The sequence below is a fragment of the Parvularcula mediterranea genome (genome assembly GCF_013085255.1).
GTDB classification, from domain to species: Bacteria; Pseudomonadota; Alphaproteobacteria; order Caulobacterales; family Parvularculaceae; genus Parvularcula; species Parvularcula mediterranea.
In genome coordinates this window covers 227,369-282,595 of the sequence record NZ_JABFCX010000003.1, presented here as the reverse complement: position 1 = coordinate 282,595, position 55,227 = coordinate 227,369, and the positions used below count along the sequence as shown (strand labels likewise).

Annotated in this window: 56 protein-coding genes and 1 tRNA gene (1 of these 57 running past the window's edge); 34 read left to right on the top strand and 23 right to left on the bottom strand. The window is 63.0% G+C overall.

All coding sequences use genetic code 11. The features are described from left to right. Window positions 1-552, bottom strand: the 5' portion of a protein-coding gene (locus HK107_RS10240; protein ID WP_173199412.1) for a LytTR family DNA-binding domain-containing protein. Its footprint begins 249 nt before the window's first position; 552 of the gene's 801 nt are visible here — the first part of the coding sequence; its start codon is at window positions 550-552; its stop codon lies beyond the left edge, outside the window. Window positions 553-660: 108 nt separating this feature from the next. Here HK107_RS10240 and HK107_RS10235 point away from each other — a divergent pair, with 108 nt between their 5' ends. From HK107_RS10235 to lpxB, 14 genes are all read left to right on the top strand, one after another. Beyond that, window positions 661-1,320, top strand: coding sequence for a DUF2306 domain-containing protein (locus HK107_RS10235; protein ID WP_173199410.1), 660 nt, complete (start codon window positions 661-663; stop codon window positions 1,318-1,320). A gap of 55 nt (window positions 1,321-1,375) precedes the next feature. After that, window positions 1,376-2,083 carry a CRISPR-associated protein Cas4 gene (locus HK107_RS10230; protein ID WP_173199408.1) on the top strand — a complete coding sequence of 236 codons (708 nt, stop codon included), beginning with the start codon at window positions 1,376-1,378 and terminating at the stop codon, window positions 2,081-2,083. 64 nt (window positions 2,084-2,147) lie between these two features. Next, the gene (gene frr, locus HK107_RS10225; RefSeq protein ID WP_173199406.1) at window positions 2,148-2,699 is read left to right on the top strand and encodes a ribosome recycling factor; all 552 of its coding nucleotides are present in this window, start codon (window positions 2,148-2,150) and stop codon (window positions 2,697-2,699) included. 45 nt (window positions 2,700-2,744) lie between these two features. Beyond that, the gene (locus HK107_RS10220; protein ID WP_173199404.1) at window positions 2,745-3,521 is read left to right on the top strand and encodes an isoprenyl transferase; all 777 of its coding nucleotides are present in this window, start codon (window positions 2,745-2,747) and stop codon (window positions 3,519-3,521) included. Then, window positions 3,518-4,336: a phosphatidate cytidylyltransferase gene (locus HK107_RS10215; protein WP_173199402.1), complete on the top strand. Its 819-nt coding sequence runs from the start codon at window positions 3,518-3,520 to the stop codon at window positions 4,334-4,336. Before HK107_RS10220 ends, HK107_RS10215 begins: the two co-directional genes overlap by 4 nt. 33 nt (window positions 4,337-4,369) lie before the next feature. Then, window positions 4,370-5,554: a 1-deoxy-D-xylulose-5-phosphate reductoisomerase gene (dxr, locus tag HK107_RS10210; RefSeq protein WP_173199400.1), complete on the top strand. Its 1,185-nt coding sequence runs from the start codon at window positions 4,370-4,372 to the stop codon at window positions 5,552-5,554. Window positions 5,555-5,565: 11 nt separating this feature from the next. Further along, window positions 5,566-6,795 (top strand): M50 family metallopeptidase, encoded by a 1,230-nt coding sequence (locus HK107_RS10205; RefSeq protein WP_173199398.1) that lies wholly within the window; start codon window positions 5,566-5,568, stop codon window positions 6,793-6,795. A gap of 23 nt (window positions 6,796-6,818) precedes the next feature. Next, on the top strand, window positions 6,819-9,590 hold the full coding sequence (bamA, locus tag HK107_RS10200; RefSeq protein ID WP_233061463.1) for an outer membrane protein assembly factor BamA: 2,772 nt from the start codon (window positions 6,819-6,821) through the stop codon (window positions 9,588-9,590). 94 nt (window positions 9,591-9,684) lie between these two features. Continuing rightward, complete coding sequence (locus tag HK107_RS10195; protein ID WP_173199396.1) at window positions 9,685-10,314, top strand: OmpH family outer membrane protein; 630 nt, start codon at window positions 9,685-9,687, stop codon at window positions 10,312-10,314. Window positions 10,315-10,385: 71 nt separating this feature from the next. Beyond that, on the top strand, window positions 10,386-11,378 hold the full coding sequence (gene lpxD / locus HK107_RS10190; RefSeq protein ID WP_173199394.1) for a UDP-3-O-(3-hydroxymyristoyl)glucosamine N-acyltransferase: 993 nt from the start codon (window positions 10,386-10,388) through the stop codon (window positions 11,376-11,378). After that, complete coding sequence (fabZ, locus tag HK107_RS10185; RefSeq protein WP_173199392.1) at window positions 11,375-11,839, top strand: 3-hydroxyacyl-ACP dehydratase FabZ; 465 nt, start codon at window positions 11,375-11,377, stop codon at window positions 11,837-11,839. The genes lpxD and fabZ overlap by 4 nt, the downstream gene beginning before the upstream one ends. Beyond that, window positions 11,836-12,624, top strand: a complete 789-nt coding sequence (gene lpxA / locus HK107_RS10180; protein WP_173199389.1) for an acyl-ACP--UDP-N-acetylglucosamine O-acyltransferase — start codon at window positions 11,836-11,838, stop codon at window positions 12,622-12,624. Before fabZ ends, lpxA begins: the two co-directional genes overlap by 4 nt. Then, window positions 12,606-13,484 carry an LpxI family protein gene (locus HK107_RS10175; protein WP_198912388.1) on the top strand — a complete coding sequence of 293 codons (879 nt, stop codon included), beginning with the start codon at window positions 12,606-12,608 and terminating at the stop codon, window positions 13,482-13,484. The genes lpxA and HK107_RS10175 overlap by 19 nt, the downstream gene beginning before the upstream one ends. Further along, window positions 13,481-14,659 carry a lipid-A-disaccharide synthase gene (gene lpxB, locus HK107_RS10170; protein WP_173199387.1) on the top strand — a complete coding sequence of 393 codons (1,179 nt, stop codon included), beginning with the start codon at window positions 13,481-13,483 and terminating at the stop codon, window positions 14,657-14,659. Before HK107_RS10175 ends, lpxB begins: the two co-directional genes overlap by 4 nt. Here lpxB and HK107_RS10165 read toward each other — a convergent pair. Continuing rightward, a complete protein-coding gene (locus tag HK107_RS10165; RefSeq protein WP_173199385.1) occupies window positions 14,609-15,070 on the bottom strand; it encodes a RidA family protein in 462 nt (153 codons plus the stop codon). The two genes, lpxB and HK107_RS10165, sit on opposite strands and share 51 nt — an antisense overlap. Next, window positions 15,067-16,380, bottom strand: coding sequence for a DNA polymerase IV (locus HK107_RS10160; protein WP_269815629.1), 1,314 nt, complete (start codon window positions 16,378-16,380; stop codon window positions 15,067-15,069). Before HK107_RS10160 ends, HK107_RS10165 begins: the two co-directional genes overlap by 4 nt. A gap of 80 nt (window positions 16,381-16,460) precedes the next feature. Between HK107_RS10160 and HK107_RS10155 the strand changes: the two genes are divergently transcribed. Continuing rightward, window positions 16,461-16,835 (top strand): response regulator, encoded by a 375-nt coding sequence (locus HK107_RS10155; RefSeq protein ID WP_173199381.1) that lies wholly within the window; start codon window positions 16,461-16,463, stop codon window positions 16,833-16,835. A gap of 35 nt (window positions 16,836-16,870) precedes the next feature. Continuing rightward, entirely contained in the window at window positions 16,871-18,241 is a 1,371-nt protein-coding gene (locus HK107_RS10150) for a PleD family two-component system response regulator (protein WP_173199379.1), read from the top strand. A gap of 84 nt (window positions 18,242-18,325) precedes the next feature. Here the strand turns inward: HK107_RS10150 and glnA are convergent, their stop codons facing one another. The 4 genes from glnA to ruvX form a co-directional block, all read right to left on the bottom strand. Further along, complete coding sequence (gene glnA, locus HK107_RS10145; protein WP_173199377.1) at window positions 18,326-19,729, bottom strand: type I glutamate--ammonia ligase; 1,404 nt, start codon at window positions 19,727-19,729, stop codon at window positions 18,326-18,328. A 111-nt stretch (window positions 19,730-19,840) separates the two neighbouring features. Further along, window positions 19,841-20,428, bottom strand: a complete 588-nt coding sequence (gene plsY / locus HK107_RS10140; RefSeq protein WP_173199375.1) for a glycerol-3-phosphate 1-O-acyltransferase PlsY — start codon at window positions 20,426-20,428, stop codon at window positions 19,841-19,843. Beyond that, complete coding sequence (locus tag HK107_RS10135) at window positions 20,425-21,363, bottom strand: aspartate carbamoyltransferase catalytic subunit (protein WP_173199373.1); 939 nt, start codon at window positions 21,361-21,363, stop codon at window positions 20,425-20,427. The genes plsY and HK107_RS10135 overlap by 4 nt, the downstream gene beginning before the upstream one ends. Further along, on the bottom strand, window positions 21,360-21,827 hold the full coding sequence (gene ruvX / locus HK107_RS10130) for a Holliday junction resolvase RuvX (RefSeq protein ID WP_173199371.1): 468 nt from the start codon (window positions 21,825-21,827) through the stop codon (window positions 21,360-21,362). Before ruvX ends, HK107_RS10135 begins: the two co-directional genes overlap by 4 nt. On the opposite strand from ruvX, the gene HK107_RS10125 reads away from it, so the two are divergent. From HK107_RS10125 to HK107_RS10105, 5 genes are all read left to right on the top strand, one after another. Next, window positions 21,826-22,557: a hypothetical protein gene (locus HK107_RS10125; RefSeq protein ID WP_173199370.1), complete on the top strand. Its 732-nt coding sequence runs from the start codon at window positions 21,826-21,828 to the stop codon at window positions 22,555-22,557. The two genes, ruvX and HK107_RS10125, sit on opposite strands and share 2 nt — an antisense overlap. A gap of 193 nt (window positions 22,558-22,750) precedes the next feature. Further along, complete coding sequence (gatC, locus tag HK107_RS10120; RefSeq protein ID WP_173199368.1) at window positions 22,751-23,050, top strand: Asp-tRNA(Asn)/Glu-tRNA(Gln) amidotransferase subunit GatC; 300 nt, start codon at window positions 22,751-22,753, stop codon at window positions 23,048-23,050. Then, window positions 23,050-24,525, top strand: a complete 1,476-nt coding sequence (gene gatA, locus HK107_RS10115; RefSeq protein WP_173199366.1) for an Asp-tRNA(Asn)/Glu-tRNA(Gln) amidotransferase subunit GatA — start codon at window positions 23,050-23,052, stop codon at window positions 24,523-24,525. Before gatC ends, gatA begins: the two co-directional genes overlap by 1 nt. Before the next feature lies 1 nt (window position 24,526). Next, window positions 24,527-26,029: an Asp-tRNA(Asn)/Glu-tRNA(Gln) amidotransferase subunit GatB gene (gatB, locus tag HK107_RS10110; protein WP_173199364.1), complete on the top strand. Its 1,503-nt coding sequence runs from the start codon at window positions 24,527-24,529 to the stop codon at window positions 26,027-26,029. A gap of 4 nt (window positions 26,030-26,033) precedes the next feature. After that, on the top strand, window positions 26,034-26,336 hold the full coding sequence (locus HK107_RS10105; RefSeq protein WP_173199362.1) for a hypothetical protein: 303 nt from the start codon (window positions 26,034-26,036) through the stop codon (window positions 26,334-26,336). Here HK107_RS10105 and HK107_RS10100 read toward each other — a convergent pair whose 3' ends face one another. The 5 genes from HK107_RS10100 to HK107_RS10080 all read right to left on the bottom strand — a co-directional run bounded on the left by HK107_RS10100 (window position 26,337) and on the right by HK107_RS10080 (window position 31,126). After that, window positions 26,337-26,879, bottom strand: coding sequence for a hypothetical protein (locus tag HK107_RS10100; RefSeq protein WP_173199360.1), 543 nt, complete (start codon window positions 26,877-26,879; stop codon window positions 26,337-26,339). Window positions 26,880-26,915: 36 nt separating this feature from the next. Then, complete coding sequence (rsmA, locus tag HK107_RS10095; RefSeq protein ID WP_173199358.1) at window positions 26,916-27,734, bottom strand: 16S rRNA (adenine(1518)-N(6)/adenine(1519)-N(6))-dimethyltransferase RsmA; 819 nt, start codon at window positions 27,732-27,734, stop codon at window positions 26,916-26,918. Beyond that, entirely contained in the window at window positions 27,724-28,788 is a 1,065-nt protein-coding gene (gene pdxA / locus HK107_RS10090; RefSeq protein ID WP_173199356.1) for a 4-hydroxythreonine-4-phosphate dehydrogenase PdxA, read from the bottom strand. Before pdxA ends, rsmA begins: the two co-directional genes overlap by 11 nt. Further along, a complete protein-coding gene (locus tag HK107_RS10085) occupies window positions 28,788-30,062 on the bottom strand; it encodes a peptidylprolyl isomerase (protein ID WP_269815628.1) in 1,275 nt (424 codons plus the stop codon). The genes pdxA and HK107_RS10085 overlap by 1 nt, the downstream gene beginning before the upstream one ends. A 101-nt stretch (window positions 30,063-30,163) precedes the next feature. Further along, entirely contained in the window at window positions 30,164-31,126 is a 963-nt protein-coding gene (locus HK107_RS10080; protein WP_173199352.1) for an NAD(P)H-quinone oxidoreductase, read from the bottom strand. Between the two features lie 176 nt (window positions 31,127-31,302). Between HK107_RS10080 and HK107_RS10075 the strand changes: the two genes are divergently transcribed. The 4 genes from HK107_RS10075 to HK107_RS10060 all read left to right on the top strand — a co-directional run bounded on the left by HK107_RS10075 (window position 31,303) and on the right by HK107_RS10060 (window position 35,972). After that, on the top strand, window positions 31,303-33,093 hold the full coding sequence (locus HK107_RS10075; RefSeq protein ID WP_173199350.1) for an ATP-binding protein: 1,791 nt from the start codon (window positions 31,303-31,305) through the stop codon (window positions 33,091-33,093). Further along, window positions 33,090-34,076, top strand: a complete 987-nt coding sequence (locus HK107_RS10070) for a substrate-binding domain-containing protein (RefSeq protein ID WP_173199348.1) — start codon at window positions 33,090-33,092, stop codon at window positions 34,074-34,076. The genes HK107_RS10075 and HK107_RS10070 overlap by 4 nt, the downstream gene beginning before the upstream one ends. Before the next feature lie 110 nt (window positions 34,077-34,186). Then, the gene (locus HK107_RS10065; protein WP_198912387.1) at window positions 34,187-34,705 is read left to right on the top strand and encodes a DUF1465 family protein; all 519 of its coding nucleotides are present in this window, start codon (window positions 34,187-34,189) and stop codon (window positions 34,703-34,705) included. Between the two features lie 82 nt (window positions 34,706-34,787). Beyond that, window positions 34,788-35,972: an acyl-CoA dehydrogenase family protein gene (locus tag HK107_RS10060; RefSeq protein WP_173199346.1), complete on the top strand. Its 1,185-nt coding sequence runs from the start codon at window positions 34,788-34,790 to the stop codon at window positions 35,970-35,972. Window positions 35,973-35,978: 6 nt separating this feature from the next. Here HK107_RS10060 and HK107_RS10055 read toward each other — a convergent pair whose 3' ends face one another. Then, window positions 35,979-37,151: a TIGR03862 family flavoprotein gene (locus HK107_RS10055; protein WP_173199344.1), complete on the bottom strand. Its 1,173-nt coding sequence runs from the start codon at window positions 37,149-37,151 to the stop codon at window positions 35,979-35,981. Further along, complete coding sequence (locus HK107_RS10050) at window positions 37,148-37,513, bottom strand: GIY-YIG nuclease family protein (RefSeq protein WP_173199341.1); 366 nt, start codon at window positions 37,511-37,513, stop codon at window positions 37,148-37,150. Before HK107_RS10050 ends, HK107_RS10055 begins: the two co-directional genes overlap by 4 nt. 106 nt (window positions 37,514-37,619) lie before the next feature. Here HK107_RS10050 and HK107_RS10045 point away from each other — a divergent pair, with 106 nt between their 5' ends. Both HK107_RS10045 and HK107_RS10040 read left to right on the top strand, forming a co-directional pair. After that, window positions 37,620-38,753, top strand: a complete 1,134-nt coding sequence (locus HK107_RS10045) for an acyl-CoA dehydrogenase family protein (protein ID WP_173199339.1) — start codon at window positions 37,620-37,622, stop codon at window positions 38,751-38,753. A 77-nt stretch (window positions 38,754-38,830) separates the two neighbouring features. Continuing rightward, on the top strand, window positions 38,831-39,211 hold the full coding sequence (locus HK107_RS10040; protein ID WP_173199337.1) for a hypothetical protein: 381 nt from the start codon (window positions 38,831-38,833) through the stop codon (window positions 39,209-39,211). A 6-nt stretch (window positions 39,212-39,217) separates the two neighbouring features. On the opposite strand, the gene HK107_RS10035 is transcribed toward HK107_RS10040, so the two are convergent. Both HK107_RS10035 and HK107_RS10030 read right to left on the bottom strand, forming a co-directional pair. Beyond that, the gene (locus HK107_RS10035) at window positions 39,218-39,913 is read right to left on the bottom strand and encodes a DKNYY domain-containing protein (protein ID WP_173199335.1); all 696 of its coding nucleotides are present in this window, start codon (window positions 39,911-39,913) and stop codon (window positions 39,218-39,220) included. A gap of 153 nt (window positions 39,914-40,066) precedes the next feature. Next, window positions 40,067-40,534: a M23 family metallopeptidase gene (locus tag HK107_RS10030; protein ID WP_173199332.1), complete on the bottom strand. Its 468-nt coding sequence runs from the start codon at window positions 40,532-40,534 to the stop codon at window positions 40,067-40,069. A gap of 164 nt (window positions 40,535-40,698) precedes the next feature. Here HK107_RS10030 and HK107_RS10025 point away from each other — a divergent pair, with 164 nt between their 5' ends. Beyond that, window positions 40,699-41,568 carry an ROK family protein gene (locus tag HK107_RS10025; RefSeq protein ID WP_173199330.1) on the top strand — a complete coding sequence of 290 codons (870 nt, stop codon included), beginning with the start codon at window positions 40,699-40,701 and terminating at the stop codon, window positions 41,566-41,568. 111 nt (window positions 41,569-41,679) lie between these two features. Next, entirely contained in the window at window positions 41,680-42,879 is a 1,200-nt protein-coding gene (locus tag HK107_RS10020) for an acetyl-CoA C-acyltransferase (protein WP_173199328.1), read from the top strand. 35 nt (window positions 42,880-42,914) lie between these two features. On the opposite strand, the gene HK107_RS10015 is transcribed toward HK107_RS10020, so the two are convergent. Both HK107_RS10015 and HK107_RS10010 read right to left on the bottom strand, forming a co-directional pair. Beyond that, window positions 42,915-43,865, bottom strand: a complete 951-nt coding sequence (locus HK107_RS10015) for an efflux RND transporter periplasmic adaptor subunit (protein WP_173199326.1) — start codon at window positions 43,863-43,865, stop codon at window positions 42,915-42,917. Between the two features lie 15 nt (window positions 43,866-43,880). Next, window positions 43,881-44,360 carry a DUF2147 domain-containing protein gene (locus HK107_RS10010; protein ID WP_173199324.1) on the bottom strand — a complete coding sequence of 160 codons (480 nt, stop codon included), beginning with the start codon at window positions 44,358-44,360 and terminating at the stop codon, window positions 43,881-43,883. A gap of 179 nt (window positions 44,361-44,539) precedes the next feature. Between HK107_RS10010 and hisG the strand changes: the two genes are divergently transcribed. Beyond that, a complete protein-coding gene (gene hisG, locus HK107_RS10005) occupies window positions 44,540-45,448 on the top strand; it encodes an ATP phosphoribosyltransferase (RefSeq protein WP_173199322.1) in 909 nt (302 codons plus the stop codon). 4 nt (window positions 45,449-45,452) lie between these two features. Here hisG and HK107_RS10000 read toward each other — a convergent pair whose 3' ends face one another. Genes HK107_RS10000 through HK107_RS09980 form a run of 5 tightly spaced genes read right to left on the bottom strand, consistent with a single transcriptional unit; the run spans window position 45,453 to window position 50,868 of the window. Then, window positions 45,453-46,442, bottom strand: a complete 990-nt coding sequence (locus HK107_RS10000; RefSeq protein ID WP_173199320.1) for a DUF481 domain-containing protein — start codon at window positions 46,440-46,442, stop codon at window positions 45,453-45,455. A 50-nt stretch (window positions 46,443-46,492) separates the two neighbouring features. After that, on the bottom strand, window positions 46,493-46,888 hold the full coding sequence (locus HK107_RS09995; RefSeq protein WP_173199318.1) for a hypothetical protein: 396 nt from the start codon (window positions 46,886-46,888) through the stop codon (window positions 46,493-46,495). Then, on the bottom strand, window positions 46,885-48,228 hold the full coding sequence (locus tag HK107_RS09990) for a cytochrome P450 (RefSeq protein ID WP_173199316.1): 1,344 nt from the start codon (window positions 48,226-48,228) through the stop codon (window positions 46,885-46,887). Before HK107_RS09990 ends, HK107_RS09995 begins: the two co-directional genes overlap by 4 nt. Window positions 48,229-48,280: 52 nt before the next feature. Next, entirely contained in the window at window positions 48,281-49,681 is a 1,401-nt protein-coding gene (locus HK107_RS09985; RefSeq protein ID WP_173199314.1) for a cytochrome P450, read from the bottom strand. Beyond that, on the bottom strand, window positions 49,678-50,868 hold the full coding sequence (locus HK107_RS09980; protein WP_173199312.1) for a hypothetical protein: 1,191 nt from the start codon (window positions 50,866-50,868) through the stop codon (window positions 49,678-49,680). The genes HK107_RS09985 and HK107_RS09980 overlap by 4 nt, the downstream gene beginning before the upstream one ends. Window positions 50,869-51,025: 157 nt before the next feature. Here HK107_RS09980 and HK107_RS09975 point away from each other — a divergent pair. The 4 genes from HK107_RS09975 (at window position 51,026) to HK107_RS09960 (ending at window position 54,979) form a co-directional block, all read left to right on the top strand. Then, window positions 51,026-51,100, top strand: a tRNA-Thr gene (locus HK107_RS09975). Window positions 51,101-51,399: 299 nt separating this feature from the next. Further along, complete coding sequence (locus tag HK107_RS09970; protein ID WP_173199310.1) at window positions 51,400-52,860, top strand: carotenoid oxygenase family protein; 1,461 nt, start codon at window positions 51,400-51,402, stop codon at window positions 52,858-52,860. A gap of 8 nt (window positions 52,861-52,868) precedes the next feature. Continuing rightward, on the top strand, window positions 52,869-54,104 hold the full coding sequence (locus tag HK107_RS09965) for an acetyl-CoA acetyltransferase (protein WP_173199308.1): 1,236 nt from the start codon (window positions 52,869-52,871) through the stop codon (window positions 54,102-54,104). Further along, window positions 54,101-54,979 (top strand): DUF1295 domain-containing protein, encoded by an 879-nt coding sequence (locus HK107_RS09960; protein ID WP_173199306.1) that lies wholly within the window; start codon window positions 54,101-54,103, stop codon window positions 54,977-54,979. The genes HK107_RS09965 and HK107_RS09960 overlap by 4 nt, the downstream gene beginning before the upstream one ends. Window positions 54,980-55,227: the final 248 nt, after the last annotated feature.

The window sequence follows — 55,227 nt, the reverse complement described above, 5'->3', positions numbered from 1 at the left end:
GACGCGAAGATAATGGTCTTCCGCCTTGAGCGCGATCAGCTGCGCTTGCCGCAGCTCCGGCGGCAGTTTGTGGAGGAGGAAGCTCGCCACCTGATGGCCGCCTTCCTCCCGCAAGCCCTTCGCGAGGGCCGAACCAATCGCGAGCAATGGCAGCATCACGCCATAGGCGAAGCCGACCCACAGCAGCACATTCTTGGGCCAGCTCTCCGGAAACTCCGACAGCGGGGCTCCTAAAGCGATCAAGGTCGCTCCGTGGGTCAGCGCCGAGCCGATCAGGGCGAAGGGCACCATGAGAGCTGCCATCAGCAGCGGCCACGGAACCGTGCCGGGCACCACCGACCTGACCGACCTGAATAGGAGCTGCCACAGCCCCCAGGGCAGGAGGATCACGCCGACCCAGAACCCAATCCTCGGCAGGAGGTCCATGCTCTCATAGGTGCCGTAGGGGCCTGCATGACCGAGGGCGATGGCCACGATCAGGGCAAAAAGGCCCTGCAGCAGGAACTCCCGCTGGCCGGATCCTCCCGCCGCTCGCGAACCGCCAGCGGTCAATCGGCTCCATTCGCGTAAAACACTGGTTTTCAAGCTCTTCACGGCTTGTCCGGCGCCCCTGTCTCGCGTCCCGTCAGGGCCAGCGATCTGCAATTCGAGGGACCGACGATGAATGAATTCTGGGCCAAAGGCTATTCAGACCCCCACATGCTCAACATCCTCGTGCATGTCGGCTTCGGCACCCTCGGGATCTTGGTTGGTCTCGTGCAGTTCGCTCGTCCGAAGGGAGATCGCCTGCACCGGCTCGCAGGCCGCGTCTTCATGGCTTGCGGAGGGATGGTGATCGCAACGTCACTTGTCGGCATCGCGAGCTTCAACCACGACCCGTTTCTCATGACGCTGACGGTCGCTGCTTTCTACCACGGGGCTTCGGGCTGGCGCGTTTTGAAGATCAAGGAGACGGGACCGGGCGCCACTGATCATGCACTGTCCGCGGGCGCGCTGGCCTATTGCCTCGGTTATGTTCTGTACGCCCGGGTCTCAGGCGATCCCGGCTGGAGCGCCGTGACCATTTATGCATCGCTCGGAGCTGTCGGGACGGTGGCGAGCTACGACCTTCTGAGGAATATTGGCGGGGCCGAATGGCTGCGGCGCACCTGGCTCTGCGAGCATGTTTACAAGACCGTGGGCGCTTTGGGTGCGCTCGTCTCCGCCGCTGTCGGGAACGTCTTCGAGGATTTGGGCGTCGTCGCTCAGGTCGGACCGTCAGCGATTTTCCTGCTCTTGAGCCTCGCATTTATGCTCCCCGCGCGGCGGGTGAGGCACTAGACCAAAGCAAGAACATCGGCCATACCGATGTTCTCGTAGTTCCCGGGTTCTACCCATGCGCGGCGACCGCACGCCCTTTTCTCCCACGGAGTTGGCGCAGCTTTCCCGCTGCGAACAACAGCTCCTGTATGACCGCCGCTATGGCGCGAAGCGTTCTGCCCATTGGCGGCAACGCTCGGTGGAGGGGAACCAGGTGCACGCCCGGATGCACCGCGAGGTGCAGGCTCCTCAAGGCAAAGGCCGTCCTATGCTGACAGCTCTCCTCATCGGCGCGGTGATCGCGCTTCTCTTGTTCCTCGCCTTCGCGCGGGCAGGCGGTCCGTCCACGGACGAGCTGCTGCCCGAAGAGCTGCAGGGCGCGAAGCTCTGGCAGACGGAGAAATCGCTGAGCCGCCAGAAGCCGGTGCACATCCGCGGGCGGCCGGACGAGGTCTGGGTCAAGGACGGCAAGCGCTACATCGTCGAGACCAAGAGCCGGGCAGGGCGCGTCTTCGAAGGCGACCGCATGCAGCTCGCAGCCTATGGCTATCTCCTCCGCGCCACCGATGGGCCCCCTCTCGCGCCCCACGGCTATATCCGCTTCACCGGCGGGGAGCAGAGCTTCGCCAAGGTGAAGCTCAAGGGCGACGATGCCGTGATCGAAGCCCACCGCAGGCTCCAGGCGCTGACCAAGAAGAAGGCGGAGCCTGGCTTTGCTTCCGCCAAAGCGATGTGTCAGGGCTGCGGACATGAGGAGCGCTGTCCGGGTAGCCGCATCAGCTGACTTCCCTTGCGGCTTGAACCCGTTATAAGCCGCGGACTCACGAACAACGGCGAGGAAGAACCCCATGAGTGACGGTCCTGATTTCAAGAAGCTCGAAAGCCGGATGGACGGCGCGATTGATTCCCTGAAGAAGGAATTCTCGGGCCTGCGCTCTGGCCGTGCTTCGACGAACCTCCTCGAGCCCGTCACGGTCAACGCCTACGGCTCGGACATGCCGATCAATCAAGTCGGCACGGTCGGCGTTGCTGATTCGCGCACGCTCTCGGTCAATGTCTGGGACAAGGGTCTCGTCGGCGCTGTCGAGAAGGGCATCCGCGACTCAGGTCTCGGCCTGAACCCGATCACCGATGGTCAGGTCGTCCGCGTGCCGCTGCCTCAGATGACCGAAGAGCGCCGTAAGGACCTCGCCAAGATGGTCGGCAAGTATGCCGAGGCTGCCAAGGTCGCTATCCGGAATGTCCGCCGCGACGGCATGGAAGACATCAAGGCTGACGATTCGATCCCCGAGGACGACAAGAAACGCCTTCAGGACCGGGTCCAGAAGCTGACTGACGAAAAGGTCAAATCGGCCGAGGAACTCCAGGCCAAGAAGGAAGAGGAAATCATGCAAGTTTAACCATACGCCGTGAGGCTATGGTTCTGCTGATTTGAGGGGTGAGCAATGCTCGCAGCGAAGGCGCAAAGCGCTGAAACGACGACGCAGGCTGGCGGCGATGCCGGCAGTGTGCGCCACGTTGCGATCATCATGGACGGCAACGGACGCTGGGCCGAGCGCGAGGGCGTCTCGCGCCTCGAAGGCCACCGAGCTGGCGTCGAAGCTGCGCGCCGCGCGGTACGTTCTGCACGCGAAGCCGGCGTTGGTATCGTCACCCTCTATAGCTTCTCCACCGAGAACTGGTCGCGTCCCGACTGGGAAGTCCGGCATCTGCTGGGACTACTCCGCCGCTTCTTCCGCGAAGACCTGCAAGAGCTCGCCAAGGAAGGCGTGAAGGTCCGGGTCCTTGGCGACCATGCGAGCCTTCCGCCCGATCTCGCCAAGCTCGTCGATGAGGCCGAAGCGACGACGGCGGCGAACACTGCCTTCACCCTCCAGATCGCGTTCAACTATGGCGGCCGGGACGAGATCGTCCGCGCGGCTGCCAAGCTCGCGGGCAAGGTGAAGGAGGGGACGATCGCCCCCGAAGCCGTCAACGAAGACGCTCTCAGCGCGCATCTCGACACCTCGGGCGTGCCTGATCCCGACCTCGTCATCCGGACCAGCGGCGAGCGGCGCATCTCAAACTTCCTCCTCTGGCAGGCAGCCTATGCGGAGTTCGTCTTCCTCGACCTCTTCTGGCCGGACTTCGGCAAGGATGACCTGCTTGGCGCCCTCGAAGAGTACCGCAGGCGCGAGCGCCGCTATGGCGGGCGCAAAGGCGAAGCCGCCACCGCTCCGTGACCGGTAGCGAGGCGCGAGATCCCGAGGGCGCGAGCCTTCTTCCCAGAATTGCGACTGCGCTCCTCCTGATCCCATTGGCGCTCGGGTCGGCCCTCGCTGGCGGCCGGGTGTATGCCAGCGTCATCGCGGCGATGACGATCTTCCTGATCTTCGAATGGACGCGGATGGTCGATGGCGCAGAGCTTCGGCGCGGTTTCTACACCCTGTCGGCTACCGCCGCCCTCTCGTGCTTCTTCGCGGCAGGCGGCCAGCCGATGCTCGCCCTGTGGATAGCGCTCGGAGGCGGCGCGGTCGCGACGGTCCTGGAATGGCCCAAGCCCAATCCCCAGAGCTGGCCGATGGTCGGCGCTGTCTACATCATCGTCCCGGCGGTAGCCGCGCTATGGGTTAACAGGGATGCGGTGGCTGGCGAGATGCTCACCGTGCTTCTCTTCCTCTGCGTCTGGGCCACGGATAGCGGGGCGTTGCTGGTTGGCCGAACGGTCGGTGGGCCAAAGCTCGTGCCCCGAATCTCACCGAGAAAGACATGGGCCGGGGCGATCGGCGGCGTGATCGCTTCTGTCCTGACGGCCTGGGCGTTCGGATGGCTGTTCAGGTTCGACGCTGCCGATCCGCTTCTCGCGCTCGGGCTCATCCTCGGCATCGCTACAGTTCTTGGCGACATTGCCGAAAGCGCCCTCAAGCGGCGGTACGGGATGAAGGATTCCGGCGGAGCGTTTCCGGGTCACGGAGGGGTCCTTGATCGCCTCGACGGATTTCTTTTCGCCGTCTTGGCACTGGCGGGGACTCTCCTTTTGCTGCAAAGCGTGTCCTGAAAGACACGGGTTCAGGGTAGGGTAAGCCAATAGATGCTGAAAAGGCGCGCGACGATTCTCGGGGCGACGGGCTCCGTTGGACAGACGACACTCACCCTCATCGACGCGGCGAACAAAGCGGGCGACGCCGAGATCGAAGTCGTCGCCGTCACGGCCAACTCCAAAGTCGAGGAGCTCGCCGAAGCAGCGATCGCCTGCCGCGCTGAGTTCGCAGCCATCGCTAATCCTCATGCCGGCGAAGAGCTCGCGGCGCGTCTCGTCGGCACGGGCATAAAGTCGGGCGCTGGTCCGAAGGCCATTCTCGACGCTGCGGCCATGGACGCCGACTGGGTCATGGCGGCCATCGTCGGCGCAGCCGGGATCGAGCCGCTTCTCGTCGCGGCGGAACGCGGTGCGGACATCGCCTTTGCCAACAAGGAGTGCCTCGTCTGCGCAGGCGACGCCGTCCTCGAAGCGATGGAGCGGGGCGGCGGGAAGCTGCTACCCGTGGACTCCGAGCACAACGCAATCTTCCAGGTCTTCGATTTCGAGCGGCCCCACCGGATCAGGAAACTGATCCTCACCGCTAGCGGAGGCCCGTTCCGCGATCGCGATCCTTCGACCCTCACCAAGATCACGCCGGCGGAGGCTGTGAAGCACCCCAACTGGTCTATGGGCGCGAAGATCTCGGTCGATTCAGCGACCATGATGAACAAGGGCCTCGAGCGGATCGAGGCGGCCTACATCTTCCCGGTCGACAAGGACATCATCGACATCGTCGTTCATCCCCAGTCGGTTATCCACTCGATGGTCGACTATGTGGACGGCTCGGTCCTCGCCCAGCTCGGCACGCCGGACATGACGATCCCCGTTGCCTCGGCGCTGGCATGGCCTGACCGCATCAACACGCCAGCCGAGCAGCTTGACCTGACCAAGGTTGGCCACATGGACTTCTATCCGGCGGACGAAGTGCGCTTCCCGGCGCTCCGCCTCGCAAGGGAAAGCCTCGACGAAGGCGGCCTTGCGACCTGCGTTCTGAACGCCGCGAACGAGGTGGCCGTGGCTGCCTTTCTCAAAGGTCACCTGCCGTTTCTCGACATTGCGGGCGTGACAGAACATTGTCTCGAAAAGGTGCGATCCAATAACGCTGGTTCGGACCTCTCGGAAATCCTCGCGACCGACAAGCTGGCCAGGGATCACGCCTGGCAGCGGGTTGAGGCCCTTGCAGGGCGGGCATAGAAGGCAGGCGGATGCTGGAACAGATCCTCAGTAGCGGATCCACGGTGATCGTCAGTGTGCTGGCGTTCCTCGTCATGCTGCCGCTCATCGTCTTCATTCACGAGCTCGGACATTTCCAGACCGGACGTTTGTTCGGTATCCGGATCGACGCATTCTCCATCGGTTTCGGACCGGAGCTGGTGCGCTGGCGCGACCGCAAGGGTACGATCTGGCGGATCGGCGCCTATCCTCTCGGCGGCTATGTGAAGTTCTTCGGCGATGCGAATGCCGCTTCCGCAGGCGCTGCCAACGCGAATGATGGCAAGGCCGGCACGACGCAATTCGGCTCCCAGCGGGAAGCCCTCGAAGCGGCCCTGACTGAGGAAGAGAAGCGCGACTGCTTCCACTTCCGCCCGGTCTGGCAGCGCGCAGCCGTGGTAGCAGCTGGTCCCATTGCCAACTTCATCCTCGCCATCGTCCTCTTTGCAGGGCTGTTCATGGCGTTCGGCCGTCCTGTCGTGGAGCCTGTCGTCAGCGTGGTGGTCGAAGATAGCGCCGCGGAGGTGGCAGGCTTCGAGCCCGGCGATCGCATCCTGACCCTTAACGGCGCGAAGGTCCGCGACTTCGATTCGATGGCGGCGCGGATCAAGCTGGCTTCGAATGAAGAGCTGACCTTCACCGTCGACCGCGAAGGCGAGATCGTCACCCTGAAGGCAACGCCTCGCCGGACGGTGCAGCAGGATGCCTTCGGCAATGAGATCGAAGCAGGCCAGCTCGGCATCGCCGCGGATAACCGGCTGATCAGCCGCAAACGCTTCGGGCCAGTTGCTGCTGTTGGAGAAGGGGTCCGCGAAACCGGCCGGATCATCTCTGTGACAGGCCGCTACTTCGCAAGGCTCGTGACGCTGCAAGAAGACCCCCGTCAGATCGGCGGCCCGGTCAGGATCGCGCAGTTCGCGGGGCAGGCCGCTTCTTCAGGCTTCACAGCGCCCGTGGAAATCTCGCTGTCGGAGAGACTCCTGATGTCAGGCGCGAATTTCCTGCAGGTCGCGGCACTGATTTCGATTTCGGTTGGGTTCCTCAACCTTCTTCCTGTACCCGTCCTCGATGGTGGGCATCTCGTTTTCTACGGTTACGAGGCCATCACGGGGAAACCCATGAACGAACTCGTGCAAGGCGTTCTGTTCAGGATCGGCATGGCGGCCGTCCTTGTGCTGATCGTCTTCGTGTTCACAAACGACATACTGCGCCTCGTCCTGTGACGCGGCGACCTTCGGAGAGCTGGATGCAACGTCCGTTCAAAACCCTAACCCTCCTGTCCCTCGCCGCCATCGGCTCGCTCGGCATGGCTGCCGCGCAGCAGCCCCGGGTGCAGGGCCCGACCCAGGTGAACGAGAACTACTCCCTCGTCGTCAGGACGATCGAGGTTTCGGGCAACCAGAGGATCGAAGCGGGCACGGTGCGTTCCTATCTGCCCGTCGAGCCGGGGATGCAGGTTGGCTCTCTCGAGATCGACAATGCGTTGAAGTCCCTTTTCGCCACCGGCCTCTTCGAAGATGCCAGCGTCGTCTTTGATCCGCGCAGAGGTGTGCTTGAGGTCGAGGTGGTCGAGAACCCGATCGTCAACCGCGTGGTCTTCCTCGGCAACCGCCGCACGGATTCGGACAAGTTCGAAGAAGAAATTCAGCTGGAGCCGCGCGCCGTCTATACCCGCGCCAAGGCGCAGGCTGACGCCCAGCGGATCATCGAAGTCTACCGCCGGGCAGGCCGCTTCGGCGCCACCGTGACGCCGAAGATCAAGCGCCTCGAGCAGAACCGCGTCGACGTCGTCTTCGACATCGACGAAGGCCCCCGCACGGGCGTGAAGGCCATCAACTTCATCGGCAATGAAGCCTTCTCCGATGCTGAGCTGCGCGGCGCGATCCTGACGGCCAAGTCGAAGTGGTGGAACTTCTTTGAGTCCAACGACAACTACGATCCCGACCGCCTCGAATATGACCGCCAGCTCCTGCGCGAGTACTATTCGAAGAACGGCTACGCCGACTTCACGACGGTCTCCGCAGTCGCTGAGCTGACGCCCAACAAGGAAGCCTTCATCATCACCTTCACGGTGGAAGAGGGCCCGAAATACACGTTCGGCAATGTCGACGTGAACACGACGCTCTCGAAGCTGCCGGGCCGGGCGCTCCGCTCGCGCGTACCGATCCGTACCGGGACGACCTTCAACTCGGAGCTTCTGGAGAAGTCTGAGGAATCGCTGACCTTCGCGGCAGGTTTCGCAGGCTACGCATTTGTCGATGTCCGTCCTCGCCTCGACAGGAACCCTGAGACCCGCACCGTCGATGTGACCTTCGACGTGAACGAGGGCCCGAGGGTCTATGTCGAAGAGATCAACATTAACGGCAATATCCAAACCCTCGACCACGTAATCCGCCGCGAGATGCGGATCGTGGAGGGCGACGCCTTCAACCGTGTGCTGATCGACCGTTCAGAGCGCCGGGTGAAGGGCCTTGGCTACTTCTCTGAAGTCACGGTGGAAGAGCAGCCGGGCTCTGCGCCTGACCGCACGATCCTCGATGTGAACGTGGTCGAGCAGCCGACCGGTAGCTTCCAGATTGGCGGCGGCGTCAGCTCGAACGACAACTTCATCTTCAACGTCTCGGTGGAGCAGGCAAACCTTCTTGGCCGTGGCCAGTACGTCCTCCTGAACCTCCAGGCCGCCCAGCGGACCACCCAGGCGCAGCTCTCGATCACTGAGCGCTATTTCCTCAACCGGCCGCTCCGCGCTGGTGCGTCGCTGTTCCTCAACAAGACCGACTTCGAGGAAGCTGGCTTCGTCTCGGAGAGCATTGGCGCCAACTTCAACGTCGGCTTCCCGGCGTCCGAGTATTCTTCGCTGCTCCTGAACTACGGCCTGCGTTTCGATAATCTCGAGCTGACCCAGACCATCCCCTTCAACATGTTTGCAGACGATGGTGAGACCCCTGAATTTCAGGGCACGGAGCTTGATGACGAGGGGAACCAGGTCGTCGTGGACGTGCCGATTGACGAGTTCCTCGTCGATGGCACGGACTTCGAGATCATCCGCGACCTGATCCTCGACGATGCTGGCGCCGTTGAGCAGCAGGGCTTCATCCGCACCGACCAGTGCAACCTCGAGTCCCAGCAGCGGAACCTGAACTGTGACCGGAACGGCGAGTTCCTCACCTCGCAGCTCGGCTACACGTTCAACATGGACAAGACGAACGACCCGATCGTGCCGTCTTCGGGCTTCAACCTCAGCCTCTCGCAGGCCTTTGCAGGTGTCGGTGGCGACGTGAATTTCCACCGCAGCACCCTGCGGTCAGGCGTCTATAGGCGCCTGCCGTACAACCTGATCGGCTCGATCAAGTTCAATGGCGGCTACATCGACAGCTTCAACGATGACGGCGTCAGGCTGAACGACCGGTTCTTCCTCGGTGGCAACCGCGGCTTCCGTGGCTTCGACGTGGCTGGTGTGGGTCCGCGCCTGTTCGGCAGCCTTGCGACCGGCAGGTTCCGGGGCCGTGGCCAGTCGATCGGTGCGCGCGCCTATGCAATCGGTACGGGGGAGATCCTTCTGCCGCTTCCGCTACCTCCAAGCTACGGGATCAGGGCGTCGCTCTTCGTTGACGGTGGTTGGGTCGGCCTGACCAATGACATCGACGACGAGCTTTTCAACGTGGAATCCGACCGAGGAAACTTCTTCGGGCCTGACAGCCTCCCCGGAGGTGCGCTCGGGACGGATCCATTCTTCAACGAAGAATTCTATGATGTCGTTCTCGATGATGCAGGCGAGCCGCTCACCAACACCGAAGGCGTTCTCGTCTACACGATCAATGAGGAAGGCCAGGCCTTCAACACGCTGCAGCTCGACGACCCGCTTCAAAACGGCTTCGACCCACGTGTAACGGCAGGTCTCTCGATCAACTGGAACTCGCCCTTTGGCCCGATCCAGATCGACCTCTCCGAAGCCTTCGTGGTGCAGGATTACGACCGGCCGCAGAGCTTCCGTTTCTCGGCGGGCAGCCGCTTCTAGGCGAAGGGCCTACCGAAGTTTCAGCCTTCGCGCCGTGGATTTCCTCGGCGCGATCGGGCAAGCGAACAGGATCACACTCAGGGTACGGGAAACAATGACCAACCTCTTCAAGATCACGGCTGCACTCATTCTCGCGGCAGCGACCTTCGCCAGCAGCGCGGCCTTCGCCCAGCGCGGCAACATCCTCTTCCTCGACCAGCAGCGGGTCGTCAGCGAGAGCCAGGCCGGCCAGTCGATCGACAGCCAGCTTCGCGTCATGACCGAAGAGATCGCCGTGAAGATCAAGCAGCAGCAGTCAGCCATCGAAGCCGAGAGCATCAAGCTGCGCGACGAGCGCGGTGACCTGACGGACGAAGAGTTCCAGCAGCGCTACCAGACCATCCTCGCAGCGGCCCAGAGCCTCGAGAAGCTCAAGCAGATCCGCGAAGCCGAGATGACCCAGGCGCGCGGTACCGCCATCCAGGAACTGCGTGAGCAGTGGGAGCCGATTTCCGAGGCCGTCTTCAAGAAGCGCAAGGGCTACGTCCTCCTCGAGAAGCAGGCTGTCCTCGCCGCTGACGACCGCGGTGACATCACCGACGAAGTCATCGCCCAGCTCGACAAGGTCGTGCAGCGCATCCAGGTCAATAAGCCTGACCTGATCGCCGCAGCAGCCGCAGCCCAGCAGCAGCAACAGGCTGCAGCCCAAGCCCAGCTCGGCGAGGCCGCTCCCGCTCAGCAGTAAGCGAGCCGAGGATCATCACAAATACGAAGGCGGGCGCGTGACGTCCGCCTTTTTTCGTTTAAGGCAATGCCATGGCGTTTCCTGATTCCCGCTTCTTCGCGTTTCGAGGCCCTTTCACCGCGGAAAGAGCCGCTGAGATCGGCAGTGCTGCCATCGTGCGCGGCGCAGGCGGTGCCATCTCCACCGTCGCCGAGGCAGGCAAAGGCGGTGAGGGCGCGCTGATCTTCTCCGAAAAGCTCAAGGGCGAGATCGCTGCCGCTGAAGCCATTATCGTACCGGAAGGCCGCGGCGGCGAAGCTCCTGAAGGCATTGCGATCGTCCTTGAGGCCAAGTCCCCGAAGCTCGCCTTCTCCAAGATCGCCGCGGCACTCTTCGCGAGCCGCAGCGAGACGGCTGAAGAGGGCGATGCGCCCACGATCGCTCGGACCGCAAAAGTGCACGAAACTGCCGTCATCGGCCCGGGTGCGGAGATCGGCGAGGGGGTCATCATTGGCCCTAACGCCGTCATCGGCCATGGCGTGATCCTCGGCGAAGGGACCTACGTCGCCGCTGGCGCTTCCATCGCTCACGCAGAAATCGGGAAGAACTGCCGCATCCTTGCTGGCGCTGTCATCGGTGAGGCAGGCTTTGGCTATACCGCTGGCGAGACCGGCCCCGTTGCCGTTCCCCAGCTCGGGGCGGTGCGGCTCGCAGATGAAGTCGACATCGGTGCTCAGACCACCGTGGATCGCGGCGCCCTTGGCGACACGGTCATCGGCGCGATGAGCAAGATCGATAATCTCTGCCAGATCGCGCACAATTGCAGGCTCGGCCGCGGCGTTCTCGTCGCCAGCCAGACCGGGATTTCAGGCTCCTGCATCATCGGCGACTTTGTCATGATGGGCGGCCAGGTCGGCATGGCCGATCACCTCAACATCGGCGATGGCGCGGTGATCGCGGCCAAATCCGGCCTGATGAAGGACGTGGAGCCGGGCGGCAAGGTGGGCGGCACGCCTGCTAAGCCGATGCGGCAATGGATGAAGGAAACGGCCGCACTCGGCCGGTTAGCAGGCGGAAAAAAATGAGCGATACGGACGAATTTCTCCCCGACCTCGACCTTGCGGGGATCAAGGGCATCCTGCCCCACCGCTACCCGTTCCTGATGATCGACAAGATCGTCCAGATCCGGAAGGAAGGCGGCGCGATCGGCATCAAGAACGTCACGGCCAACGAGGAATACTTCCAGGGCCACTTCCCCGAAATGCCCGTCATGCCCGGCGTCCTGATCTGCGAGGCCATGGCTCAGGCGGCTGCTGCGTACACGGCCTATTCCGAGAATGTTGATACGGAAGGCCAGGTCGTTCTCTTCATGGGCATGGACAAGGTGAAGTTCAGGAAGCCTGTGGTGCCCGGCGACGTGCTTGAGCTGCACGTCAAGATCGAGACCCGCCGGCCGCCAGTCTGGAAATACTCAGGCGAGGCGAAAGTCGACGGCAAGACCGTCGCTGAAGCTGAATTCAAAGCCATGCTGACGAGGCCCAAATGAGCGGAATCCATCCACGCGCCATTGTCGAAGACGGCGCCGAAATCGGTGAAGGCGTCGAGATCGGCCCCTTCGTCCACGTTGGCCCCGATGCGAAGATCGGTGACCGCGTCAAACTTCATCCGCACTCGGTCGTTCTGGGCCGCACGACGGTGGGTGAGGAGACCGAAGTCTATCCCTTCGCAGTGCTCGGCACGCCGCCCCAGCACCTCGCCTATGCGGGAGAGCCCACGACCCTCGAGGTCGGCAAGCGCAACCAGATTCGCGAGCATGTAACCATGAACCCTGGCACGGTGCAGGGGATTGAGAAGACCGTGGTCGGTGACGACTGCCTCTTCATGGTAGGCGCGCACGTCGCCCATGACTGCGTGCTCGGCAACAGTATCATCATGGCGAACAACGCGACGCTGGCAGGGCACATTACCATCGGTGATGGCGTCTTCATCTCTGGCCTCGTCGCAATTCATCAGTTTACGGCGATTGGCCCTTACTCCTTCGTAGGCGGCGGCGCGATCGTCGTCGGCGACGTGATCCCCTACGGTTCGGTCATCGGCAACCGCGCGAAGCTCGAGGGCCTGAACCTTGTCGGGATGAAGCGGCGCAAGATGGACCGCAAGACCATCCACGCCATCCGCGCGGCGTACCGGATGCTGTTCGCGCCTGAGGGTACACTGAAGGAACGGATCGACGACTGCGCCGAGACCTATGGCGATGTGCCGGAGGTGATGGAGATCGTTGAGTTCATGCGCGCTTCGCGGGACAGGACCCTGTGCCTGCCAGCGAACTGACCGGCTGGCGCCGCCTGGGGATCATCGCAGGCGGCGGCACGCTCCCCTTGAGGATCGCCGAAGCGGAGAAGGCGAAGGGGCAGGAGCCCTTTGTCATTCGTCTGTCTGCGGACGATGCGCTTGGCGCATTCCCCGGCGCTGACCTTTCCATTGCCGAGTTTGGCGCGATCCTGAAACGCCTCAAGGCTGAAGACTGCGACGCGGTCTGCTTCGCGGGCCAGGTCCAGCGTCCCAACTTCGCCAAGTTGCGGCCCGACTGGCGCGGCGCGAAGCTGCTGCCGAAAGTCGTCTCAGCCGCCCGGAAAGGCGATGGCGCGATCCTCGACGTCATCGTTGAGACCTTTGAGGCCGAGGGTTTCCGCGTCATCGGGGCAGAGGAGGCAGCGGGCAATCTCAAGATCGGCGCTGGTCCGCTCACGGAGCAAAAGCCTTCCACCGAAGATATGGCTGACATCTCCAAGGGCGTGGCGCTGGTGGAAGCGTTAGGGCCCTTCGATGTTGCGCAGGGCGTTGTGGTTCGCCGGGGCTTCGTCCTCGCGGTCGAGGCCGCCGAGGGCACCGACGCCATGCTCGACCGGTGCGCTGCGCTACCTGATGACCTGAAGGGTTTTGAGCCAGGACAGGAGGGGATAAAGATCGGTGTCCTCGTCAAAACGCCAAAGCCGGGGCAGGAGCTCCGCGTCGACCTGCCGACCATCGGTGTCAGGACGGTTGAGAAGGCTGCCGCCGCGGGCCTCGCAGGCATCGCTGTCGGAGCAGGGCGCGCGCTGATCGTTGACCGTGCGGCGGTTGAAGACGCTGCGCGCAACGCCGGGATCTTTGTCTACGGCTTCACCCCGGACGAGGCAGGCGGCGCATGACGACCATCCTCCTCACTGCAGCCGAACCATCGGGCGACGCGATGGGCGCAAGCCTGATGAAGGCGCTCGGCGCCGCGCGCGACGGCCTGCGGTTCGTCGGCGGTGGCGGGGAGGCGATGAAGGCTGCAGGCCTTGTTGATCCGGTGTCCACGGACAGTCTCGCAGTGATGGGTCCGGTGGACGCCATCGCAGCTCTTCCCCGCGCAAAAAAGCTCGCCAACCGCATCGGCCTGATGGCGAAGAAGGAGCAGCCCGACGTGGCTGTCCTCATCGACAGCTGGGCCTTCTCCAAGATCGTAGCCAAGGAGATCAAGCGGCATTCTCCGCACACGAAGCTCGTTAAGCTCGCTGTACCACAGGTCTGGGCCTCACGGCCGGAGCGGGCCAAGGTCGCGGCGGAGATGTTCGACCTCCTCCTCTGCCTCCTGCCGTTCGAGCCGCAGTGGTTCGAGCAACATGGCGGCAAGGCCGTGTTCGTCGGCAATCCGAACTTCCAAGCAGCAGCCAGCACCCCGCGATCCGGACCCGGCTTCCGTGCGCGCTACGGCATCGGAGACGCGCCGCTCCTCCTTCTCCTCCCTGGCAGTCGTCAGGGCGAGGTGAAGCGGCTGCTCCCGGTCTTCGCCGAGATCCTCGACGAAGTTCGTGCCAAGACACCGGGCCTCAGGATCGCAGTCATCACGGCGGCCAGCGTCGAGGCTAAGGTCAAGGAAGAAGCTTCAAAATGGGAAGGTGACATCATCATCGTTCCGCCCACGGAGCGTTTCGATGCCTTTGACGCAGGTGACGTCGCACTTGCGGCTTCTGGCACGGTGACGACAGAACTCGCACTGACCGGCACACCAATGGTCGTCGCCTATAAGGTCGGGCCTGTCGTGGCCTATTGGGCAAAGCGGGTCATCACCACGCCTTACGTCACGGTGCTGAACGTCGCCGCCAAGCAAGAGATCATCCCCGAGCGGCTGCAGGACGACTGCATGCCTGCGCAGCTCTGCGCAGACGTCACCCGACTGTTCCACGATGATGACGAACGCAGAAAGCAGATCTCAGCCTTCCGCCGGTTGCTCCCTGAACTGATTGGTTCGGAAGACCCCTCTGTCGCCGCAACCAGAGAGATCCTGGCGCTAATCGATGGAGACGATAGCGGCGATCTCGACAGCGGCGCCCAAGGGTAGGGAGCTGACGCCCACCGCCGTGCGGCAGTGGGTGCCCCGGCCGCAGAACAGCTCCGCCATCAGGTCCGACGCGCCGTTGATGACCTTCGGATGCTCCTCGAAATCAGGCGTCGCCGCGACGAAGCCTTCAAGCTTCACGATATCCCGTATGCGTCCGAAATCACCGTTCAGCGCAGCCTTGATCTGAGCCACGATCCCCACGGCACAGGCCGCAGCAGCCTTCGCGCCTTCCACCGTGGTCATATTATCGCCAAGCCGGCCCTTGATGACTTCGCCGTCCCTGAAGGGCAGCTGGCCGGAGATGAAGAGGAGGTTCCGCGACTTGGAGTAAGGGAGATAGCTGCCGATCGGCGCCGCAGCATCGGGAAGGGTGTAGCCCTGCTCGGCGAGTTTTTCCTCGATCTTGGTCATCTCTTCGTCGTCCTCCTGTCACGCATGGTGCCGATCACGTCGGCGCCGAACTTCGCCCGGAGCGCGTCTACGGCACTCTCGCGACGCTCCAGTTTCTCGTGTTCCTCAGGATAGGCAAGGTCCATGCGCGCGCCGTCCGCAGCGACAAGGTCCGAGATGCCTATTCCGATCAGCCGGTACGCGGTCCGCGACCCGCCTTTCAGCTCCTCACGCAGAAGCGCCCGGCCTTCTTCGAACAGCACTTCGGCCAGGTTCGTTGCGATGCCGAGGGTCTTGCGCCGGGTGAAGCTGCGGAAGGTCGAGGTCTTGAGTTTGAGGGTCACGACGAGGCCGGCATAGCCCTTGTCCTTGGCGCGCTGGCTGACCTTTCGGCACATCCCCCAGAGCTTGTCCTCCAGGGCCGCCTGATCCCGGAGGTCATCTGAGAAAGTCGTCTCGCCAGAGATCGATTTCACCTCACGCTCCACCCGAACAGGGCGCGGGTCCCGGCCCATCGCCCTCGCGTGGAGGCGCAGGCCGCCCTCCCCATAGCGGTCCACAAGGTCACGCAAGGTCAGCTTCTGGACATCGCCGATGGTCTCTATCCCGTCGCGGTTCAGCTTCGCTGCGAAGCTTTTGCCCACACCGTGGATGAAGGTGACGGGCTTGTCCGCGAGGAAACGCAGGGTCTCCTCCTCACCGATCACCGCGAAACCTCGCGGTTTGTCGAGGTCGGACGCCATCTTGGCGAGGGACTTGTTGTGGCTGAGGCCCACCGAGACCGTCACGCCCACCTCGCGCTCGATCTGGCGCTGGAGCCCGATGAGCGAGGCAGCAGGCGACCTGCCGTGCAGGCGATGGGTGCCTGAGAGGTCGAGGAACGCCTCGTCGATGGACACCGGCTGCACCAGCGGGGTCAGGGCCTCCATCGCGTCCCGGACCTTTCGGGATGCCTCGGCATAGGCCTCGAACCTCGGCTTCACCGCTACAAGGTGCGGGCAGAGCCTCCGCGCCTGAAACGACGGCATGGCCGAGCGGATGCCGTAGGTCCGCGCGACATAGCAGGCCGCAGCGACCACGCCCCTGTCACCGCCCCCGACGATGACGGGAAGGTGCTTGAGCTCAGGATTGTCGCGCTTTTCCACCGAGGCGAAGAACGCATCGCAGTCGACATGAGCGATCGAAAGCGTCTCAAGCTCCTCATGCTCGATGACGCCGAAGCCCTGACAATGGGTCTGAACCCCTTTAGGCAAGGGCTCTCCGCACCCACGGCAGAGCCGGGGCGGAGAACTGCCATCAGGCGGCGTCAACGTGTGATTAAGGTCGACCATTCAAAGGCAAGCTCATAGGGGCATTAACCATGGAGCACCACGGGCGCCTTCGTAAGCGCCGAGAGGATGGTCGCAAGGTAATGGATAACGCAGCGAAGAAGATCCTGATCGTCGAGGATAATGAGCTCAACATGAAGCTCTTCCACGACCTTCTCGAGGTGCAGGGCTATCAGATCGTCGGTACCGGCGACGGCAACGCCGCCTTTGGCATCGCCAAGGCCGAACAGCCTGACCTGATCCTTATGGACATCCAGCTCCCCGAAAAGTCCGGCCTCGACGTGACCCGCGAGATCAAGGCCGACGAGACAACCCGCGAGATCCCCGTGATCGCGGTGACCGCCTTCGCCATGCGCGAGGACGAGGAGCGTATCCGCGCCGCGGGATGTGATGACTATCTCGCGAAGCCCATCTCCGTGACGGAGTTTCTTGAGAAAGTGAAAAGGGTTTTAGCGTAGGTTACGAGTCGCGAATTTCGCGACGAGGACATGCTATGACGGCCCGCGTATTGGTCGTGGACGACCTTGAGCCGAATGTGAAACTGCTCGAGGCCAAGCTCCGCGCCGAGTATTTTGAAGTCATGACTGCCCTTTCCGGGCAGGAAGCGATCGACCTCGCGATCGAGCATCAGCCCGACATCGTTCTTCTCGACGTCATGATGCCTGGCCTCGATGGTTTTGAGACCTGCAAGATCCTCAAAGCCAATGACGAGACCTGGCACATCCCTGTGGTGATGGTGACAGCGCTCGATCAGCAGGCGGACCGTGTCGCTGGCCTTCAGGCGGGTGCCGACGACTTCCTGACCAAGCCTGTGCAAGACATCGCGCTTTTTGCCCGTGTCCGGTCGCTGACCCGGTTCAAGCAGATGACCGACGAGCTGCGCCACCGCCATGCGGCAGGCGCGCGGATGGGCGTCCTCTCCAAGGCTGACCTTTCCGCCTTTGACGAAAAGCAGGCGACGATCCTGGTTGTCACCGACGAAGACTCGATACCAGCGATCGATCAGGGCTCTGAGCATATGCCGAAGCATATCTCGGTGGTCTATGAGAACGATGCACGCATGGCGCTCGAAGCCATCCGCCGCGGCGAGCCGGACCTCGTCTTCATCGATCTCGGCATGGAGAGCTATGACCCGCTGAGGCTCTGCTCCGGCATCCGTGCATTCGACACGACCCGCATGGCGCCGATCCTCGCCATTGCGTCGAAGGATGAGACGCGTCAGCTCGTTCGCGCCCTCGATCTGGGTGTCTCGGATTACCTGATGACGCCGATCGATGCGCAGGAACTGGCTGCCCGTGTCCGTACACAGATCAGGCGGATGCGCTATCTCGAGCAGCTCCGCGCCAGCTTCGATCAGACCATGGAAATGGCGATCATTGATCAGCTCACGGGCCTCTACAACCGCCGCTTCCTTTCGAACCAGGGCACCCGCCTGATTGAAGAAGCGCATACCACCGAAGAGCCGCTGGCCGCGCTGATGGTGGATATCGACCATTTCAAGATGGTCAACGACACCTATGGCCATGACGCGGGCGACCTTGTCCTCAAGGAAGTCTCTGCGCGCCTCACGACCTCTGTACGCGGATCGGATCTTGCGTGCCGCACGGGTGGCGAGGAATTCGCGATCCTGATGCCCCGTACGCCAAAGGAGTCAGCGCACGATATCGCCGACCGGGTCCTGCGTGCAGTGAACTCCGTCACCGTGAAGCTGTCCGATGGGCAGACCCTGGACGTCACTGTGTCGATTGGCGTCGCGAGCCTCGACAGAAGCGACAACCTCGCGACGATCCTGAAGCGTGCTGACGAAGCGCTCTACCGAGCCAAGCAGAACGGCCGGAACCAAGTGATCGACGAAGCCGCCTGAAAGGGCCAGGGCTGACGCGCCCTCAGACCACAAAACAAAAAAGGCGCCTCGAGAGGCGCCTTTTTCTTTGGGCTGATGGTCGGGTCAGACCGAGTAGTACATGTCGAACTCGACCGGGTGCGGCATCGAATTGTAGCGCTGCACTTCTTCCATCTTGAGCTCGATATAGCCGTCGATCTGGTCGTCGTTGAAGACGCCGCCCTTGGTGAGGAAGGCGCGGTCTTCGTCGAGGCTTTCGAGGGCCTGCTGGAGCGAGCGGGAAATCGTCGGGATGTCCTTCTGCTCCGCTTCGCTCATTGCGTAGAGGTCTTCGTCTGCAGCCTCGCCCGGATGGATCTTGTTGGCGATGCCATCGAGGCCAGCCATCAGGAGTGCTGCGAAGGTGTAGTAGGGGTTGCCCGCTGCATCCGGGAAGCGCGTCTCGATACGCTTGGCGTTGCGCGAGGCGACGTGCGGCACACGGATCGATGCCGAGCGGTTGCGCGATGCGTAAGCGAGAAGCACCGGCGCTTCGAAGCCAGGGACCAGGCGCTTGTAGCTGTTGGTCGAGGCGTTCGCGAAGGCGTTGATGGATTTCGCGTGCTTGATGATGCCGCCAATGTAGTAAAGGCAGGTCTCCGAAAGGCCCGCATACTGATCACCGGCGAAGGCCGGCTCGCCATTGTTCCAGATCGACTGGTGGACGTGCATGCCGGAGCCATTGTCGTTGTAGACCGGCTTGGGCATGAAGGTTGCCGTCTTGCCGAAGCTGTGAGCGACCTGAGTCACGACATATTTGTAGATCTGCATCTGGTCGGCCATGTCGGTCAGCGTGCTGAACTTCATGCCGAGCTCGTGCTGCGACGGCGCGACCTCGTGGTGATGCTTCTCAGGGGAGATGCCCATGTTGCGCATGTAGCGCAGCATTTCGGAGCGCATGTCCTGCTCGGAGTCGACCGGCGGGACGGGGAAGTAGCCGCCCTTGGCCCGCGGACGGTGGCCGAGGTTCCCGCCCTCGAACTCCGCATCCATATTGTAGGGGCCTTCGGTGTTGTCGATCATGAAGCCAATGTGGTCCTGGCTCGTCGAGATACGGACATCGTCGAAGACGAAGAACTCAGCTTCCGGACCGAAATAGGCGGTGTCACCGACGCCGGTTTCCTTGAGGTAGGCCTCTGCCGCTTTCGCCGTCGTGCGCGGATCGCGGTTGTAGGGCTGCATCGAGGGCTCGAGCACATCGCAGAAGAGCGAGACGGTCTTCGCCGCGAAGAACGGATCGACAGTCGCCGTCTCCGTGTCCGGCATGAGGACCATGTCGCTCTCGTTGATGGCTTTCCAGCCAGCGATCGACGAGCCGTCGAACATGGAGCCATCTTTGAAGAAGTCTTCGTCCACCATGGACTGGTCGAAGGTCACGTGCTGCCACTTGCCGCGAGGGTCGGTGAAGCGAAGGTCGACGAACTCGACATCCTCATCGCGGATCATTTTTAGGACTTTATCGGCGCTCATGGATCTTATTCTCCTCGATCGGTCCAATTGATGCTGCAGCGCACATGAAGGCAGAATCGTTCGTTAAGCAAGTGGCAACCTGCCGCTTCCCTGCGATTCCGTCCCCCGTCGCTATTTCTTACCAATTTTCGGCTCCGTCCCGTCCATGAGCCGCATGATGTTGGCCTTGTGGCGGTAGAAGATCATCAGGCTCATCGCGAAGACGCCCGCGAAGAGGACGAAGCGGCCCGAGCCTAGAAACACGAACGGCATGGCCGCTGCCATCACGAGGGCAGCCAATGATGAGAACCGGAAGATCGCCGCCATGGCGAGCCAGATGACGCCTGCTGCAACGAGGCCGAGGGGCCACATGGCGAGAATGGTGCCGATATAGGTGGCGACGCCCTTACCGCCCTTGAACTTGAGGTAGATCGGGAAGCAGTGGCCGAGGAACGCGGCAGCGCCTGCGACGGCAGCGAAGACCGGGTCGTTCTCACCGATCAGCCGCGCGATTACGACAGCAACCGCACCCTTGCCGCTGTCGCCTAGGAGGGTGGCCAGCGCGAGGTCTTTCCTCCCGGTGCGGAGGACATTGGTCGCCCCGATATTGCCCGAGCCGATCTCCCTGATGTCACCGAGCCCGGCCATTCGCGTCAGGAAGAGGCCGAACGGGATCGAGCCCAGAAGATAAGCACCGATCGCAACGAGCAGGATGGTCATAGGTCGAAAAGCTCCGCCAGAACGGCCATGCGCAGGGGCACGCCCATCGCGACCTGCTGCAGGATGAGGGAAATGGACTGGTCGTCCGCCACGTCATTGTCGATCTCGACGCCCCTGTTCATCGGCCCCGGGTGCATGACGAAGGCGGCAGGCTTGGCAAAGCTGAGGGCCTCCATCGAGAGGCCGTAGTCGCTGCGGTAAACCTGAGGGTCGAGGGGAAGCTCATCGCCGAAGCGCTCGGTCTGAATACGCAGGGCCATGACCACGTCGGCATCCTTGATGGCCTCGTCGCGGGAAGTGGTGACCATTGCGGCGTCTTCGCTCTTCCAGACAGGGAGGAGGTCTTCTGGTGCGCAGAGCCTGACCGTCGCGCCCATCCGGGCGAAAAGCTTGGAGCAGGACGCCGCCACGCGGCTATGGCTGAGGTCGCCGATGATCGAGATGGTGAGGCCGTCCAGGCCTTCCTCAGCCTTGCGGTGATGAGCCTTGAGGAGCGTTGCGGCGTCCAGAAGCGCTTGGGTCGGATGGCCGAAGGCACCTTCGCCAGCATTGATAACCCGGGTCTCGAAGCCTGCCGATTTGATGGCCGACTTGGCCGCGTCGATGCTTCCTGCACCCGAGGCCCTGAGGACCATCGCGTCGGCGCCCTGCGCACAGAGGGTCAGCACCGTGTCGCGAAGCGATTCGCCCTTGTGGATTGACGAAGCCGCCACTGGGACGTTGACCACCTCGAGGCCCATCTTCCGGCCCGCGAGGTCGAAGGAGAGGGAGGTGCGTGTCGAGTTCTCGTAGAAGAGATTGAACTGGATCCGCCCGGCCAGCGGCGCGCCGATGTCTTCTCTCTTCTCGACCGCCTCATCGTAGGCGAGGGCGCGGGAGAGGATGCTGGTGATCTCCTGATCGGAGAGGGCGCCAATATCGGTGAGATGCTTCATGCGTCTTCAGACCTCAGACTTTTGAGCCGGTCGAGCGCACCTTGCAGGATGAAACTCGCGGCGTGGCTGTCGATGACCGCTGCCCGTTTCGCGCGGGAGACGTCAAGGCCGATGAGTTCACGCTCCGCGGCGGCGGTAGAAAGACGCTCGTCCCAGAAGACGATGGGGAGCTCGGTGAGCTTCTTGAAGTGGCTCGCAAAGCCCTTGGTCGCTTGCGCTCTCGGGCCGGGCGTCCCGTCCATGTTGAGCGGCAGACCGAGGACAAAGGCCGTTACGTTGCGCGCTTCAGCAAGATCGAGGATAGCCTTCGCATCAGGCTGGAACTTCGTCCGCTTGATCGTCTCGAGCGGCGTCGCCAAGCTCTGGGCCGGATCGGAGACAGCCAGACCTATGGTTTTGGTACCAATATCGAGGCCGAACAGAGGGCCGGGAACGTCTTTTAGTGCGTTAATGGTCTTCGCCATGGCCGCCCTTCTGACTGCCTTCGCGCCGAATGCAAGCGCCGAAGAGGTGCCGGAGTGGATCGAACGGCAGGTTGCCGTGCAGGCGGAGAGCCTTGCGCAGGTGCTCGACCTGCCGCGGGTGCCGTTCCTGACGCTGGATTATGACCGGGAGACGCCGATTGAGGGCCTCAGAGTCCTCGACGCCGATGCGGGTCCCGAGAAGGCGACCATCCGCTTCCGCGGGGACTGGACCACGCCCGACGCCGACATGCGAGACCTCATCGCCAGGAACCTTGCCCACGAGCTCGCCCATGTCTGGCAGTACCGGACGGGACAGCCTTCGGAGACCCGTTTCCTCCACGAGGGTTTCGCCGAAGCGATGGCGGTCGAGGCCCTCATCGCCTGCGGAGACGTTTGCGGCGGCGACCCGGCCGCTCTCGCACGAGAGCAGGAGGCACGCTGCCGGTCGTCAATGTCGCGCGGACCTCTCATCGCGGAGGACAGCCGGGTCAAAGGCTATGGCTGCGGCGCGGTCGTGACGCTGGCCGCTGCACGCAAGGCCGAGATGTCGGTGCAGGCCTTCTACCTCGCCTTTGCAGCAACCAAGCGGAGCAATCAGGACTTCCTCGACGTGGCGCGTGAGCGCGCAGGGCAGGACTTCGCCGTCGCGGCCTTCTCCTTCCTCAACACTGACCACAGCCTCGCCAAGCCCGAGACCGTGATCCGGAGGCTGAAGCGCGGGACGCTGTAGTGAAGCGCTTTACCTCTCCCACCGGGAGAGGTCGAAATCTGGGATTTCGGGCGAGGGCGTTCTACGCTGAGCGCCAAATACCCTCACCCTCGGTCCCTCTCCCGATGGGAGAGGGAGGCGGCACCGGCCAAATTGCGCTGCACGCCCTGGAGCCTCTTCCCCTTCTTGCCGCACTGCGGTAGCGACAGCTCCCATGAGCCTTTCCGATTCCGACGTGAAGAAAGTCGCGAAGCTGGCGCGCATCGCCATCTCTGACGACGACGTCCCGCACCTCAAGAATGAACTGAACGGCATCCTGAGCTGGATCGAACAGCTGCAGGAGGTCGATGTCGATGGCGTCGAGGCCATGACCTCGTCCGTCGATGTGAGCCTGCCGATGCGCGACGATGTCTGCGCGGAAGGGTACACCGGCGGCGGCCAGCCTGAGAACGTCACCCGCAACGCTCCGAAGACGGAAGATCACTTCTTCGTCGTGCCGAAGGTGGTGGAATAATGACCGACCTGACGAAAAAGACGATCGCCGAACTGCGCGACGGCTATGCGGCGAAAGACTTCTCCGCCGCCGAAGTCACCGACGCCTATCTCTCCCGTGCCGAAGCCGCCACGGACCTCAACGCCTATGTCCGCATGACGCCGGACCTTGCGAAGAGCCAGGCCAAGGCTTCCGACGAACGCATCGCCAAGGGCGAGGCCCGACCGCTCGAGGGCATTCCGCTTGGCATCAAAGACCTCTTCTGCACAAAGGACATCGAGACAAACGCCGCGAGCCACATCCTCGACGGCTTCGTCCCGCCCTACGAATCGACCGTCAGCCAGAACCTGCTGGACGATGGCGGCGTGTTCCTCGGCAAGCTGAACCTCGACGAGTTCGCCATGGGCTCGTCCAACGAGACTTCCTATTACGGCCCGGTGGTGAACCCGTGGCGCCGCGGAAACGAAGAGACCAAGCTCACCCCGGGCGGTAGCTCCGGCGGCTCGTCCTCAGCTGTCTCCGCAAGGCTCTGCGCAGCTGCGACTGCGACCGACACCGGCGGCTCGATCCGTCAGCCTGCGTCTCTTACGGCGACCGTCGGGATTAAGCCCACCTATGGCCGCTGCTCCCGCTGGGGCATCGTGGCGTTCGCCAGCTCCCTCGATCAGGCAGGCCCGATTACCCGCGACGTGCGCGACGGCGCGATCATGCTGAGCTCGATGGCCAGCCATGATCCGAAGGACTCCACCTCCATCAACCGCCCGGTCCCTGACTACGAGAAAGCCCTCGAAGGCGGCGTCAAGGGCATGAAGATCGGTATACCGAAGGAATACCGCCTCGACGGCATGAACGAAGAGATCGACGCGGTCTGGGAGAAGGGCGCACAGCTCCTCCGCGACCAGGGCGCCGAAGTCGTGGAGGTCTCCCTCCCGCTGACGAAATACGCCCTGCCGGTGTACTACATCGTCGCGCCCGCTGAGGCGTCCTCGAACCTCGCCCGCTATGACGGCGTGAAGTACGGCCTGCGCGTCCATGACGATAACATCCACGAGATGTACATGAAGACCCGCGCAGAAGGCTTCGGCAAGGAAGTGCAGCGCAGGCTGATGATCGGCACCTATGTGCTCTCGGCAGGCTATTACGACGCCTACTATCTCCGCGCGCAACGTGTGCGGAAGAAGATCGCCGACGAGCTGGCAGAAGTCTTCAAATCCGTGGACCTCCTCCTCACGCCGTCCTCGCCGGGCGCTGCTTTCGGCTTTGGCGAGAAGTCGGCTGATCCGATCGAGATGTATCTCAACGACGTCTTCACCGTGACCGCGAATCTCGCAGGCATTCCGGGCATCTCGGTGCCTGCAGGCCTTGACGCGCAGGGCCTCCCTCTGGGGCTTCAGCTCCTCGCCCCGGCCTTTGGTGAAGAGACGATGCTCCGCGGCGCCCGGGCCCTTGAAGAGGCCCTAGGCTTCGATGCTCAGCCGACGGAATGGTGGACGTAAGATGACCGAGAACAGAAACCTCCTCCGCGGCGAAACCGGCGACTGGGAAGTCGTGATCGGCCTCGAAGTCCACGCCCAGGTCGCCTCGAACTCCAAGCTCTTCTCCGGCGCGCCCGCCACCTACGGCGCTGGCCCGAACGAGAACGTGTCGCTCGTCGACGCGGCGATGCCGGGCATGCTGCCGGTCATCAACAAGTTCTGCGTGGAGCAGGCCATCAAGACGGGCCTCGGTCTCAACGCCAAGATCCACACATGGTCGCGGTTCGACCGGAAGAACTATTTCTACCCGGACCTTCCCCAAGGCTACCAGATTTCTCAGTACAAGGACCCGATCGTCGGCGAAGGCGAGATCGAGGTCGAGCTGGATGCTGAGCGCACGATCACCGTCGGTATCGAGCGCTTGCACCTTGAACAGGATGCGGGCAAGTCCGTACACGACCTCGCGCCGCGCGAGAGCCATGTGGACCTCAACCGCTCGGGCGTCGCGCTGATGGAGATCGTCTCCAAGCCCGAGATGCGTTCGGCGGAGGAGGCGTCGGCCTACTTCTCCAAGCTGCGGACGATCGTGCGGTATCTTGGCACCTGCGACGGCAATATGGACCAGGGCTCGATGCGCGCCGACGTCAACGTCTCGGTCTGCCGGGCGGGCAACTACGCCAAGTTCGTCGAGACAGGCGACTTCTCCTTCCTCGGCACACGGACGGAAACGAAGAACGTCAACTCGATCCGCTTCGTCCGCCAGGTTGTCGACTATGAAGCACGCCGCCAGATCCAGGTCCTCGAAGCAGGTGGCGAGATCGATCAGGAGACCCGCCTCTTCGACGTGAAGACCGGCGAGACCAAGACCATGCGCTCGAAAGAAGACGCGCATGATTACAGGTACTTCCCCGATCCTGACCTTCTACCGCTGACCTTCACCGACGAATATGTCGAGGAGATCCGCGCGAGCTTGCCAGAGCTTCCCGACGCCAAGAAGCATCGGTTCGTCTCGGAATACGGACTGTCCTCCTACGACGCAGCCGTGCTCGTCGCGGACAAGGACAAGTCGATCTACTTCGAAGACGTCGCCAAGGGCCGCGACGGCAAACTCGCGTCGAGTTGGGTGACGACGGAACTCTTCGGCCTGCTGAATAAAGAAGGCAAGGAGATCACCGAGTCGCCGATCTCCGCATCGCAGCTCGGTAGCCTGATCGACCTGATCCAGGACAAGACCATCTCCGGCAAGATCGCCAAGCAGATCTTCGAGTTCATGCTCGACGAAGACGCTGGCAAGGATCCCAAAGACATCGTCGAAGCCCGTGGCCTGAAGCAGGTCACCGACACCGGTGCCCTCGAAGCGGCGGCCGACAAGGTCATCGCGGAGAACCCGGACCAGGTTGCCAAGGTCAAGGACAAGCCGAAAGCGCTCGGCTGGTTCGTCGGCCAGGTGATGAAAGAGACCGGCGGCAAGGCGAACCCGCAGGCCGTCAACGCCATCCTCAAGCAGAAGCTCGGGGTCGAGTAAGCGTATGCGGACGATCGCGAAGATCGTCCGCGCATTCATGTACCTTGGCGTCGTTCAATGGGTCGTTTTCTCGACAGCCGTAGCTTTCTCGTGGGAAGACGGAACGCTGCCGGTCGGTTTGAAGGTTGCTATCTGCGCGGCTGGCGCAGTGTGCGCCCTCTTCTGGTTCTTCTTCGTCCGCTATGCGCCGCTTTGGGTCGTGTTCGGAGTCGCCGCTATGATAGGCTCGGTACCGGGGCTCTACTTCCTCGGGCACCAAGCGTCCTCACCCGAGGCGGAACACGCAAGCGATCCGCCTCAAGACTGATCAGTTCCCCGCCTTCATCATCGCGACGAGGGTTTCGGCAACACGCATGGCAGGCTCCTCATCGAGGGCGCCAGATTTCGCGGCGTCCATCAGGCCTTCGGCAACCGCGAGCATCAGCCTGTCATGCTCAATGGCAAGGAACTGCTCGGTCGTCAGATAGCTGATCGTCACCACATGTCCGTTGCCTATCACGCCTTCGGCGGGGGGCAGGGAAGCCGTGGCGAACCGAGGGCCTTTGGCCGCAGCTGGCGCAGGCGCGCCGGGTGCCGCGATCTCGAACGCCTCGTTCTCACGCGTACGGATAAAGCCAGCGATGTCCGCTTCGATCCGGGTGAGGAGCTTCTTCTGAAGCGCTTCATTGTCGATCTCGGCGCGCGCGAAGACGTCGAGGATCTCCGACATCATGGCGACCATCAGGTCGTGGGCGCGGTGGTCCTGCACTTCCGCCTTACTGGCGGCAGTCGGCGCGGGTTGCGCAAGGACAGGGGCGGCGAAGGCTGCGCTGAGGAGGAGGGCGGTGAGGGCAGTTTTGGCTTTGGTCATGGTCTTCTCCAGTGTCTCGGGGAAGGCCAGCTGCCATCAGCGCTCCGCGAGCCGTTTCGCCAGCGCGCGATAGCTCTCGACACTGAGCATTTCCGCTCTGGCCGTTGGGCTCAAGCCTTCCTGCTCTAGGACTTCGCTGACATCGCCGGAAAAGATACTCTTGAGGCTCTGGCGCAGCATCTTCCGCCTCTGGCCAAAGGCTGCCTCGGTCACCCGCTCGAGCTCTTTGAGGTTCTCAGGGCGGCCATCATTCTCGAAGATCAATACCGAGCTGTCGACCTTGGGCGGCGGCGTAAATGCCCGTGCAGGCAGGTGAAATCCGAGCCGAGGCTTACTCGCCGCCTGCGCAATCACCGATAGGCGGCCATAGGTCTTGCTGCCGGGCTCAGCCAGGATCCGGTCGCCGACTTCCTTCTGGAACATGAGCACCAGCCGCCGCCAGAAGCGCGGCTCGACGGTCAGCCATTTGATCAAGAGCTCGGTCGAGATGTTGTAGGGCAGGTTCGAGGCGATCACGACATCGTCACCGACCAGCGCCCGGTCGTCAGCCTTCAGAGCGTCCGCCTCTTCCCACTTGAGGCGCCCGGTCGCGTCCGCCAGTTCTTCAAGCACGGGGGCAATACGCCGGTCACGCTCAATGGCAAAAACATCCGCACCCGTCTCAAGGAGAGCGCGGGTGAGGCCACCGGGGCCAGGGCCAATCTCGAGGATCGTGTTACCCTCACCAGCCTCACAGAAGCCAGCGATCTTCCGTGTCAGGTTCAAATCGAGAAGGAAATGCTGGCCCAGCCCTTTCTTCGCGGCGAGGCCATGCTCGGCAATCGTCTCGCGCAGGGGCGGCAGGTCATCCAGCATGAAGGGCTCGCGAATAGGCCATGCGCGCTGCCATCAGGATCGCCGCCGACGTGCTGTCCGCACGGGCGACGCCCTTTCCTGCGATCTGGAGCGCAGTACCGTGATCGGGACTTGTACGGACGATGGGCAAACCAAGGGTGACGTTGACCGCGTCGTGGAAGGCGACGGTCTTGATCGGGATCAGCGCCTGGTCATGGTACATGGCGATGGCGGCGTGGTACTGCGCACGCGCCTCTGCGTGGAACATGGTGTCAGCGGGCCACGGTCCGGTTGCATCAATGTTCTGGGAACGGAGGGCTTGGATGGCAGGGGCGATGGTCTCCTGCTCTTCCATACCCATGAGCCCGCCTTCGCCTGCATGAGGATTGAGCCCTGCGATGGCGAGGCGAGGTGCCTGAATGCCGAAATCGTAGGACAGGCTGCGCGCGACGATCGTCCCGATGCGGACAAGCTCATCGGCTTTGAGCGACGCAGGCACGTCCTTGAGGGCCCGATGCACCGTCGCCGGCACCGTCCGGAAGTCACCTGCAGCCAGCATCATCACCGGCCCCCTCGGCATTCCTGCCGGAAGATCGGCTTCAGCGGTCAACTCACCGAGAAATTCCGTATGCCCGGGGTGAGGGAAGCCTGCTTCGGAGAGAACCGACTTCTGGATCGGCAGCGTCACGACACCGCCTGCGGAGCCTTCCAGCGCCAGTTCAACAGCCTGCCTGATCGATCCTGTGACCGCAGCTGCCGTGGCTGCGCTGGGCTGGCCGGGTGTGACATGGGCCAGAGACGCAGGGTCGATACCGCGCAGAGGCAGCACGGGCAGCCCTTGGGAGAACGCATCCCGCGCGCCCGCAGGGTCTTCAATCGTCGTCACCCGGAAGGGTGCACGGATCTCCCGTACGATCCGCGCAACCCGCGCGGGATCGTCGATCAGGAAAAAGACGGGGGCTGATGATCCGGCTTGCGAGAGCTGCGCATAAGACTTGAGCAGCACTTCAGTGCCAATACCCGCAGGCTCCCCCATGCTCACAGCGAGGGGGAGGGTAGCGGCCTCGTCAGCCATCAGGAGTCCTGCGCCGGTGCTTCTTCAAAGAGGCGGATGTCGACGTCCGCATCGCGCTCCACGTCACGCAGGTAGCGGCGCGCAAGGAGGTTGAACTGGTCCGCTTCGAGCTGGCTCTCCACCATACGGCGGCGCGGAAGGCCGAGGCCTTCATCCATCTCGCAAACATAGACACGGTGATAGTACTGCCCGCTCTCCATCATCTCCGAGGTATCACCACGGCGCAGGCCAAGGACCTGGTCCTGGAAGTCAGGACGGATCTGGGCGATCGGGATCATGGGGAGGAGTTCGACCCCGATGCCTTTGCCAAGATCCGTACTCAGACCATCGGCGTTGCAGGCATTGGTGACGGGGAGCTGGCCAAGGCGCTCCTCGGCTTCCTCGCGGGGGTACTCGCTCTTCGGAACGGCGGCATAGGCGAGCTCGTAGGACGGGTCGCCTTTCTCTGCCGCGGCGCGTTTCTGGCGCATGGCGACGAGCTTGATCATCTCGCCATCCTCGACCTCGATCGGGGTCGACACGTTACCGTTGGCAAGCTGCTCCACCACTTCGGCGACAGGCTCAGCCAGCTGCGGCGCGCGCATCCAGCCAAGGTCACCACCGCGGGCAGCGGATGGGCAGACGGAAAATTGCTGCGCGAGCGCCTGGAAGGGGACGCCCTGCTGCATCTGACCGAGCATCTGCATGCCGATCGAGTAGATGCGGTCTTTCTGTTCTTCGCTCTCCACTGGCAGGCAGATCTCGGAGAGCAGGTACTGCTCGGCCTGAGTTTCCGCGCGCATGTCGTCGAGCATGGTGTCGACTTCGCCCTCGGTGATCGAGACGCGGCTGCCAAAGCGGCCGCGGACGAGGGTCTGCCAGGCATTGTCGACGCGGATCTTGTCGCGGAGCTTTTCGATGGCGATGCCAGCCTGCGCGAGATCGCGGGTCAGGCTTTCGATCGTGCCGCCACCGCCAGCAGCGATTCGGGCGAGTTCCTGGTTCACTTCGGCGTCGGAGACGTTGACCTCGAACGAAGCCGTTTCCTGGCGCTTCAGCTCTTCTTCGATGAGGTCGCGAAGGGCCTGCTCCTGAAATTGACGCTCGGCGCCTTCGGGCATGCGGCCACCCGACGTCACCAGAAGAAGGCGCACGCGCTGCTGCACGTCGAAGGTCGAGATAGGCGTGTCATTGACCGTCGCGGCGATGCCGGTGCCGACAATGTTCTGGGCCATGGCCCCTTGGCTAGCCGTAAGGGCTGCGACTGAAATCAGAAGCGTCTTGAACGCGCGCATCGATACCCCGCCTGACATCGTTTGGAGACCCAGTTCCTTAGAGGCTACCGGTCGTCCCGTGAACCTTTGCCGCGTGAAAAGAGATACAGAAGCACGCCGCGTCAATCCCGAAGAAGAACAGCCTTTCCAACGAGGCTACCCGTCTGCATCGCCTGATGCGCTTCTTCGGCCTCTGCCAGTGCAACTTCGAGGCCGATTTGGGGCTTCAGCTTGCCCGCCATGACCAGCGGGAACAGATTGCCTTCGACTTCTCCGCGGAGGCGGGCTTTCTCCGCCGCCGAGCGCGCCCGGAGGGTGGAGCCGGTGATCGTGAGCCGCCGGCGCATTACGTCCATAATGGGGAACTCGCCCGTCATACCGCCAAGGAAGGCAATCGAGACATGACGACCGCCATCGCGCAGCATGGCGAGGTTCCTCGGGACATAGTCACCGCCCACCATGTCGAGCACGACATCGCAGCCGCCTTCGCTCCGCATCGCTGCGGACCAGTCTTCCTCGCGATAGTTCCAGACATTGGTGAACCCCAGCGCTTCGGCGGCTTCGGCCTTCTCCGAAGAGCCTGCAGTGCCGAAGACCTCGTGGCCAAGGGCAGAAGCGATGCCCGCAGCCATGGTGCCGATTCCTGAGGTCGCGCCGTGAACGAACAGACGCTCGCCTTTCGACAGACGGCCATCCTCAAAGACATTCGCCCAAACCGTAAAAGCCGTCTCAGGCATGGCGGCGGCTTCCGCGAAGCTGAGCGGCTCGGGCATCGTCATGACCGATCCCTCGTCTGCAATGGCCGCGCTCGCGTAACCGCCGCCGGGGAGGAGCGCCATGACCCGGTCGCCCTCGGCAAAGCGGGTGACTTCGGACCCCACGGCCCGGATAGTGCCGGCGACCTCGAGGCCGAGCGACTGGGGCGCACCCTCTGGCGGAGGATAGAGACCCGCCCGCTGGAGAAGATCGGGACGGTTCACGCCTGAGGCCTGCACATCGATCAGGACTTCAAGGGGAGAAAGCTCGGGCAGCGAAATCTCCTGACGGACAAGTGCCCCGTCAGAAACGAAAATAGCGTGGTCCATCACAATGTTGCCTCAACTTCCGAAGGGTTCTTTTCGCACTCTAGCAAGCTTTCCAAGCGATACTGAAGGGCAGGTCGGGAAGTGCGTCCCCTGTTTGCGGGACAGCGAAAAGGGCAATTCGGTCAATGGGTTTAATGGGCGACGATTGGCGCCGGGTGTTCTCTTGGCGGTACAGGATGGCTCTCGTCATCCTGGCCGCCCTGTGGAGCGTGTCGGCAGCAACGCTCTACTGGACCGTCTCCTCCGAACGCCAGCGCGCCGAAGTGATCGCCATGGCTGCGGAGCAGGCGACCCTGTCCCAGCGCATCGCTTTCCTGACGAGCCAGCTCGATCCAGAGGCGGCCACCTGCAACAGTCCCGCGATCTGCGATGATCTTCTCCAGGCGGCAGAGAGGCTCGATGCCAACCACGCGCTGCTCTCGGGCCAGTCCGACCAACCTATGGGCCTTGGCAGATTCATCCGGTCCCTCGCACCGCTTTACGACGCAGGGAGCCAGACCTTCCGCGACGAGGTACAGGATTTCGCCGATGCTGCGTGCAGGCTGGCCCGCGACGCGCTCGCACCGGGAACAGACAGAAGCGCACTGATCTACCGCATACGGAACGGTGGCAACACGACGATGATGCAGGGACACGGCCTTCTGGTCGAGGTCCTCGAGGCCGATGCAAAGCGGGCGATCGAGCTAGCGCGCAACGTCACGGTGCTGAGCTGGCTCCTGACCATAGCCATGGTGATCGGCGTCTCGGCACGGATCTTCCGTCCGATGGCGGAGAAATTGGGCGCCGCCATGAACCAGATGGAAGCGGCGAGGGCCGAGGCCGAAGTCGCAGCGCTCGAGGCCGCCAAAGCCAACAAGGCCCGCGGCGAGTTCCTCAAGACCGCCTCCCATGAGCTCAAGACACCGCTCAACGCGATCATGGGCCTCGCCGAGGTCATCCGCGAGGACCGCGGCGCTGCCGACCGCCTCCTCAAGGAGATGGCCCATGCAAGCGATCACCTGTTGGTCATGCTCAACACGATCCTCGATACCCACAGGCTCGATGAGGGCAGGCTCGACCTTCACCCCACGCCGACGCCGCTCGCAGAATGCCTGCGGGATGCCTCGGAGATCGGGCATGATCTCGCGGTCAGAAAGTCGCTCGGCTTCACCGCAGCGATCGACGTGCCTGACGATTTCATCGCGGAGGTCGACGCAGGGCGACTGGCGCAGATCTGCCTCAACCTCCTCGACAACGCTGTCCGGTACACAAGCAAAGGCGACGTCAGCTTCGCCGCGAGCCTCAAGGAAGGCCCTCTCGGCCACCGCCTCACCCTGACGGTCGAAGACACCGGTATCGGCATCTCCAAGCAGCGCCTGACCAAGCTCTTCACCCGCTTTGAGAGCGCACCCTCCGCACCCGGATCATCAGGGTTCGGCCTTGGCCTCGCTCTCGTGAAGACCCTCGTCACGCGTCACGGCGGAGACATCAGCGTCGCCTCGAAGCTGGGCGAGGGCACCCGCATCACGCTGGAGCTCAACATGCCCCGCGCGGTCCTCGCCCCCAACGCAGGCACACTGGACGGTGACGTCAGTGTCCTGATCGTCGACGATAACCAGCCAAACCGTCTCGTGGCCGAGGCCATGATGGCCATGCTCGGAACGTCCTCGGACCTTACCGAAGACGGGCAGCAGGCCGTCGCCTGCGCCATGAAGAAACGCTACGACCTCATCCTCATGGATATCGCGATGCCGGTCATGGACGGCGTCGAGGCCACCGAAGCCATCAGGCGCGAGGACGGCCCCAACAAAGCCACCCCGATCGTGGCGGTCACCGCCCATGTCGCCCCTGAGGATGTGGGCGACTACCTCAACAAGGGCTTCCAGGCGGTGATCCATAAGCCGATCCGCAAGGCGTTGATGGCGGACGTCTACGACCGCTACGTCAGGAAGACGGGCGAGGAAGAGAAGGAGGAGGCCAAGGCATGATCAGAAGTCTGACTGCGCTCATCCTGCTCATCGCTGGGACATCGTCGGCGCAAGAGCTGCGCATCTCCGGGTCCTCGACCGCTGCGCCGCTCATTGCCGACGCCATGCTGGAAGAGGCCCTCGACGGGGTCGACCTCGACCCCACCGGCACCCTCGAAGGCTTCCGCGAGCTCTGCGACGAGCGATCCGCAGGCGTGATCGGTGCGTCCCGCAAGATCAACGAGATGGAGATCGACCTCTGCGCCCGGAACGGGATGGGCGACCTCCTCGAAATCCCCATCGGCATGGACGGCCTCGTCGTCGCGACGGGTCGCAGGATGCGTGGGTTCCAGGTGGACCTCCTCGAGCTCTACCTCGCGGCGGCGGCCCAGATTCCCCTCGATGAGACCTGCGTCCTCGTCCCGAACCCGAACACGAGCTGGCGCGACGTCGACCCGAGCAACCCCAATCGGCCGATCAGGATTTTCGGTCCTCCAGCAAGTTCGGCCACCCGCGGCATCTTCATCGACCGGGCCCTTGCGCGGGGCGCGCGCCAGATCGACTGCCTCGAAGAGCTTGAACGTCAGGACCCGGCAGCCTTCGAGCGCGCGATCATGCCGAGGCACGACCGGGTCTGGCTCGATGCGGGAGAGAATGACGAAGCCATCGCCTTTGCTCTCAGCCGCGTCGATGATGCGGTCGGCATCTTCGGCTGGCGCGCTTTTCAGGGACAGCCTGGCCTCCATGCGTTGCCGATCGCCGGCGTTGCACCGAATGAGCGCAGCATTCTCGACCGCAGCTATCCGCTGTCGCGGCCGCTCTTTGTCTATGCCTCGCCCGAGGCCATGAGAGAGCCCTCGGTCCGCCGTCTCGTTAAGCGTCTCGGCGCTTCCGAAGAGGCGGCGAGGGTACGCGTCTACGGCACGCCAGGCCCGGACGGAGAACCCCAGCCGATCTCCAAAGTGACCGAAAAGAAACGGATTTACGGCGGCCAGAACCGCTGATCCCTCTTTTCTGGCGCGGATGTTGCTCATTCTCCGCTATCGTTTCATGCTCGATCGCCTATTGGGGGGCGAGGCACGGAGCGCCGACGATAGCGACGAAGGGATCAGGCGTGAGTACCGACAACATCCATACGATTACCGGGGAACAGGGCGGCGACGGCGTGATGGCGTTTGTCGGCTCGAAAATGTTCAACAACCTGTTCGCCAGCGGCATGGAACTCGTCGAGGAGACCGCGCTCTACCTCGATGAGGACGGCAAGTCCGCCGCCCGCACGCTGCCCCGCGAGGCCGCGCTCGCCTATGCCGGCCTTTCGATGCGCCTCACCACCCGCCTGATGCAGATCGCTTCGTGGCTCCTCGTCCTGCGCGCTCTGCGTGATGGCGAGATGACTGCCGAGGAAGCGTCGCAGGAGAAGTACCGGATCGGCGGCAATGAAGGCGGCGCTCTCGCGCGTAACCTGACCGCAGGCCTGCCCGAGCGGATGCTGGCCCTCGTTGAGGACACCGACACGCTCTACAGCCGAATCACCCGTCTCGACCGCGAGATCTTCTCGCCCGAAGAGGCCCGCGAAGTGGAAGGCGACGCTGCCGGACAGCTCGCCGCCCTGAGGTCAGCCTTCCCAGGCTGACGCACCCTCCGCCGCATGGCCAGCGGCGCCCAGTCATGCTTATCTCTTCGCAAACGAGAAAATCCCTTGCGAGGAGACACCCATGACCGACCTCGAACAGTTCCGCAGCGAAACGCGCGCCTGGCTCGAAGAGAACTGCCCGCCCACCATGCGCGGCGAATACTCCGCCGACAAAGCCTGCTGGGGCGGCAAGCGCTGGGAATTCAAAAACCCTGAGCAGAAGCTCTGGCTCGACCGCATGGCCGATCGAGGCTGGACTGTCCCGACCTGGCCCAAGGAGTATGGCGGCGGCGGCCTCTCCAAGGACGAAGCAGAGATCCTCAGTGAAGAGATGAAGCGCATCAAAGCGTTTCCTCCGCATGAGAACTTCGGCATCTCCATGCTTGGCCCGGCACTCCTGAAGTTCGGTACCCATGAGCAAAAAGAGCGCTTCCTGAAGCCCATTGCACGCGGCGAAATCCGCTGGTGTCAGGGTTATTCCGAACCCGGATCAGGCTCCGACCTCGCCTCCATCAAGACGAAGGCCGAGGACAAGGGCGACCACTGGCTCGTCAACGGCCAGAAGGTCTGGACCTCCTATGCGGATCAAGCCGACTGGATCTTCTGCTTGACGCGTACGGACAATTCAGGTCCGAAGCACCAGGGCATCACCTTCATGCTGATCAACATGGAGAACGAAGGCGTCTCGACTAAGCCGATCAAGCTCATCTCAGGCCGCTCGCCCTTCTGCGAGACCTTCTTCGACGATGTGAAGGTCAAGAAGGACGATGACGAAGTCGTCGGCAAGATCGGCGAAGGCTGGCGCGTCGCGACCTACCTCCTGACCCACGAGCGCGAGATGATCTCCGGCATGTTCGGCGGCGCAGCGACCCGCTTCGTCGGCCAGATCGCAGCGCAGGAGATGGGCACGGACGAAAAGGGCCGGATCGAAGACCCAATGCTCCGTGCACGGGCGACCCAGGCCGACCTTGACGGATGGGCCTTCCTGACCCTGATGCGCGCCGTGAAGGACCGCTCAGAAGCTGGCGAAAGCCTCGGCGCGGAAAGCTCCGCCCTGAAATACTACGGCACCGAGCTCAACAAGCGCCGCTACGAGCTGATGATGGACATCGGCGGCTCGGATGAACTCGAATGGGAGACCGACCGCAACGATGACGGCGACCGCGCACGGAGCTGGCTCCGCACCCGCGCCAACTCCATCGAAGGCGGCACGAGCGAGATCCAGCTGAACATCATCTCCAAGCGGATCCTCGAACTGCCGAGCTAAAGCGCACTAGGGCAGGGCAGCGTTCTGCCCTGCCGCCCACCCGGTCGCCTTGCACGCCGTCAGGAGATAGCCGCCCGTCGGCGCGTCCCAGTCGATCATCTCACCTGCGCAGAAAACGCCGCGATGCGCCTTCAACTCGAGGCCATCGCTCAGCTCAGTCCACGGAACACCGCCTGCTGTGGAGATCGCTTCATCGAGCGGCACCGGGCCATCGACGCGCAAGGGCAGGGCCTTGATCCCCGCGGCGAGCCGCCCCGCGTCCCGTAGCTCCTCTGGCGACAGTGCCTCCCTCAAAAGACCGGCCTTCACACCCTGCAACCGAGCGCCTTTGCGCAGGCGGTTGGAGAGGGATTGCTTTGGTTTCTGCACTGAGAGCTTAGCCGCAAGCTTCGCTTCCGAGACGTCCGGCAAGAGATCGACCGTCAGCGTCCCGCCTCCCAAGAGATACTTCGTCAGCGGATAGATCCCGCCGCTTTCAAGGCCCCGCTTGGTGATCACAGCCTCGCCCCGATTGCTCTCGCCTCCAGCAGAAAAGCGGACATTCTTGAGCGCTTCGCCCTCGAACCGGTCTCGGAAATGCTCGCTCCAGCCGATCAGGACGCCTGCATTCGACGCGCGGAAAGGCGCTGTCTCCAGCCCCTGCGAAGAGAACTGCTCCGTCCACGCACCGTCGCTACCGAGCCTGCGCCAGCTCCCGCCACCACAAGCGAGTATGAGGCGATCGGCCTCAACGGAAATCTCGCCATCAGGGCCTTCGAACTGCACAGTCGTCCCGCCGTCCCAGCCTGACCAACGATGCTTGAGCCGCACCACAGCGCCCCGCTCTTCAAGCCGCGCAAGCCAGCGGCGCAGGAGCGGCGAAGCCTTCATCTGCAGCGGAAAAACCCGTCCCGAGGATCCGACGGCCTCCTCAATCCCAAGTCCGGCCATCCACTCACGGACAGCTTCCGAGCCCCCATACGCCGCAACGATCTCCCGCAACAGGGGCGCGTCATACCGCGCCAGAAACTGCTGCGCCTCCTCCGTATGCGTAATATTGAGTCCGCTCTTCCCAGCCATCAGGAACTTCCGCGCAAGGCTCGGCATCTGGTCATAGACCGACACCTCCGCCCCGCGAGCGGACGCAGCCTCCGCCGCCATCAGGCCCGCAGGGCCACCGCCGATCACGGCGACCTTCATGTCTCCTCTCCGGGCAGGGGCGAGGAGAGGTCCTTCCACTCCGGGTTCTCCGCCTCGATCAGCGCGATGAGCTGCGGAAGGGCCCACGCCCGGAGCCGCTTCATCCGCGCAATCGCCGTGTAGCGATCCGCAAATCGTTCGGTCAGGACGAGGATCGGCGTCCTGTGCCGGATCACCGGAGAGATCAGCTGTCGATGCCGGAACACCCGCGCATCCACGTCCTTGGCCATGGAGATCGAATAGCGCGCGCGGGTCTCATCGGTCAGGACATAGACGACCCACGGCACCGCGCCGGGCGGCACCTTGATGGCGCGGTCGGGCAGGGGGTCAGTGACCCGGGCATATCGTCTTGGCTTCGGCACTCCTCCAGAAAGCGGCGATTGGCACAGATGTCCACCGCGCGCCTTGGCTCAGGCCGCGCAGTCGGGCAGGGTGCAAGCAAAACGATAACCATTCAGGAGACGCCCAATGCCCCTGGTGCTGAACGACGAGCAGCAGATGCTGCAGGAAACCGCCGCAGGTTTCGCCGACGAGAAGTCCCCCATTTCCGAACTCCGCCGCCTGCGTGACGAAGACGTCGCCGACGGCTTCCACCGCGACCTCTGGTCCCAGATGGCCGAGCTTGGCCTCGCCGGTGTCCTCGTGCCTGAGGAGCACGGCGGCGCAGGCTTTGGCCATGTCGGCGCTGGCCTCATCGCGCAGGAGATGGGCCGCACGCTGGCCGCGTCGCCCTTCATCGCCACCTCGATGATGGCTGCAACGGCGCTCTCGCGCCTCGGCTCCGATGATCAGAAGGCGGAGCACCTGCCCAAGATCGCCGCTGGTGAGAGCGTCTTCGCTATCGCCTCGGACGAAGCGCGCAAGCACACCCCGAACCACGTCTCCATGAAGGCCGAGCGCTCGGGCAATGGCTTCAAGCTCTCCGGCGAGAAGGCCTTTGTTGCGGAAGGCTACGCCGCCGACCAGCTCATCGTCGCGGCCCGCACGGCTGGCGCTGATGATGAGAAGGAAGGCATCACACTCTTCCTCGTCGATGCGTCGAAGGCTGAAAAAGACCGCATGAAGACGATCGACAGCCGCGGCTTCGCGCGCATCAAGCTCGACGGTGTCGAGGTCGATGGCGACGCGGTCCTCGGCCAGGTGGATCAGGGCCTCGCGGCGCTCGAAACCATCCTCGACGCAGGGCGCGCAGGTCTCGCTGCGGAAATGGTGGGCAGCTCCGAAGGCGCCTTTGCCATGACCCTCGACTACCTCAAACAGCGCAAGCAGTTCGGCACCGAGATCGGCCGCTTCCAGGCGCTCCAGCATCGTGCAGCTCATCTTTATACGGAGATTGAACTCTCCAAGGCCGTGATGCTGCAGGCCCTTGTGGAACTCGACGCCAACCCCGAAGGCGCCGCCGCCTCGGTCAGCCTCGCCAAGGCCAAGATCGCCCAGGTCTCCCGCCTCGCCACCAACGAAGCCGTCCAGATGCACGGCGGCATCGGCATGACCGACGAATATGACGTAGGCTTCTTCATGAAACGCGTCCGCGTTGCCGGAGAGCTCTACGGCGACCAGGACTACCACATGGGCAAGCTCGCGGAGCTGATGGGGTATTGATGCGAGTCGGGTCTGTTCTCGCCGCACTCACGCTGTGCGCATGCGCAACCAGTGGCGAGGACAGGCCAGCGCTATCCGTGTACGAAGCGGCGATCGGTGCTGAGGAAGGCCGTCTGCCCATAGGTCTCAATGTTCAAGGTTATCTCACCTGCGGCTATCATCACGTCGCTGTCGCAACATCGCCGAACATCGGAGAGCTCCTCGCTCAGGCAAATTTTCAGGCAGAGTCCGAAGCCCTACAACTCAGGTTCATTCAGGAAAGAGACCGACACACCATTCCTCTGAGCGGACTACGCTCCGGTGAAGACATGCCCGATTTCGCAGAAGGGACGCTGGTTCGGGCCATGGGCGTGGAGGTCGTGCTGTGCGAGCATGCGCCAGATGCTCAGATCTGTAAGAGGATCATCGGCGACAAATTCATCATCGCCGATAAGGTCGAAGTTGTCCGCAGCCCGTAGCCGAGCTTACTCCGAACACGCCATTTCATACTGCGACTGGAAACACCCGTCTGCGTCGCGGCCGTAGAGCTTGCCTTCGGGGACGTAGAACGTCGCCACGTCAGCGCCTTCCACGACCTGATTGCGCCAGTAAACCCTGACGCTGTCCTTGCTATAAGACCCGCCGAGCCGTTCGAACGTGGACCTGTCCTCCAGAGGGATCTTGAGGCTCCCCGCAAAGGCGCAAAGGTCATCGACCGCAAACGGGTGCACCCCGACGTCGAGCACCCGCACCGACGCTGGATCGCAAAGCTCAAAAGGTGACTGTCCGTAGAACCCGTATCTGCGATCAGCGGTGTAGGTATCTTCGAGGATCCGGAAGCTCTCCGCATGCGCCTCTTCGAGAAGGTGGGTCCTGAACCAGACGGTCGTCCCGTCCTTGGCATAGCGCTTGTTCAGCGCGCCGAAGGTCGCCTGATCGACATCGCCAACCCGCTCGCCTTCATAGAAGGCGCTGGTCTTGTCACTCGCCCAGACCTTGAACCGCTCAACCCGGAAGCTCTCGGGATCCGCATCCAGAGGCCGCTCAACCCGGCTGATGGTCATGAAGGCCGTGCTGCCTGAATACTCCGCCCAGAAGACCTGACCGTCCTCGACAAGATAGCCCGTCGGGCCACCGCAGGCTGTGAGAAGGAGGAAGGGAAGCAGGAGGAGAGCGCGCATACAAGAAATCTGCGCGGCCGATGAAGCCTTGTCCAGTCCGGCGGCCGTGGCGGCAGCTGGCTTTGCAAGCTGCCCTACGACAAAGACCACCCCGTCCCGGCGAGGGAAGGACGGGAGGGAGCCGGGACAGGGCAGTCTTGTCTGAAACTCTGTCTACTGAGCGCTAGCGAGGGCGATCTCTTCGATCGTGACCTTGACCTTCTTGGTGTCGATCACCTCAAGAGGCGCGATCTTCGCCTCACCGACCTTCATCGCAAAACGAAGCTCGGAGGCGTCAGAGCCCTTCTCGCCGATCCAGCCGATGGTCCGACCACGGCGCACATCCTCACCACGGGCAGCGCTGACATGGGAGAGCTGGGCATAGACCGTCCGCATACCGCCGCCATGGTCCATGACAAGGGTGCGGGTGCCGTCCTTGGCCTTCTTCACACTGATCACCTTGCCGGTCATCGAGGCGAGGACACGCTTGGGACCCTTGGCTTCGAGCGTGACGCCGTCAGAGGACACGGACGCCTTCACTGCACCATTGAGGGGCAGGGCGTAATTGTCGCTCGATGCGGAAACACAGGCGGAGGTGCCGAAAAGGACGGCGATGATCATGGCAGCGCGATGAAAAGACATGTGTCTCTCCCAAATCTTGCGCCCCGAACCCGCCTTAAAGGTGCCATAGTGTCTCCTGCCGAGGCGTTACAACGTTCATTCAATTTGCTGCTAATTTGCGCCAAATCGCTTCGGGCGGCGAAAAGCTGAGGAAATACCCGGCTGAAACGGACGGAAGAAATTTCATGACCAAGCCGATTTTGGCCGGAATCGATGCTGGCGGCACAAGCTTCAAGCTCGGCATAGCAGGCCCAGATGGCAGCATCCTGGACCGGGCGAGGGTGCCGACAACCACACCCGCCGCCACAATCGAGGCAAGTGTGGCAGCCCTGCGAAAGCTCGCGGAGGAGGCAGGCGGCAAGATCGAAGCGCTAGGCATCGCCAGCTTCGGCCCGGTGGATGTCGATCCGGCCAGCCAAAGCTACGGCACGATACTCGCGACCCCGAAGGAAGGCTGGTCCGGCACACCGCTTCTTACGCAGCTGAGCCAAGCCCTCAGCGTCCCGGCTGCCCTCGACACCGACGTCAATGCCGCCCTTATCGCGGAGCTTGCGGAGGAGGGTCTCAGCCGCGCCGCCTACATCACCGTAGGCACAGGCATCGGCGTCGGCATGATTGCAGCTGGCCAGCTCGCAGGCCGCCCCTCGCACCCGGAACTTGGCCATGTCCGCGTTGCGCGTTTCCCCGGCGACGAAACCTTCGAGGGCGTCTGCCCCTTCCATGGCGACTGCCTCGAAGGGCTCGCCTCAGCCCCGGCGCTCATCAAGCGCTTCGGACCGCTGGAGAAGCTGCCGCAGCACCACCAAGCCTGGCGCCTCGCGGGCCACTATCTCGGCCAGCTCTGCCTCACCCTCGCCAGCACGGCACGGCTTCAGCGGATCACCATCGGCGGAGGCGTGTCCGAGGCCCCTGCGCTGGTGCCGGAGGTCGCGCGAGCCTTCGAGGCCCTCAACAATGGCTACCTCCCCGAAGCCACCGCGAACCTCATCAAGAAAGCCGCCCTTGGCGAGGACGCAGGCCTCAAGGGCGCGCTCCTCCTCGCCGCCCGGGCCTAATCACGCAGGTTTTCTCAGGATCAGCCTTCCCTCAGGCCCCGGCCATGCGCTCTAACGGCGGCAAAGAGAGAGGGCCGCGATCCCGCTGGCCCCCGAACGGAGGACTATCCCATGAGAGATGCCGTCATCGTCAGCGCCGCGCGCACGCCCATCGGCAAAGCCTACAGAGGCGCCTTCAACACCACGGGAGCCGTTGAGCTCGCAGGCCACGCGGTCAAGCACGCCGCCGAGCGCGCAGGGGTCGAGGGCAGCAGCATCAACGACTGCGTCATGGGCCAGGCGCTCCAGCTCAGGACCGGCGGCATGAACCTCGGTCGTCAGGCAGCCCTCAGGGCTGGTCTCGGCTTCGACGTTCCGGGCATGACCCTCGACCGTCAGTGCGGCTCGGGGCTTATGGCGATCGCGACCGCCGCGAAGCAGGTGATTGCCGACAACATGACCACCGTCATCGCTGGCGGCGTTGAGTCGATCTCCACGAACCAGACGCCCGACGCCCAGATCATCTTCCCGAACCAGTGGCTCGTGAACGAAATCCCTGCGACCTACATGGCGATGATCGAGACGGCGGAGATCGTCGCGGAGAAGTGGAACGTCTCCCGCGACCGCCAGGACGAGTACGCCTACAACTCCCAAATGCGCACCCACGAGGCGCAACAGGCTGGTCATTATGCGGACGAAATCGTCCCGATGACCTCGGTCATGGAGAAGAAGGACAAGGCCACCGGCGAGGTAAGCCAGATGGAAGTCACCCTCGAAAAAGACGAGGGCAACCGTCCGCAGACGACGCTTGAAGGGCTTCAGGGCCTGAACCCCGTCTTCGCCAACGGCCAGCGCGTCAAGGAAGGCAAGTTCATCACCGCGGGCAACGCCTCGCAGCTCTCCGATGGCGCAGCAGCCGTCACCGTCATGGAAGCGAAAGCCGCTGAGAAGGCAGGCCTCAACCCGCTTGGCCGCTATGTCGGCATGGCCGTGGCTGGCACCGATCCTTCGGAAATGGGCATTGGCCCGATCTATGCCGTGCCGAAGGTCCTCGATCGCACTGGCCTCAAGATGGACGACATCGGCCTCTGGGAGCTCAACGAAGCCTTCTCGAGCCAGGTCCTCGCCAGCGCGGACGAGCTCGGCATCCCGATGGACCGCCTCAACGTCGACGGCGGCGCCATCTCCATCGGTCACCCTTACGGGATGAGCGGTGCACGGATGGTCATGCACGCTCTCATCGCGGGCAAGCGCGTCGGCGCGAAATATGTCTGCGTCACCATGTGCGTCGGCGGCGGCCAGGGCGCCGCAGGCATCTTCGAAGTTCTGTAAGCTGAAGAAAAGCTAGGGTCCTCTCCCGGAGGTCCCTAGTACATCCGCCCTATCCGCACCCGCTCGCCTTCGGGCGGCTGGGGGAAGGCGGGATCCTTGACGATAAGGCGGGCTTTGGGCGGCAGGCCTTCGACGTAAAAGCCGTCCTTGCCCGTCGCGACCAACGTCACGGCATAGGTCTTCACGAGTCCCGTCGGGCCATCGCCGGACACCGTACGCGCAGCCATTCCATACTCGTCATGCAGGACGAGCGCACCGAAGGGCACGAGGGTCGGGGTAATCTGGTCCGTGGTGATCTTCATACCGACGACCGTGCCGGGATTGATCGGCACGCCTTCGGGCAGGGCGACCTCGAACTGACGGTTGTCGAGGCCCTTATCATCCATGCTCGGATAGATGATGCGGATCTGGCTATCGAAGTTCTCGCCATCGATGGTGAGGAGGACGTGGTTGCCCGGCTTGATGACCTCGGCATACCGCGGCGAGAATTCACCCATCGCCATCATCGAGGCAGGGTCGAAGACCGTCACGCAGGGCGCGCCTGAATTGAGGTCAGAGCCACCTGTCCCGCCGATCAGCGAGACAACGCCCTCAATGGGGCTGAAGAGCACCTGCATCTCCTGGCTGCCCGAAGGGCGCACACGGCAGAGGGGCTGGCCAGCGCGGACCTTCTGGCTTCGGCGAACATCGACAGAGATCAGCTGGCTGTCCCGCTCCACGCGAAGGGCGACCTCGCGTTCGGCTTCGACATTGCCGTCCATGACGACTTCGCGGCCTTCGGACTCCGAGGCCACGTGCACGATGGCGACAGCCGGATAGTACTCCTTCGCAGGCGCAGGGGCCGGGTCGGACAGGAGAACATCACCGTCGATGAAGAGGTAGAGGATGAGTGCGAGAAGAGGTGCGACAGCAATCGGGATCGCCCACCGCGACCCCTTGCGGACAGGGACGTGATCCGGCTCGAGCCGTTCCGCGACCATCTCCATGTTGCCTCACCTTCTTCAGAGGGAGGCGACGTCTTCCGAACGCACCTCACCCGAGCTCGCATTCGTGCTGATCTCCTGATCAGCGCGCTCCCAGATAAGTTTCTTGCAGATTGGGCCTAAGCAACCGGAAACGGCGAGAGCATTATCGGAAAGAAGGCGTATACGCGCCCGATAAAATCGCCCGTCTTCAGGGTTGTAGATCCGTCCGGCCTGCCAGCCTTCGGCCTCGCGCTCGAACCCGTGGAGGAGGGTGACACCGACCATTGGCCTGCCGCGCAGGTCGTGATCGCGGTTGTGGGTGTCGGCGATCATGCCGCCATGGTCGCCATCGACCCAGGCCACGGTCCCGCAAGGCGTGCCGTCGCCACAGTCGCGGATCTCGACAATGCTTTCACGATCAGGCGTGTACCAGCGCCCGTCGACATCAAGGTCGGCGGCGAGGCAGGCGGGTGCCGCTAGCCCTAAAAGAATTCCAATAGTCCCCTGACAACGCATGGCCTCTACCCTGTCCCAGCGCGGTTACCCGAGTGTGACAGACAGATGATGCACCAAACAAGTGAAAAGTGCGGCAATTTGGCAGTCGCTCTTGGTCCCGCCTTGGCCCCTAGCCGAGGGGGGCAGCGCACGCTAACGGCGCGGCACTGATTTCAAACGCTTCCCGCCGAGGAAACCCGATGCCCGAACAGCCCTTTGGCTCCGACCAGCCCGATCGCCTGCGCCTAGCGGTCCAGAAGAAAGGCCGCCTGGCCGATGACACCTTCGACCTTCTGAAGAAGTGTGGCCTCACCATGAGCCAGTCGAAGAACAGGCTCTACGCACGGGTCGAGCAGCTGCCGATCGACATCCTCCTCGTCCGTGACGACGACATCCCTGCGCTGGTCGCAGGGGGTGCCAGCGATCTTGGCATCGTCGGCGGCAACGTTTTCGAGGAAGAGCGCGCGGCAGGACGGCTTGGCGACAATGTCCCGATGGTGGTGCCGCTCGGCTTCTCGAAGTGCCGCCTCTGCATCGCACTGCCCAAGGAGACGATCTACTCCGCGCCAAAGGACATGGCGGGTATGCGGATCGCCACCTCCTATCCTGCGCTCACCGAAGCATGGCTCAATGAGAACGGCGTCGAGGGCGCCAGGACCGTCGTGATGAACGGCGCCCACGAGATCGCTCCGCGCTTAGGGGTTGCGGACGCCGTCTGCGATATCGTCTCCACCGGCGGAACGCTCGATGCCAATGGCCTCGCCGTTGCGGAGACGATCTACCGCTCCGAAGCGCTCTTCATCGGCGGCCCGCTCGATGGCCGGAAAGCCGAGATCGCGGAAGCCCTCCGCCTGCGGATCGAAGGGGTCCAGCGCAGCGCCGATGCGAAATACGTGATGCTCAACGCACCGCGCGATGCGGTCGACGCCATCGCAGCCGTGCTGCCCGCAGCCGACCAGCCGACGATCCTCGAGCTCGCGGGGCAGAGCGACAAGGTCGCAGTCCACACGGTCTGCCGCGAGGAAGTGGTGTGGGAACAGCTTGAAAAGCTGAGGAAACTTGGCGCAAGCGCGATCCTTGTCCTGGACATCGACAAGATGCTCGCCTGACGAATTACTCGTCGAGCGAGCCGATCTTGTAGACAAGCGACAGGAGCGTCGTCGTGTCCGACGCCGACGCCGTGGGCGGAGCATCGCTCTCGATCTCGATCTGATAGGACGCACGAGCGGAGAGGCGGCTGTTCAGATCCACCTCGCCAAAGGACAGGATTGTGTAGACCTGCGCCTCGCCAAACGAGCCTGTCAGATCGTTCCCGATACGGAACTTATTGCTCACGAAGCTCTGCCGGTAGCGGCTTTCGAGGGCCATGATGCCATTGGTCTCGACATCCGCATCCGTCGGCGCAGGCTTGTCAAAGCGAACACCGGGACCAGCAGACACACGCCACTTCAGCGTATCGCGATTGAAGATCTTGTAGCTTGGACCAAAGCCGATCGTGGCGCGGTAGTCGAAGCCTGAGAAGAGATCCCGCTCGATCTCTGCAAAGTTGGCCAGCGACCATTTCGGCGTGAATTCACGTCTCAGATCGATCCGACCACGGTACTGCTCCTCGACCCGGACATCGCTGACATCGCCGAAGTTCGCCTGTGCCAGCGTGTCGACTTCCCACTTGCCAAAGCCGCGGGTGAGGTCGAGCGACAGGTCGAGCTCGACTTCCTCCGTGTTACCCGTGTCCACCTCGAAGCCGGAGGTCGCTGAGCCTGACCAGCCTTGCCAGAAACCCTCACGCGCCGGCGCTGGCACTTCCTGCGCTGCGGCGGGGAGGGGCTCTGCAGGCGCAGGAGCAGGGGCAGGTGCCGCCTCTGGCGCTGCTTTCTCAGGTCGCGCTGGCGTGCCCTGCGCAATCGCCGTCAATTCATCGGTGAGGTCAGGCCGCGCAGTGACGAACGCATCGAGCACCGACTGCACCACATAGGCATCGCCGGTCTCTGCCGCAGCTTCCAGCGTCGCGCGCGCCTTGGCGAGGTAGGCCTCGTCAGCGAAAGCCGCTCCGCCCGCAAAGAACGTGAGCGCCGCTGCGCTGCCGATAAGTGCATTCCGCATGGACCTGTTCCTTCCCTGATCCTCGGGAAGGAGACATGCACCCTATCTCGTCAATGTTTCGTTGACCCTTGAAGGAAAACCCGCGCCGCCAGCGCCAGGACGAGATCAAACCCGATGCAGAGCTCCGCCCAAAGCTCTGGCGCATGGAAGCCGAACAAAAGCCCCAGCACGTCAAAACTGGCATGGAACAGAAGCCCCGTTGCCAGCAGGCCCGGCTCCCGCCGATACCCGATCATCGCAATCAGGACGAACGGCATCGCATAGAGAAGCTGGAACAGCGCCCCATCAATGTCGAACCGCTCCGCCGAGAAAACCGGGTAGAAGAACGCGATCGCGATCAGAAGTGCAGCGTAGAACCCCTTGTCCCGATGCAGCCCCACGGTGGACATGAGCGCAAGGAAGAGCGCCGCAGCCACAGCCCCTGCGGCGATAGCCATGATCATCATTGCTCCGGCGCCCTCTCAAAACGGAGCCTGATCCCGTTCGCCGACCGCACGGTCAGGCGTGCCACCGGGTCAGGCTCGTGATCGACCGGCAGCACCCTGAATTTCCGCACAAGCTGTGCGAGAAGCAAGGTCGCTTCCTGAAGCGCGAACGCCGCACCCACGCAAACCCGCGCGCCCATGCTGAACGGCATGAACGCCCCGCGGATTGCTTCCTTGTTCTTTTCCTGCGCAAACCGTTCAGGCGCAAAGACATGGGGCGCCTCCCAATGGTCCTCGTGCCGGTGCATCACGAACACCGGGACCACAGCGGCCGAGCCAGCCGCCACGTCCCGTCCGCACATGCTCTCATCACCGACGACATCTCGGGAAAGGAAGGCCACAGGCGGATAGAGCCGCATGGTCTCGCGGAAGATGTTCCGCGTGAATTCGAGCTTCTTGATATCGGAGAACTCCGGCGCACGATCACCGAGGACCCGCCGAGCCTCCGCCCGCAGACCATTCTGCGCTTCCTGGTCATGGGCCAGCAGATAAAGCGCCCAGCCTAGCGCCGCCGCCGACGTCTCGTGCCCCGCAAGAAACAGCATCGCGATCTGGTCGAGCAGTTCGCCCCGATCAAACTTCGTCTTTGTCACCGGGTCTTCGGACGTCATGAAAGACGAAAGAATATCCGTATCAGGAACGTCCTCGCCAGACTTCACCGCATCCAGCCTGCGCTTCAGCGGCTTATCAAGCTCCGCCCTGATCACCCGCGCCGTCCAGAGTGCCGCGAGGTTCGAGGGGAGGAGCGAGAGCGGAAAACCCGACGTGGCGATCATCCCCTGGCGGTAGGCAACCTCCTGGAACTTGTCGAAGGCGGAGAAGATCGTCTTCGCCTGCTCCGCTGTCATGCCTTCGGAATAGATCGTCCTGAAGATGATGTCCCCGGCATAGTGGGTCATCTCGACCTGAACGTCCGTCTCTTGACCAACCGCTCCCTCGATGCGATCGAGGCTGCCCAGCACCGCATCCTGCATCATTGGAAAGACACCTCGCACGCCCGCATGGGTGAAGGCCTGGTCAATGATCCGCCGCTGCCGCTCCCACGCCTCGCCATTGGAAACGAAGATCGAATAGCCCGTCAGCTTGCGGAGCATATCGTCCATGAGCTTTCCCTTGGGAAACTCCATCGGACGTTTCACCAGCATCTCACGGATCGTCTCAGGATCGCGCACGGAGTACTGGTCACCCGCATTCATCATCGGGATCTTCGGCACCTTGTTCTTCGTCACCCCGCCGGTGGAGAAGGCGCCTTCAGGAAAGATGCTCAGCCCCGAATGCAGCACCGCCCTGATGCGATCCACACGGGTCCCACCCTTTGGCGGCCTCGGCATCGGTGGGGTGAGGCGGTCCATGTCAGGCCTTATCGTCCAGCGGCACGAACTTCAGAACGATGCCGTTCCGTGAGCGGATGGTCAGGCGTGCCATCGGATCAGGAGTGTGCCCCTCAACTGGCTCCACCCGGAACTGTCTGAGGCACATGGCAAGGAACAGCACAGCCTCCTGGGTCGCGAAGGAAGCGCCGACGCAAACCCGTGCGCCGAGGCCAAAGGGGAGGTAGGCGGAAGAGATTGCCTCCTTCTGATCGTGATCGGCAAACCGGTGCGGACAGAATTCATGGGGCTGTTCCCAGATCTCCTCGTTCCGGTGCATGAGCCAGACCGGGATTGACGCAAGGTCGCCCGGGCAGAGCTCGTGCTTGCGCATCTTCTCCTCCTTCGTAGCATCACGATTGATGTACGCGACGGGTGGATAGAGGCGCAGCGCCTCGCGGAAGGTATTGCGCGCGAGCTGGAACTTGCGAACATCGGAGAAGGCGGGCCGCCCCTCGGGCAAGGCTTCGAGAACCTCCCGCCGCACCGCGTCCTGCATCTCCTGATCCTTCGCGAGGAGGTACAGCGACCAACCGAGCGACACCGCCGATGTCTCATGCCCCGCAAGGAAAAAGGCGCTGATATGATCGTGGAGCTCACCACGGTCGAAGCGTTTCCCAGTTTCAGGATCGGAGCAGCTAATCAGCGAACCGAGGATATCATTCTGAGGCGTCTCTTCGCCCGCCTCGATGGCAGAGAGGCGCCTGTCGATGGGCTTGATAAGCTCTTCACGGATGATCTTACCGTTCCGCTTCAGCATCCCCGCTTGCGGGTTCAGAAACTCAGGAACGCCAAGGCTCCACGAAATGCCGAATTGATAGGCCGCACGCTGATAAGCTTCGAAGGCACCGAACATCCGGTTGGCATCGTCGCGCGCAATCTCTTCAGAGAAGAGCGTCCTGTAGATGATGTCCCCTGCGAAGAGGTTGGTCTCCTCAGTCACATCGAAGGTTGCGCTTCCGCGTCCGGTGATCCGGTTCAGGCTGGCATCCACAGCGTCGAGCATCAAAGGCAGGACGGCCTTCACCCCGGCATTCGTGAACGCCTGGTCGATGATCCTTCTCTGGTAGAGCCAGTCGTCACCGTTCGAGGTGAACATGCTCCCCCCGGCCAGCCAGCCCAGCATCTTCCTGGTCTGCTTCGATTTTGGAAAGTCCGCATACCGCTTGACCAGGATCTCCCGGATCCATTCTGGATCGCGCACAAGGAAAGCTCGCTTGACCTGCTCGATCGGTAGGTTCGGCGTCCTGATCTTCGTGATCGTCAGTGTACGGTAAGCTCCCGCCGCAAAACCGGAGATCGACGAGTCGAACGACGCCCAGAGTTTTTGCAGGGCATTCGCCTTGTCCTTCGGCTCGGGCATCGGTGGGCGCAGGTTGGTCATGCTTCTTGTCTCGTCGTCACAATAGGCCGCGGGCGGGTCAGGAGTTCGAACCAGTCGAACTCCGTCCCGCATTCCGTCGGCTCAAGATATTGGAAATGGTAGGCCTGATGGTCGGCCTTGATTGCCTTGTAGCGTTCGGGCGTATGGGACTTGTGAAACGCCGGACGCTCGATGATATGCCTCGGCGGCGACTGAGGCGGCTCGAGCCTCGTCTGCATATCCATACGGCACGTCGTACCCGGATCAGCGCCAGCCGTCACATCGAAGACCTGAAGCCTGTCCGTAGACAGAACAAGCCTGACATCATCCTTGAAACCCTCGTCCTGATCGTAAGCGTTGTACCCGGCAATCGACTGGCCGAGGAAGAGGACCTTCACCTCAGGCCCTTCGCTCCCGATTGCAGGATCAGCCCGCAAGGCATCGGCCACGGTACGCATCAGCAGGAGGCAACCAAGGCTGTGGCAGGAGAGAACAATCTCATCCGCCTCATCCGCCTTCACCGCGGCAAGGATCTGATCGACGAAAGCCTTTGACCGCTCCTCGGAACGCGAAAACCGTCCGTAGGCTGTCTCCCGCACGAAATCGAAGCTCCGGGTCAGCCACCAGATACCGATCGACTGATCGAGCCAGCGCCAGATCACGAACAGCCCGCCGAGCACCACGGCCAAAGCCGCCGCCTGCACAATGATCGCTGCCTCGCCAAGACCACCGGCAAGCAAACCAGCGAGCCACCACGCGCCGAACCCCAAAACCGCCGACAGGAGAGCCGCGACGATCAAAGCAGCAGGCGGCAGCATCACGGCGAGCCCCAAGGCTCTCGCGATGCCAAAATTCTCTTGAATGAACCCCCGGCGCCAGCAATCCCCCACGATGAAGAAGGCAGCGGCAGCGAGGGAAGGGGCCTTCCGCCCTGACCAGATCCTCCGGATATCGTCATCCCACCGGAGAAAGTCGTAGGTCGTCTCCGTCTGCCCGTCAGCGCGCTCCGCGCTCAGGGTCCAGCGGTTGACCACGTTCGACACCCTGGCCCTCGGCGAAAGCTCGAGGCTCATGCCGTGTCTTTCAGCCGCCAGAGGCACGCCTTTCTCAAAGCGGGCATAGTAGGGCGAGGGGCCTCGCGGGTCGAAGCCGGACACGAAGAACACATGCCGCCTGAACGGTCGCTCGTCCTTCGCCTCTCGATCCACCTGATGCTCTCCCTGTCTGCCCGGAGGGGGAGACAGGTTGCTAGCAGCGGTCGCGCACCCGCGCCACATGGAACCGGGAGAGCGGAAAACTTCCGGGAAAGTTCCCCAATTCACCGTTGACGCCAGTCTAAACCAGCGGCATTAGCGTCCGCTCAGCGCTGCTGTAGCTCAGAGGTAGAGCACTCCCTTGGTAAGGGAGAGGTCGAGAGTTCAATTCTCTCCAGCAGCACCATTTTCTGATCTCACGGGCCGCAGGCCCTCCGATGGGGCGGGCTGACCGCCCGAGCCGCGGTCGCGGCTTTCGCGCTCAGAGGTATGCGAACACCATTCGCTCTTCCGTACCGCTCATCCTGGTAGCTTGGTCCCGTCCTGTCCGCCGGAAGACGCACAAGCGTGCGTCCGGGCCGGTCAGGCCCGCCCCATCGGAGGCGCCACGCGCCGTGAGATAGAAAAAGCGCAGCTCCCTCCGTTTGACCCTCTGATCCGGTTCCGCGTAGCGTTCCTCCCAAAAGAACCACGGGAAGAAACGCCATGGAACGCCTCGTCCGCCGGGTCCCTTCGACCCTTAGCGAGTCCGATCACCCCTACCTGAACGGAGCCTGGACGCCGAACTTCGACGAGTACGACGCCGAGGAGATGGAGGTCATCGGCGAGATCCCTGCTGACCTCGACGGGATCTACGTTCGCAACACCGAGAACCCGGTCCATGACGCCATCGGGAAGTACCATCCCTTCGATGGCGACGGGATGCTACACATGATGCGCTTCTCAGGGGGCAAGGCTTCCTACAAGAACCGTTTCATCCGCACCCGGGGCTTTGAGGCAGAGCAGGAGGCCGGGCGGTCCCTCTGGATAGGCTTCACCGGCAATCCGCAGAAGTCAGAACGTCCCGGCTGGGGTGCGCACGGCTACGTCAAGGACAGCTCTTCCACCGACGTCCTTGTGCACGCAGGCCAGATCCTCTCGACGTTCTGGCAATGCGGGGAGGGCTACCGGCTCGACCCGGAAAGCCTCGACACGCTTGGGATCGAAGGCTGGACGCCGGATGACGGCATTTCAGCCCATCCCAAGGTCGACCCAAAGACAGGCGAGCTCCTGTTCTTCAACTACTCGCTCAAGGCGCCGTACATGCACTATGGCGTGGTCGGCGCGGATAATCAGCTCAAGCACTATATCCCCGTGGAGCTGCCCGGCGGACGGCTGCCCCATGACATGGCGTTTTCCGAGAACTTCTCGATACTGAATGACTTCCCGCTCTTCTGGGCACCCGAAGCGCTGGAGAACGGCTACTACGTCCCGGTCTACAAGCCAGAGCTTAAATCCCGCTTCGCTATCCTTCCAAGATACGGGCAGCCAGCGGACATCCGCTGGTTCGAGGCCGACCCCACTTACGTTCTTCACTATACGAACTGTTACGAGGAGGGCGACGAGATCGTCCTCGACGGCTACTTCCAGAACGCGCCGTGGCCCGAGCCGAATGAGCGCTTCGACCCAAAGTACCGGCTGCTCGCAGCGGGCATCGACTACCATTCCTTCAAGCCGCACCTTCACCGCTGGCGCTTCAACCTGAAGACCGGAGAGACCCGTGAGGAACCTCTCTACAAGGATCATTACGTCGAGTTCGGCACGATCAACCCGCAATACCTCATGCGGAAGAACCGCTATGTCTACAGCGCAACGGCAGAGCCTGACTGGTTCCTCTTCAATGGGCTGATCAAGCACGACCTCGAAACGGGCGCGACCCAGCGCCTGCATTTCGGTGACAAGCGCTTTGGCTCCGAAGCCCCCTTCATCCCGCGCAAGGGCGCCACGGAAGAGGATGACGGCTACCTCGTCAGCTTCATCACCGACATGAACACCGATCGCTCCGAATGCGTCGTCCTCGACGCCAGGGACATCGAGCGCGGCCCTCTCTGCCGCATCTTCCTGCCCCATCGTATCTGCAGCGGCACCCATGCCGTTTGGGCGGGTGCTGACGAATTGAGCGCGTGAGGCCATACATGAGCAAAGCCATCTACATTCTCGGCGGCTACCAGTCCGACTTCGCTCGCAATTACACACGCGAGGACCTGTCGATCTTCGACCTCTTCGCCGAAGGGGTCCGCGGTGGGCTCGAGAACGCCTCGCTTGGTCCCAAGGACGTCGAGGTCGCCCATGTCGGCAACTTCGTAGGCGAGCTTTTCACGGGGCAGGGGATGCTCGGCGGGTTCATGGGGCACGTCCATCCTGACCTCGCCGGGGTGCCTGCCTCCCGCCACGAAGGGGCCTGCGCGTCAGGCTCCCTCGCAGCCCTTGCAGCCATGGCGGACCTCGAGAGCGGCCGCTACGATCTCGCCTGCGTCGCAGGGATCGAGCTGATGCGGAACGTCCCGGGCAAGGACGCAGCCGACCATCTCGGTGCCGCCATCTGGGTCGGAGAAGAGGCCGAGGACGCGACCTTCATCTGGCCAGCCATGTTCTCAGGCCTCGCAGAGGAAGTCGACCGCCGCCACGGCCTCAACCACGACCACCTGGCCGAGATCGCACAGATCAACTTCGCCAACGCCAAGCGCAACGGCCGCGCCCAGACCCGCGGCTGGACCCTCACTGACGAGCACTTCTCAGATAATGAAGAGCTCAACCCAGTCGTCGAAGGCTGGATGCGGCGCCACGATTGCAGTCAGATCACGGACGGTACTGCCGTCGTCTTCCTCGCCAGCGAAGAACGCGCCCGTGCCCATGCGAAGAAGCTCGGCAAACCGCTCGAAAGCTTCGCCCGGATCAAAGGCTGGGGCCACACCACCGCGCCCATGCTAATGGATACCAAGCTCACAGCCAGTCAGGGTCAGGACTATCTCCTGCCGTGGACCCGCAAGGCCATCACCGATGCCTACGGGCGGGCAGGGGTCTCTGGCGCTGAAGAAATCGACGCGATCGAGACCCATGACTGCTTCACCATCAACGAATACATCGCGATCGAGCATTTCGGCATCACCGCCCCCGGCGAGGCATGGAAGGCAGTCGAGGATGGCCGCATCGCCCACGGCGGCTCGATCCCCGTGAACCCCTCCGGCGGCCTCATGGGCATCGGCCATCCGGTTGGCGCCACGGGCGTCAGGATGCTGCTCGACGCCTCCCATCAGGTGACTGGCCAAGCTGGCGACATGCAGGTCGAGGGTGCACGGAACATTGCAACCTTCAACGTAGGCGGCTCGGGCACCACCAACTGCTCCTTCGTTGTGGGAGTCGACGCATGAAGGCAGTGCGCGGGATCATCGTCGCCCTCGTCACCGCGCTGATTGGCTACGGCGTCGCGTGGACAGCCAGCCAGAGCAGCATTCAGGTGTCGCTGCCGTTCTATGTGGGAGGCCTCTTCCTCCTCTGTGGGATCCTCTCCTTCGCCATCAATTGGCTGGTCTTCATCCCGTCAGCGATGGCGCGTACGGAGAAGTTCTACGACCTCACAGGCTCGATCACCTATCTCTCCATGATGGGCCTAGCGCTAGCGCTGACGCCATCCTTAGACCTCCGCGCCAAGCTCGCGGCGGGCGCGGTAATTCTGTGGAGCCTGAGGCTTGGCCTCTTCCTCTTCACGCGGATTAGTGCCGACGGCCACGACAGGCGCTTTGCGGAGATCAAGATCAACCCCTTCCGCTTCCTCGCCGCGTGGAGCATCCAGGCGCTCTGGTGCCTCCTCACCGCCGCAGCGGCCCTCGCGATCATCACCAGCCCGAAGCAGCAGCCCCTCGACATCTTCCTCGTCGTCGGCGGCGCCATGTGGGTGATCGGCTTCCTCATCGAAGTCATCGCGGACGAGCAGAAGAAGGCCTTCCGCAAGGACCCGGCCAATGCAGGCAAGTTCATCGACAAGGGCCTCTGGTCCCGCTCGCGCCATCCCAACTACTTCGGAGAGATCCTCCTTTGGACAGGCATGGCCGTCGCGGCGATCCCGGTCCTGACAGGCGGCCTGTGGATCACGCTCATCTCGCCGCTGTTCGTGACCCTGCTCCTCACCAAGGTCAGCGGCATCCCGCTTCTGGACGCCTCGGCTCGCAAGCGTTGGGGCGATGATCCGGAGTACCGGGCCTATCGAAAGCGAACTCCAGCGCTCATTCCCCGCCTCGGATCGTGACCATCAAGAGTGATCGGCAGGCTCCATCGATCACAATTTCGGTACATTTCAGGCGAAAAAAACTGCCCGGGCGAAGGAACTATTCTGAGAACGGCGCAGCCATTGGCCTGCAGCCACGATTTCAGGAAAAGACTGCAAACGTGATGGTTTAACCTGAACAGCTCAGCCGCATTGCGCGCTGATCAATCTTATCTAGCTTGTTCATCACGAGGTAACTTTCAAGCGGCGCCGCCGCTCGTCCCGGCTGG

What these genes read in the sequence shown, in the direction of transcription:
- HK107_RS10205 (WP_173199398.1), top strand. Translation starts at nt 5,566, where the DNA reads ATGCTGGAACAGATCCTCAGTAGCGGATCCACGGTGATCGTCAGTGTG.
- glnA (WP_173199377.1), bottom strand. Translation starts at nt 19,729, where the DNA reads ATGAGCGCCGATAAAGTCCTAAAAATGATCCGCGATGAGGATGTCGAG.
- HK107_RS10235 (WP_173199410.1), top strand. Translation starts at nt 661, where the DNA reads ATGAATGAATTCTGGGCCAAAGGCTATTCAGACCCCCACATGCTCAAC.
- HK107_RS09985 (WP_173199314.1), bottom strand. Translation starts at nt 49,681, where the DNA reads ATGACCAACCTGCGCCCACCGATGCCCGAGCCGAAGGACAAGGCGAAT.
- plsY (WP_173199375.1), bottom strand. Translation starts at nt 20,428, where the DNA reads ATGACCATCCTGCTCGTTGCGATCGGTGCTTATCTTCTGGGCTCGATC.
- HK107_RS10155 (WP_173199381.1), top strand. Translation starts at nt 16,461, where the DNA reads ATGGATAACGCAGCGAAGAAGATCCTGATCGTCGAGGATAATGAGCTC.
- HK107_RS10100 (WP_173199360.1), bottom strand. Translation starts at nt 26,879, where the DNA reads ATGACCAAAGCCAAAACTGCCCTCACCGCCCTCCTCCTCAGCGCAGCC.
- HK107_RS10035 (WP_173199335.1), bottom strand. Translation starts at nt 39,913, where the DNA reads ATGCGCGCTCTCCTCCTGCTTCCCTTCCTCCTTCTCACAGCCTGCGGT.
- gatB (WP_173199364.1), top strand. Translation starts at nt 24,527, where the DNA reads ATGACCGAGAACAGAAACCTCCTCCGCGGCGAAACCGGCGACTGGGAA.
- HK107_RS10010 (WP_173199324.1), bottom strand. Translation starts at nt 44,360, where the DNA reads ATGCGTTGTCAGGGGACTATTGGAATTCTTTTAGGGCTAGCGGCACCC.
- HK107_RS10165 (WP_173199385.1), bottom strand. Translation starts at nt 15,070, where the DNA reads ATGACCAAGATCGAGGAAAAACTCGCCGAGCAGGGCTACACCCTTCCC.
- HK107_RS09965 (WP_173199308.1), top strand. Translation starts at nt 52,869, where the DNA reads ATGAGCAAAGCCATCTACATTCTCGGCGGCTACCAGTCCGACTTCGCT.
- fabZ (WP_173199392.1), top strand. Translation starts at nt 11,375, where the DNA reads ATGAGCGATACGGACGAATTTCTCCCCGACCTCGACCTTGCGGGGATC.
- HK107_RS10015 (WP_173199326.1), bottom strand. Translation starts at nt 43,865, where the DNA reads ATGGAGATGGTCGCGGAACGGCTCGAGCCGGATCACGTCCCTGTCCGC.
- HK107_RS10195 (WP_173199396.1), top strand. Translation starts at nt 9,685, where the DNA reads ATGACCAACCTCTTCAAGATCACGGCTGCACTCATTCTCGCGGCAGCG.
- HK107_RS10105 (WP_173199362.1), top strand. Translation starts at nt 26,034, where the DNA reads ATGCGGACGATCGCGAAGATCGTCCGCGCATTCATGTACCTTGGCGTC.
- HK107_RS10125 (WP_173199370.1), top strand. Translation starts at nt 21,826, where the DNA reads ATGGCCGCCCTTCTGACTGCCTTCGCGCCGAATGCAAGCGCCGAAGAG.
- HK107_RS09995 (WP_173199318.1), bottom strand. Translation starts at nt 46,888, where the DNA reads ATGATGATCATGGCTATCGCCGCAGGGGCTGTGGCTGCGGCGCTCTTC.
- HK107_RS10030 (WP_173199332.1), bottom strand. Translation starts at nt 40,534, where the DNA reads ATGTCTTTTCATCGCGCTGCCATGATCATCGCCGTCCTTTTCGGCACC.
- HK107_RS10075 (WP_173199350.1), top strand. Translation starts at nt 31,303, where the DNA reads ATGGCTCTCGTCATCCTGGCCGCCCTGTGGAGCGTGTCGGCAGCAACG.
- lpxA (WP_173199389.1), top strand. Translation starts at nt 11,836, where the DNA reads ATGAGCGGAATCCATCCACGCGCCATTGTCGAAGACGGCGCCGAAATC.
- bamA (WP_233061463.1), top strand. Translation starts at nt 6,819, where the DNA reads ATGCAACGTCCGTTCAAAACCCTAACCCTCCTGTCCCTCGCCGCCATC.
- HK107_RS10160 (WP_269815629.1), bottom strand. Translation starts at nt 16,380, where the DNA reads ATGGTCGACCTTAATCACACGTTGACGCCGCCTGATGGCAGTTCTCCG.
- HK107_RS10230 (WP_173199408.1), top strand. Translation starts at nt 1,376, where the DNA reads ATGCGCGGCGACCGCACGCCCTTTTCTCCCACGGAGTTGGCGCAGCTT.
- HK107_RS10060 (WP_173199346.1), top strand. Translation starts at nt 34,788, where the DNA reads ATGACCGACCTCGAACAGTTCCGCAGCGAAACGCGCGCCTGGCTCGAA.
- lpxD (WP_173199394.1), top strand. Translation starts at nt 10,386, where the DNA reads ATGGCGTTTCCTGATTCCCGCTTCTTCGCGTTTCGAGGCCCTTTCACC.
- gatC (WP_173199368.1), top strand. Translation starts at nt 22,751, where the DNA reads ATGAGCCTTTCCGATTCCGACGTGAAGAAAGTCGCGAAGCTGGCGCGC.
- HK107_RS10055 (WP_173199344.1), bottom strand. Translation starts at nt 37,151, where the DNA reads ATGAAGGTCGCCGTGATCGGCGGTGGCCCTGCGGGCCTGATGGCGGCG.
- HK107_RS10070 (WP_173199348.1), top strand. Translation starts at nt 33,090, where the DNA reads ATGATCAGAAGTCTGACTGCGCTCATCCTGCTCATCGCTGGGACATCG.
- HK107_RS10085 (WP_269815628.1), bottom strand. Translation starts at nt 30,062, where the DNA reads ATGCGCGCGTTCAAGACGCTTCTGATTTCAGTCGCAGCCCTTACGGCT.
- gatA (WP_173199366.1), top strand. Translation starts at nt 23,050, where the DNA reads ATGACCGACCTGACGAAAAAGACGATCGCCGAACTGCGCGACGGCTAT.
- HK107_RS10000 (WP_173199320.1), bottom strand. Translation starts at nt 46,442, where the DNA reads ATGCGGAATGCACTTATCGGCAGCGCAGCGGCGCTCACGTTCTTTGCG.
- HK107_RS10135 (WP_173199373.1), bottom strand. Translation starts at nt 21,363, where the DNA reads ATGAAGCATCTCACCGATATTGGCGCCCTCTCCGATCAGGAGATCACC.
- dxr (WP_173199400.1), top strand. Translation starts at nt 4,370, where the DNA reads ATGCTGAAAAGGCGCGCGACGATTCTCGGGGCGACGGGCTCCGTTGGA.
- frr (WP_173199406.1), top strand. Translation starts at nt 2,148, where the DNA reads ATGAGTGACGGTCCTGATTTCAAGAAGCTCGAAAGCCGGATGGACGGC.
- ruvX (WP_173199371.1), bottom strand. Translation starts at nt 21,827, where the DNA reads ATGGCGAAGACCATTAACGCACTAAAAGACGTTCCCGGCCCTCTGTTC.
- pdxA (WP_173199356.1), bottom strand. Translation starts at nt 28,788, where the DNA reads ATGGCTGACGAGGCCGCTACCCTCCCCCTCGCTGTGAGCATGGGGGAG.
- HK107_RS09960 (WP_173199306.1), top strand. Translation starts at nt 54,101, where the DNA reads ATGAAGGCAGTGCGCGGGATCATCGTCGCCCTCGTCACCGCGCTGATT.
- HK107_RS10220 (WP_173199404.1), top strand. Translation starts at nt 2,745, where the DNA reads ATGCTCGCAGCGAAGGCGCAAAGCGCTGAAACGACGACGCAGGCTGGC.
- HK107_RS10080 (WP_173199352.1), bottom strand. Translation starts at nt 31,126, where the DNA reads ATGGACCACGCTATTTTCGTTTCTGACGGGGCACTTGTCCGTCAGGAG.
- lpxB (WP_173199387.1), top strand. Translation starts at nt 13,481, where the DNA reads ATGACGACCATCCTCCTCACTGCAGCCGAACCATCGGGCGACGCGATG.
- HK107_RS10045 (WP_173199339.1), top strand. Translation starts at nt 37,620, where the DNA reads ATGCCCCTGGTGCTGAACGACGAGCAGCAGATGCTGCAGGAAACCGCC.
- HK107_RS10020 (WP_173199328.1), top strand. Translation starts at nt 41,680, where the DNA reads ATGAGAGATGCCGTCATCGTCAGCGCCGCGCGCACGCCCATCGGCAAA.
- hisG (WP_173199322.1), top strand. Translation starts at nt 44,540, where the DNA reads ATGCCCGAACAGCCCTTTGGCTCCGACCAGCCCGATCGCCTGCGCCTA.
- HK107_RS10150 (WP_173199379.1), top strand. Translation starts at nt 16,871, where the DNA reads ATGACGGCCCGCGTATTGGTCGTGGACGACCTTGAGCCGAATGTGAAA.
- HK107_RS10025 (WP_173199330.1), top strand. Translation starts at nt 40,699, where the DNA reads ATGACCAAGCCGATTTTGGCCGGAATCGATGCTGGCGGCACAAGCTTC.
- rsmA (WP_173199358.1), bottom strand. Translation starts at nt 27,734, where the DNA reads ATGCTGGATGACCTGCCGCCCCTGCGCGAGACGATTGCCGAGCATGGC.
- HK107_RS09970 (WP_173199310.1), top strand. Translation starts at nt 51,400, where the DNA reads ATGGAACGCCTCGTCCGCCGGGTCCCTTCGACCCTTAGCGAGTCCGAT.